General features: G+C 69.2%; 56 protein-coding genes and 1 pseudogene (2 of these 57 running past the window's edge). 29 read left to right on the top strand and 28 right to left on the bottom strand.

Annotated elements, in window-relative coordinates; translation table 11 throughout:
* Positions 1-987 carry the 3' portion of a beta-ketoacyl-ACP synthase 3 gene (locus tag ASG12_RS16105; protein WP_055792209.1) on the top strand. 30 nt of this gene lie to the left of the window's left edge, so 987 of the gene's 1,017 nt are visible here — the last part of the coding sequence; its start codon lies beyond the left edge, outside the window; its stop codon occupies positions 985-987.
* A 25-nt stretch (positions 988-1,012) separates the two neighbouring features.
* Here ASG12_RS16105 and ASG12_RS16110 read toward each other — a convergent pair whose 3' ends face one another.
* Positions 1,013-1,900 (bottom strand): type IV toxin-antitoxin system AbiEi family antitoxin domain-containing protein, encoded by an 888-nt coding sequence (locus ASG12_RS16110; RefSeq protein WP_055791727.1) that lies wholly within the window; start codon positions 1,898-1,900, stop codon positions 1,013-1,015.
* Positions 1,901-2,034: 134 nt separating this feature from the next.
* On the opposite strand from ASG12_RS16110, the gene ASG12_RS16115 reads away from it, so the two are divergent.
* Both ASG12_RS16115 and ASG12_RS16120 read left to right on the top strand, forming a co-directional pair.
* Complete coding sequence (locus ASG12_RS16115; protein WP_055791729.1) at positions 2,035-3,654, top strand: peptide chain release factor 3; 1,620 nt, start codon at positions 2,035-2,037, stop codon at positions 3,652-3,654.
* A complete protein-coding gene (locus tag ASG12_RS16120; protein WP_055791732.1) occupies positions 3,635-4,402 on the top strand; it encodes a hypothetical protein in 768 nt (255 codons plus the stop codon). The genes ASG12_RS16115 and ASG12_RS16120 overlap by 20 nt, the downstream gene beginning before the upstream one ends.
* Before the next feature lie 10 nt (positions 4,403-4,412).
* Here ASG12_RS16120 and ASG12_RS16125 read toward each other — a convergent pair whose 3' ends face one another.
* The 7 genes from ASG12_RS16125 to ASG12_RS16155 form a co-directional block, all read right to left on the bottom strand.
* Positions 4,413-5,423 (bottom strand): enoyl-CoA hydratase/isomerase family protein, encoded by a 1,011-nt coding sequence (locus ASG12_RS16125; RefSeq protein ID WP_055791735.1) that lies wholly within the window; start codon positions 5,421-5,423, stop codon positions 4,413-4,415.
* 12 nt (positions 5,424-5,435) lie between these two features.
* Positions 5,436-7,244 carry an ABC-F family ATP-binding cassette domain-containing protein gene (locus tag ASG12_RS16130; RefSeq protein WP_055791738.1) on the bottom strand — a complete coding sequence of 603 codons (1,809 nt, stop codon included), beginning with the start codon at positions 7,242-7,244 and terminating at the stop codon, positions 5,436-5,438.
* Positions 7,241-8,185: a 4-(cytidine 5'-diphospho)-2-C-methyl-D-erythritol kinase gene (locus ASG12_RS16135; protein ID WP_055791741.1), complete on the bottom strand. Its 945-nt coding sequence runs from the start codon at positions 8,183-8,185 to the stop codon at positions 7,241-7,243. The genes ASG12_RS16130 and ASG12_RS16135 overlap by 4 nt, the downstream gene beginning before the upstream one ends.
* An 11-nt stretch (positions 8,186-8,196) precedes the next feature.
* Complete coding sequence (gene rsmA / locus ASG12_RS16140; protein ID WP_055792212.1) at positions 8,197-9,117, bottom strand: 16S rRNA (adenine(1518)-N(6)/adenine(1519)-N(6))-dimethyltransferase RsmA; 921 nt, start codon at positions 9,115-9,117, stop codon at positions 8,197-8,199.
* Positions 9,081-10,202 carry a resuscitation-promoting factor gene (locus ASG12_RS16145; protein ID WP_235457170.1) on the bottom strand — a complete coding sequence of 374 codons (1,122 nt, stop codon included), beginning with the start codon at positions 10,200-10,202 and terminating at the stop codon, positions 9,081-9,083. The genes rsmA and ASG12_RS16145 overlap by 37 nt, the downstream gene beginning before the upstream one ends.
* 71 nt (positions 10,203-10,273) lie before the next feature.
* Positions 10,274-11,122, bottom strand: a complete 849-nt coding sequence (locus ASG12_RS16150) for a TatD family hydrolase (RefSeq protein WP_235457172.1) — start codon at positions 11,120-11,122, stop codon at positions 10,274-10,276.
* Positions 11,119-11,958: a PhzF family phenazine biosynthesis protein gene (locus ASG12_RS16155; protein ID WP_055791748.1), complete on the bottom strand. Its 840-nt coding sequence runs from the start codon at positions 11,956-11,958 to the stop codon at positions 11,119-11,121. Before ASG12_RS16155 ends, ASG12_RS16150 begins: the two co-directional genes overlap by 4 nt.
* A gap of 186 nt (positions 11,959-12,144) precedes the next feature.
* Between ASG12_RS16155 and ASG12_RS16160 the strand changes: the two genes are divergently transcribed.
* From ASG12_RS16160 to ASG12_RS16185, 6 genes are all read left to right on the top strand, one after another.
* Positions 12,145-12,732 (top strand): LGFP repeat-containing protein, encoded by a 588-nt coding sequence (locus tag ASG12_RS16160; protein ID WP_082502064.1) that lies wholly within the window; start codon positions 12,145-12,147, stop codon positions 12,730-12,732.
* A 48-nt stretch (positions 12,733-12,780) separates the two neighbouring features.
* The gene (locus ASG12_RS16165) at positions 12,781-13,275 is read left to right on the top strand and encodes a GNAT family N-acetyltransferase (protein ID WP_055791754.1); all 495 of its coding nucleotides are present in this window, start codon (positions 12,781-12,783) and stop codon (positions 13,273-13,275) included.
* Between the two features lie 71 nt (positions 13,276-13,346).
* Complete coding sequence (locus ASG12_RS16170; protein ID WP_055791757.1) at positions 13,347-14,432, top strand: glycerophosphodiester phosphodiesterase family protein; 1,086 nt, start codon at positions 13,347-13,349, stop codon at positions 14,430-14,432.
* Between the two features lie 18 nt (positions 14,433-14,450).
* Entirely contained in the window at positions 14,451-15,362 is a 912-nt protein-coding gene (locus ASG12_RS16175) for an alpha/beta fold hydrolase (protein WP_055791759.1), read from the top strand.
* A 34-nt stretch (positions 15,363-15,396) separates the two neighbouring features.
* A complete protein-coding gene (metG, locus tag ASG12_RS16180; protein ID WP_055791763.1) occupies positions 15,397-16,947 on the top strand; it encodes a methionine--tRNA ligase in 1,551 nt (516 codons plus the stop codon).
* Between the two features lies 1 nt (position 16,948).
* Entirely contained in the window at positions 16,949-18,148 is a 1,200-nt protein-coding gene (locus ASG12_RS16185; RefSeq protein ID WP_082502065.1) for an aminodeoxychorismate synthase component I, read from the top strand.
* Between the two features lie 9 nt (positions 18,149-18,157).
* Here the strand turns inward: ASG12_RS16185 and rsmI are convergent, their stop codons facing one another.
* On the bottom strand, positions 18,158-19,045 hold the full coding sequence (gene rsmI / locus ASG12_RS16190) for a 16S rRNA (cytidine(1402)-2'-O)-methyltransferase (protein ID WP_055791765.1): 888 nt from the start codon (positions 19,043-19,045) through the stop codon (positions 18,158-18,160).
* A 127-nt stretch (positions 19,046-19,172) separates the two neighbouring features.
* On the opposite strand from rsmI, the gene ASG12_RS16195 reads away from it, so the two are divergent.
* Positions 19,173-20,669, top strand: a complete 1,497-nt coding sequence (locus ASG12_RS16195) for a dolichyl-phosphate-mannose--protein mannosyltransferase (RefSeq protein ID WP_443089105.1) — start codon at positions 19,173-19,175, stop codon at positions 20,667-20,669.
* Positions 20,670-20,682: 13 nt separating this feature from the next.
* On the opposite strand, the gene ASG12_RS16200 is transcribed toward ASG12_RS16195, so the two are convergent.
* The 10 genes from ASG12_RS16200 to ASG12_RS16245 all read right to left on the bottom strand — a co-directional run bounded on the left by ASG12_RS16200 (position 20,683) and on the right by ASG12_RS16245 (position 30,264).
* Positions 20,683-21,282: a hypothetical protein gene (locus ASG12_RS16200; protein WP_156378140.1), complete on the bottom strand. Its 600-nt coding sequence runs from the start codon at positions 21,280-21,282 to the stop codon at positions 20,683-20,685.
* 99 nt (positions 21,283-21,381) lie between these two features.
* Positions 21,382-21,972: a hypothetical protein gene (locus tag ASG12_RS16205; RefSeq protein ID WP_055791771.1), complete on the bottom strand. Its 591-nt coding sequence runs from the start codon at positions 21,970-21,972 to the stop codon at positions 21,382-21,384.
* Positions 21,973-22,056: 84 nt separating this feature from the next.
* Positions 22,057-22,965 (bottom strand): ABC transporter substrate-binding protein, encoded by a 909-nt coding sequence (locus tag ASG12_RS16210; RefSeq protein WP_055791775.1) that lies wholly within the window; start codon positions 22,963-22,965, stop codon positions 22,057-22,059.
* 63 nt (positions 22,966-23,028) lie between these two features.
* Complete coding sequence (locus ASG12_RS16215; protein WP_055791778.1) at positions 23,029-23,763, bottom strand: ABC transporter permease; 735 nt, start codon at positions 23,761-23,763, stop codon at positions 23,029-23,031.
* Positions 23,760-24,416, bottom strand: a complete 657-nt coding sequence (locus ASG12_RS16220; RefSeq protein ID WP_235457174.1) for an ABC transporter permease — start codon at positions 24,414-24,416, stop codon at positions 23,760-23,762. The genes ASG12_RS16215 and ASG12_RS16220 overlap by 4 nt, the downstream gene beginning before the upstream one ends.
* The gene (locus ASG12_RS16225) at positions 24,413-25,510 is read right to left on the bottom strand and encodes an ATP-binding cassette domain-containing protein (protein ID WP_055791780.1); all 1,098 of its coding nucleotides are present in this window, start codon (positions 25,508-25,510) and stop codon (positions 24,413-24,415) included. Before ASG12_RS16225 ends, ASG12_RS16220 begins: the two co-directional genes overlap by 4 nt.
* A gap of 64 nt (positions 25,511-25,574) precedes the next feature.
* Positions 25,575-27,203 (bottom strand): BCCT family transporter, encoded by a 1,629-nt coding sequence (locus ASG12_RS16230; protein WP_045822222.1) that lies wholly within the window; start codon positions 27,201-27,203, stop codon positions 25,575-25,577.
* Positions 27,204-27,432: 229 nt separating this feature from the next.
* Positions 27,433-27,792: a GntR family transcriptional regulator gene (locus ASG12_RS16235; protein WP_055791783.1), complete on the bottom strand. Its 360-nt coding sequence runs from the start codon at positions 27,790-27,792 to the stop codon at positions 27,433-27,435.
* A 19-nt stretch (positions 27,793-27,811) separates the two neighbouring features.
* Positions 27,812-29,032, bottom strand: a complete 1,221-nt coding sequence (arcA, locus tag ASG12_RS16240) for an arginine deiminase (RefSeq protein WP_055792227.1) — start codon at positions 29,030-29,032, stop codon at positions 27,812-27,814.
* A gap of 20 nt (positions 29,033-29,052) precedes the next feature.
* Positions 29,053-30,264 (bottom strand): MFS transporter, encoded by a 1,212-nt coding sequence (locus ASG12_RS16245; protein WP_055791786.1) that lies wholly within the window; start codon positions 30,262-30,264, stop codon positions 29,053-29,055.
* A 101-nt stretch (positions 30,265-30,365) separates the two neighbouring features.
* Here ASG12_RS16245 and ASG12_RS21765 point away from each other — a divergent pair, with 101 nt between their 5' ends.
* Genes ASG12_RS21765 through ASG12_RS16260 form a run of 3 tightly spaced genes read left to right on the top strand, consistent with a single transcriptional unit; the run spans position 30,366 to position 32,823 of the window.
* A complete protein-coding gene (locus ASG12_RS21765; protein ID WP_055791790.1) occupies positions 30,366-31,253 on the top strand; it encodes an ABC transporter substrate-binding protein in 888 nt (295 codons plus the stop codon).
* Positions 31,250-32,098: an amino acid ABC transporter permease gene (locus ASG12_RS21770; protein WP_055791793.1), complete on the top strand. Its 849-nt coding sequence runs from the start codon at positions 31,250-31,252 to the stop codon at positions 32,096-32,098. Before ASG12_RS21765 ends, ASG12_RS21770 begins: the two co-directional genes overlap by 4 nt.
* Positions 32,098-32,823, top strand: a complete 726-nt coding sequence (locus ASG12_RS16260) for an amino acid ABC transporter ATP-binding protein (RefSeq protein WP_055791795.1) — start codon at positions 32,098-32,100, stop codon at positions 32,821-32,823. Before ASG12_RS21770 ends, ASG12_RS16260 begins: the two co-directional genes overlap by 1 nt.
* On the opposite strand, the gene ASG12_RS16265 is transcribed toward ASG12_RS16260, so the two are convergent.
* Together ASG12_RS16265 and ASG12_RS16270 are read right to left on the bottom strand one after the other, a co-directional pair.
* Positions 32,811-33,374: a GNAT family N-acetyltransferase gene (locus ASG12_RS16265; protein WP_055792230.1), complete on the bottom strand. Its 564-nt coding sequence runs from the start codon at positions 33,372-33,374 to the stop codon at positions 32,811-32,813. The genes ASG12_RS16260 and ASG12_RS16265 overlap by 13 nt on opposite strands.
* A 5-nt stretch (positions 33,375-33,379) precedes the next feature.
* Positions 33,380-34,411 (bottom strand): patatin-like phospholipase family protein, encoded by a 1,032-nt coding sequence (locus ASG12_RS16270; protein WP_055791799.1) that lies wholly within the window; start codon positions 34,409-34,411, stop codon positions 33,380-33,382.
* An 86-nt stretch (positions 34,412-34,497) separates the two neighbouring features.
* Here ASG12_RS16270 and ASG12_RS16275 point away from each other — a divergent pair, with 86 nt between their 5' ends.
* The 9 genes from ASG12_RS16275 to ASG12_RS16315 all read left to right on the top strand — a co-directional run bounded on the left by ASG12_RS16275 (position 34,498) and on the right by ASG12_RS16315 (position 43,610).
* Positions 34,498-35,883, top strand: coding sequence for a glycosyltransferase 87 family protein (locus ASG12_RS16275; protein WP_082502067.1), 1,386 nt, complete (start codon positions 34,498-34,500; stop codon positions 35,881-35,883).
* Between the two features lie 94 nt (positions 35,884-35,977).
* Positions 35,978-36,598 (top strand): LysE family translocator, encoded by a 621-nt coding sequence (locus ASG12_RS16280; protein ID WP_055791801.1) that lies wholly within the window; start codon positions 35,978-35,980, stop codon positions 36,596-36,598.
* A 75-nt stretch (positions 36,599-36,673) separates the two neighbouring features.
* The gene (locus ASG12_RS16285) at positions 36,674-37,522 is read left to right on the top strand and encodes a nitrilase-related carbon-nitrogen hydrolase (protein ID WP_055791804.1); all 849 of its coding nucleotides are present in this window, start codon (positions 36,674-36,676) and stop codon (positions 37,520-37,522) included.
* 28 nt (positions 37,523-37,550) lie between these two features.
* Complete coding sequence (gene hydA / locus ASG12_RS16290) at positions 37,551-38,972, top strand: dihydropyrimidinase (RefSeq protein ID WP_055792235.1); 1,422 nt, start codon at positions 37,551-37,553, stop codon at positions 38,970-38,972.
* Between the two features lie 15 nt (positions 38,973-38,987).
* Positions 38,988-40,016 (top strand): TIGR03842 family LLM class F420-dependent oxidoreductase, encoded by a 1,029-nt coding sequence (locus ASG12_RS16295; protein ID WP_055791807.1) that lies wholly within the window; start codon positions 38,988-38,990, stop codon positions 40,014-40,016.
* Complete coding sequence (locus ASG12_RS16300; protein WP_055791809.1) at positions 40,013-41,380, top strand: aspartate aminotransferase family protein; 1,368 nt, start codon at positions 40,013-40,015, stop codon at positions 41,378-41,380. The genes ASG12_RS16295 and ASG12_RS16300 overlap by 4 nt, the downstream gene beginning before the upstream one ends.
* A gap of 75 nt (positions 41,381-41,455) precedes the next feature.
* Positions 41,456-41,908: a VOC family protein gene (locus ASG12_RS16305; RefSeq protein WP_055791810.1), complete on the top strand. Its 453-nt coding sequence runs from the start codon at positions 41,456-41,458 to the stop codon at positions 41,906-41,908.
* A gap of 26 nt (positions 41,909-41,934) precedes the next feature.
* On the top strand, positions 41,935-43,326 hold the full coding sequence (locus tag ASG12_RS16310; protein ID WP_156378141.1) for an MFS transporter: 1,392 nt from the start codon (positions 41,935-41,937) through the stop codon (positions 43,324-43,326).
* A complete protein-coding gene (locus tag ASG12_RS16315; RefSeq protein WP_055791817.1) occupies positions 43,323-43,610 on the top strand; it encodes a hypothetical protein in 288 nt (95 codons plus the stop codon). Before ASG12_RS16310 ends, ASG12_RS16315 begins: the two co-directional genes overlap by 4 nt.
* 10 nt (positions 43,611-43,620) lie before the next feature.
* On the opposite strand, the gene ASG12_RS16320 is transcribed toward ASG12_RS16315, so the two are convergent.
* Complete coding sequence (locus tag ASG12_RS16320) at positions 43,621-45,030, bottom strand: aminotransferase-like domain-containing protein (protein ID WP_055791819.1); 1,410 nt, start codon at positions 45,028-45,030, stop codon at positions 43,621-43,623.
* Here ASG12_RS16320 and ASG12_RS16325 point away from each other — a divergent pair.
* Entirely contained in the window at positions 45,029-46,024 is a 996-nt protein-coding gene (locus tag ASG12_RS16325) for a DMT family transporter (RefSeq protein ID WP_055791822.1), read from the top strand. The genes ASG12_RS16320 and ASG12_RS16325 overlap by 2 nt on opposite strands.
* Here the strand turns inward: ASG12_RS16325 and ASG12_RS21775 are convergent.
* The gene (locus ASG12_RS21775; RefSeq protein ID WP_045821948.1) at positions 45,945-46,178 is read right to left on the bottom strand and encodes a hypothetical protein; all 234 of its coding nucleotides are present in this window, start codon (positions 46,176-46,178) and stop codon (positions 45,945-45,947) included. The genes ASG12_RS16325 and ASG12_RS21775 overlap by 80 nt on opposite strands.
* Before the next feature lie 41 nt (positions 46,179-46,219).
* A complete protein-coding gene (locus ASG12_RS16330) occupies positions 46,220-47,497 on the bottom strand; it encodes a S8 family serine peptidase (RefSeq protein ID WP_055791826.1) in 1,278 nt (425 codons plus the stop codon).
* 186 nt (positions 47,498-47,683) lie between these two features.
* Between ASG12_RS16330 and ASG12_RS16335 the strand changes: the two genes are divergently transcribed.
* Positions 47,684-47,968, top strand: coding sequence for a DUF1490 family protein (locus ASG12_RS16335; protein ID WP_055791828.1), 285 nt, complete (start codon positions 47,684-47,686; stop codon positions 47,966-47,968).
* A gap of 13 nt (positions 47,969-47,981) precedes the next feature.
* The gene (locus ASG12_RS16340) at positions 47,982-50,132 is read left to right on the top strand and encodes a heavy metal translocating P-type ATPase (protein WP_082502068.1); all 2,151 of its coding nucleotides are present in this window, start codon (positions 47,982-47,984) and stop codon (positions 50,130-50,132) included.
* 9 nt (positions 50,133-50,141) lie between these two features.
* Here the strand turns inward: ASG12_RS16340 and ASG12_RS16345 are convergent, their stop codons facing one another.
* Genes ASG12_RS16345 through ASG12_RS16350 form a run of 3 tightly spaced genes read right to left on the bottom strand, consistent with a single transcriptional unit; the run spans position 50,142 to position 51,705 of the window.
* On the bottom strand, positions 50,142-50,600 hold the full coding sequence (locus tag ASG12_RS16345) for an NUDIX domain-containing protein (protein WP_055791831.1): 459 nt from the start codon (positions 50,598-50,600) through the stop codon (positions 50,142-50,144).
* Complete coding sequence (locus tag ASG12_RS21780) at positions 50,587-50,745, bottom strand: hypothetical protein (RefSeq protein WP_156378142.1); 159 nt, start codon at positions 50,743-50,745, stop codon at positions 50,587-50,589. Before ASG12_RS21780 ends, ASG12_RS16345 begins: the two co-directional genes overlap by 14 nt.
* Positions 50,746-50,802: 57 nt before the next feature.
* Positions 50,803-51,705: a ribokinase gene (locus ASG12_RS16350; RefSeq protein WP_055792243.1), complete on the bottom strand. Its 903-nt coding sequence runs from the start codon at positions 51,703-51,705 to the stop codon at positions 50,803-50,805.
* A gap of 89 nt (positions 51,706-51,794) precedes the next feature.
* Between ASG12_RS16350 and ASG12_RS16355 the strand changes: the two genes are divergently transcribed.
* Together ASG12_RS16355 and ASG12_RS16360 are read left to right on the top strand one after the other, a co-directional pair.
* On the top strand, positions 51,795-53,471 hold the full coding sequence (locus tag ASG12_RS16355; protein ID WP_055791834.1) for an FAD-binding dehydrogenase: 1,677 nt from the start codon (positions 51,795-51,797) through the stop codon (positions 53,469-53,471).
* A gap of 2 nt (positions 53,472-53,473) precedes the next feature.
* A complete protein-coding gene (locus ASG12_RS16360) occupies positions 53,474-54,277 on the top strand; it encodes a HugZ family pyridoxamine 5'-phosphate oxidase (protein WP_443089102.1) in 804 nt (267 codons plus the stop codon).
* Here the strand turns inward: ASG12_RS16360 and ASG12_RS21340 are convergent.
* Positions 54,274-55,435: pseudogene (locus ASG12_RS21340) on the bottom strand (HNH endonuclease). The gene ASG12_RS16360 and the pseudogene ASG12_RS21340 sit on opposite strands and share 4 nt — an antisense overlap.
* Positions 55,436-55,529: 94 nt before the next feature.
* On the opposite strand from ASG12_RS21340, the gene ASG12_RS16375 reads away from it, so the two are divergent.
* On the top strand, positions 55,530-55,907 hold the full coding sequence (locus ASG12_RS16375) for a nitroreductase family deazaflavin-dependent oxidoreductase (RefSeq protein ID WP_055791843.1): 378 nt from the start codon (positions 55,530-55,532) through the stop codon (positions 55,905-55,907).
* Positions 55,908-55,961: 54 nt separating this feature from the next.
* Positions 55,962-56,988: the 5' portion of a macrolide family glycosyltransferase gene (locus tag ASG12_RS16380; protein WP_055791846.1), read on the top strand. 122 nt of this gene lie beyond the right edge of the window; 1,027 of the gene's 1,149 nt are visible here — the first part of the coding sequence; its start codon is at positions 55,962-55,964; the stop codon falls past the right edge of the window.

Here is a 56,988-nt window from a genome sequence, read left to right on the forward strand (position 1 = left end):
CGACTGGTGAGCAACGCCGAGGTCTGCGAGACCCTCGATTCGACCGACGAGTGGATCTTCGAGCGCAGCGGCATCCGCAACCGCCGCTACATCAGCGGCGACGAGTCGGCGCGATCGATGGCGGTGGCCGCCGGCGAGCGCGCGATCATCAACTCCGGGATCCCCCGGGAGAAGATCGGCGCGGTCCTGCTCTCGACCCTGAGCTGGAAGACCAAGATCCCGCAGGGCGCACCGTCGGTCGCCTTCGACCTGGGCATCAACGGTGTCGCGGCCGTCGACCTCGCCTCGGGGTGCAGTGGATTCGGCTACGGACTGGGCATCGCATCGGACATGGTGCGGTCCGGTTCGAGCGAGTACGTGCTCCTGATCTGTGTCGAGACGCTGTCGGTGGTCCTCGATCCCACCGACCGCAACACGGCCTTCATCTTCGGCGACGGCGCGGGCGCGGTGATCGTCGGACCGAGTGAGGAGAACGGCATCTCCCCCACCGTGTGGGGCAGCGACGGCGAGAACGCCGAGGCCATCGGCCAGAGCTACGACATCATCGAATACATGGATCGCGCGCAGGAGCACCAGGCGCTCGACCCCGACACCGACCCGGTCAACCGCATGGTGGTCACCATGCAGGGCCCGCGCGTCTTCCGCTGGGCCGCCATCACCCTGCCGAAGGCGTTGGCCACCACCCTCGCCGACTCGGGGGTGTCGGTCGACGACATCGAGGTGTTCGTCCCCCACCAGGCCAACGCCCGGATCAACGAGTTGATGAAGAAGAACCTCGGCTTCGGCGACCACGTCGCGATGGCCAACGACATCGAGAACACCGGCAACACCTCGGCCGCCTCGATCCCGCTGGCGATGGAGGAGATGCTCGCGACCGGCAAGGCCAAGGGCGGCCAGACCGCGCTGCTCCTCGGTTTCGGTTCGGGCCTCACCTACGCCGGCCAGGTCGTCACCCTTCCCCCGAACCCGACGATCACCAGCCTCTGACGCCCGACGTAGCGAAGTTTCCCGCTCAGCGGGAAACACCGCTACGGCTTCGTTTCAGCGCCTGCCGGATCGTCGCGACGACGTAATCAGGGCGCTCGGTCACGTCGGTCCAGGTGAATTTCAGTACGGCCCATCCGGCGTTGACCAGCTCGTTCTGGCGTCTTCGATCACGTTGGAACGTCTCGGCGTCGGTGTGAAAGGCCATGCCGTCGACCTCGACGAGCACGCGGTCGTCGTCGAAGACGAAATCACCCAGGTAACCACTCGCCTCGTCGTTCGCGCGCCAACCGCTGATCGCAGCGCGACGAAGCAGGGCCACCACCACCCGTTCGGCCTCCGACCGTGCGCCCGACGCCGCAGCCGCGAGAACTCTGGTCGCGGTGCCGGCACCGCGTCTGCCGGGATATCGGGCATGCGAGGCGTGTAGTTGATCCATCGACACCCTCCCGCGGAGAAGCGCCTGATCCAGGACGGACACGGTCCAGTCCGATGCGGCGGCGTCCAGCACAGCCAGGGGCAGAGCGGACACCGCGAGCCCGGATCGTCGGACCACATCGCGTTCGTCGAGATCCCTGTGCGTCACGACGACCCCGGGGATACGCAGACCGTGTCGTCCTCTGGGCGCGAACACCGGCACCCGGGCGGGTGGCCGTTCCCCTATGCCCTGCCACCATGCGGCGGCAGTACCGCCCAGGATCGCGTCGGCATGGACTCGTGCGCATGCGATCCGCATCCGCGCGCGGTCACCGATCACACGGTCCGCTGCGACATAGACACCCTGCCCTGCCGCCGACCAGGCACCCGAGTCGACCAGGCGTCCGATCGCCGAACTGCTCAGGCCCGCAGCGAGCGCTCCTCGGCGGGTGATGACACCGTCGTTGTCGGCGAGAGTCCTTCGAATCGATTCGTTCACACCGCTCGGACGGGCAGGCGCTCAAGCGGGTTCCCCGAGCAACACCCGGGTAGCGATAGTTCCCGCCTAGCGGGAACTACTGCTACGGATTCGCGATTTTCGCCTGACCAGCGGCGTCGCGTAACCTGGCCCCGGTGAGTGCCAGTCCCGACACCGTTGCCCGAGAGGTCGCGCGTCGGCGTACCTTCGCCATCATCTCCCACCCCGACGCGGGTAAATCCACGATGACCGAGGCGCTCGCGTTGCACGCCCGGATGATCAGCGAGGCCGGTGCCATCCACGGAAAGGCCGGCCGCAAGTCGACGGTCTCGGACTGGATGGAGATGGAGAAGGCGCGCGGGATCTCGGTCAGTTCGACTGCGCTGCAGTTCAATTACACGATCTCCGACCCCGACACCGGCGACACCGAGGTCGCGGTCATCAACCTCGTCGACACCCCCGGTCACGCCGACTTCTCCGAGGACACCTACCGGGTGCTCACCGCGGTCGACGCCGCGGTCATGCTCATCGACGCCGCGAAGGGCCTGGAACCGCAGACGCTCAAGCTCTTCCAGGTGTGTCGCCACCGCGGGGTGCCGGTGATCACGGTCGTGAACAAGTGGGATCGGCCCGGTCGCACACCGCTCGAACTCATCGACGAGATCAGCGAACGCATCGGGCTCACCCCGACACCGCTGTACTTCCCGGTCGGGATCGCCGGCGACTTCCGCGGTGTCCTCGACCGGCGCACCGGTGAGTACATCCGCTTCACCCGCACCGCCGGTGGCGCGACCATCGCCCCCGAGGAACTGCTCACCGCCGATGCCGCCGCCGTGCGAGAGGGTGACGAGTGGACCGCCGCGGTCGAGGAGAGCGACCTGCTGTCGGAGATGGGCCAGGACCACGACGAGGAACTGTTCCTCGCCGGGGAGACCTCGCCCATGATCTTCGCCTCCGCCGCACTGAATTTCGGTGTCCGACAGCTTCTCGAAGCGCTCGTCGAGCTCGCCCCGCCGCCCGCGGGTCGCGAGGGCATCGACCACCACGATCGCGAGGTCACCGACCCGTTCAGCGCAGTGGTCTTCAAGGTGCAGGCCGGCATGGACTCGTCGCATCGAGATCGTCTGGCCTACATGCGGATCGTGTCGGGTGAATTCGAGCGCGGCATGGTCGTCACGCACGCCCAGACGGGAAAACCGTTCGCCACCAAGTATGCCCAGGCGGTTTTCGGTCGTGACCGCTCCACCGTCGACACCGCCTATCCGGGCGACGTCGTCGGACTGGTCAACGCGATGGCGCTCGCGCCCGGCGACACCCTCTACACCGACGAGGCGGTCGAGTTCCCGCCCATCCCGTCGTTCGCACCCGAGCACTTCGCGGTGCTGCGCGCCGAGAGCGCAGGCAAGTACAAGCAGTTCCGCAAGGCGATGGATCAGCTCGACTCCGAGGGCGTAGTGCAGGTCCTGCGCAACGAGATCCGCGGCGATGCCTCCCCCGTGCTCGCCGCGGTCGGGCCGATGCAGTTCGAGGTCGTCACCGCGCGCATGAAGAGCGAGTTCGGGGTCGAGACCTCCATTCAAAACCTGCCCTACTCGCTGGCGCGCCGCACCGACGCCGACAGCGCGGCCGACCTCGGCCGTCAGCGCGGCGTCGAGGTGTTCACCCGCAGCGACGGTGTGATGCTCGCCCTCGTCAGCGACAAGTGGCGTCTGCAGTACATCGAGAAAGAGCATCCGACACTGACGTTGGAACCCCTTGTCGCCACGGCGGACTGACCCGACGACACGGATACTCGCACTGGTCGCGGTCGCCGGGATCCTCGGCGGTGTCGTCGCCTGCGGTGCGCAGACCTCGGGTATCACCGCCGGTGACCGCCCGGAATCGACACCGGCTACGTCGTCGGCGCGGGTAGACGCTCGTGTCGACGACTCCGACTGCGACGCAGCCCCGCCCACCGGCGCTGTGACCCGAGCACCGGGTGGTCTGGTGTTCTCCCGCGGTGAGGCACGCGCACGCGTACAACGCATTCCGGCACCGGTCGCCCCCGAGCGACGCCCTGGTGAACCCGACCCGGACGACGTCAGCAGTGCAGACGGCTGTTTCTCGTTCCCGCGCTGGGGAAATCGCGACGTCGTGGTGCCGCTCGACAGCGCACTGTTCGTGTTCACCGACAGCAGCGCCGACGGTGTGATCGTCGAGGTATCCCTCGCCGACCTCGTCTCGCGTACCGAGCTGACCGGTCAGGTCACGGTCGTGGCCGATGGTAACGTGTTCGCCTCGGCGACGTGCCCGGTGCAGATGACGAGCGTGAACGAGGCATGTACCGCAGGGCGGTTTCGATGCCCGTCGGCGGAGTCGGTGCAGACCAACCCGTTCGCGCCCGACGACGCCATCGACTCCGCGGACCGTCTGCCCGAGTCGCCGACCCCGGCGATCCCGGGACCGGCCGAACCGTCACCGCCGACGACCACGACGCCACCACCTGCCGCGGTGCTGTCGGGGTGGTTCGTCCTCGACCGTTAGGTCGCCGCGGTCAGTCGCCGACGATGCGTGCGATCTCGCCGATGTCGACGGCATCGACCTCGGCGGGACTGAAGTGGGGATCGCGATCCTTGTCGACGAGCACCGCCCGCACCCCCTCGGCGAAATCGGGGGTGGCGCAGATCTTCTCGGCCGCACGAAGCTCCCGCTCGAAGCACTCGTCGAGCAGCGACGAGGCCCCGAGCTCGATGAGCCGTGCAGTCACCAGGAGGCTGGTCGGCGACCCTGCCGCCATCAGGCTCACCATCTCCGCGGCCCAGTCGTCGCCCACGGCGCCACGCAGGCCGCCGAGGATCCCGGGAACCGAGCTGTCACCGAAGTATTCGGCGATCTTCTTCAGCGGTAGGTCGGTGTCGTGGGCGGCATCGACATCGACACCGAGCCCCAGCGCTTCGACCAGCGGTGCACCCGACCGGATCGAGTCGGCGACCGCACCGAGGCGCTCACAGGGCACGTAATGCGTTGCCAGACCCAGGGTCACGGCGTCGGAACCGGTGACGCGGGCGCCGGTGAGGCCCAGCCACATCCCGACTCCGGCGGGCAGACGCGGCAGGAAGTAGGTGGCGCCGATGTCGGGGAAGAAACCGATCGCGGTCTCCGGCATGGCCATCAGGGCCTTCTCGGTGACGACACGGATCTCGCCGTGCACGCTGATCCCGAGGCCGCCGCCCATCGCGGCGCCGTCGATGAGCGTGATGTAGGGCTTGGGGTACTCGGCGATGAGCTGGTCGAGCTCGTACTCGGATCCGAAGTACTTCGTGATCGCCGCCGCGTCGCCGGAGAGTGCGTTGTCACGGATGGCGCGGATGTCGCCGCCGGCGCAGAAGGCCCGTTCGCTGCCCGAGGTCACCAGCACGGTCTCGACGGTGTCGTCGTCGGCCCACCGTCGCAGGACGTCGGTCATGTCGTCGATCATGGTCTGATCGAGCGCATTCAGGGCCTTGGGCCGGTCGAGGACGATCTCGCCGACCCCGTTCGCGACCGAGCTACGAATGTAGGACATGCAAGTACCGTACTAGCCCCACTGTTCGGCGAGCTCCATCCACTCGGTTTCGGCGGCTTCCTTCTCCGCCACCACCGAGGTGAGCTCGGAGTCGAGTTCGCGGAGGCGGCCGGCGTCGGTCGCCGCGGCGGCGAGCAGGCCGTGGAGCTCGGTCTCGCGAGCGTCGAACTTGGCGATCTGACGTTCGAGCCGTTTCATCGCCTTCTGTGCGTCGCGCTCGGCTCCGGCATCTCGAACCGGCGCCGCAACAGGCGAATCCGCTCGTCCCGCCACCGACGAGACCGGGGTGGCACTGTCGCCCTGACGCGCGCGGCGCTGCAGGTACGACTCGATGCCACCCGGAAGATTGGTGAGCCCACCGTCTCCGAAGAGCGCCCAGGTGCTGTCGCAGATCCGCTCGATGAGATAACGATCGTGGCTGATGACGACCATCGTCCCGGCCCACCCGTCGAGGATGTCTTCGAGCTGCTGCAGGGTGTCGATGTCGAGATCGTTGGTGGGCTCGTCGAGCAGCAGGACGTTGGGCTGCGCCATCAGCACGCGGGTCAGCTGCAGCCGCCGACGTTCGCCACCGGAGAGGTCGCCGACCGGCGTGCGCTGCCGGGCCGGGGAGAAACCGAGGCGTTCGGCGAGCTGACCCGCCGAGATCTCCTTCTCCTGCTTGGTGCCCGCGCCGATCGTGATGCGTCCGGCGACGTCCTCGACCGCCTCGAGCACGCGCATGTCGGTGGGGAGATCGTCGAGTTCCTGTCGCAGCCAACCGATGGACACCGTGGTGCCCTCCTTGCGACGACCCGGGTCGACCGGTACCTCGCCGGCCAACGCGCGCAGCAGCGTGGTCTTGCCGGAACCGTTGATACCGACGAGACCGATCCGCTCGCCGGGCTGCAGTCGCCACGTGAGGTCGGAGACCAGCACCCGGTCGTCCGGTGTGCGCAGCGTGGCGTCCTCGAGTTCGATGACCACGCGGCCGAGCCGCCGCTTGGCGAACGTCGACAGTGCGACGCTGTCACGAACGGGCGGGACGTCGGCGATCAACTTCTCGGCGGCCTCGATGCGGTACTTCGGCTTCGAGGTCCGTGCCGGCGGGCCGCGGCGCAGCCACGCGAGTTCTTTACGGGCGAGGTTGCGGCGACGTTCCTCGGCGGCGTCGGCAAGGCGTCCCCGCTCGGCGCGCGCGTAGATCCAGTCGTTGTAGCCGCCTTCGTATTCCGTCACCGATCCGTGCGCGACCTCCCAGGTGCGCGTGGCGACGGTGTCGAGGAACCAGCGGTCGTGGGTGACGACGACGAGTGCGCTGCGGCGGTTCACGACGTGGTCGGCGAGCCACTGCACGCCCTCGACGTCGAGGTGGTTGGTGGGCTCGTCGAGGATCAGCAGGTCGAGGTCCTGCACCAGTGCCGCCGCGAGCGCGACGCGGCGACGCTGCCCTCCCGACAGCTCCTCGACGCTGCGCTCGAGTCCCCCGTCAAGGCGGTCGATACCGATACCCGCCAGCACCGCGCGCACACGTGCGTCCGACGCCCACTCGTGTTCGGCGACGTCGAGCGGCCCGAGGACCACGTCACCGACGGTCGATCCGGGCGGCAGCACGCCGCGCTGGGTGACCGTCGCCATGCGGACGCCACCTGCGATCGACACGCGACCCGAGTCGGGTTCGGTGATGCCGGCGAGGATCTCGAGCATCGTGGTCTTGCCGCCACCGTTGAGGCCGACGACGCCGATCCGTTGGCCTTCCTGCACACCGAGACTCACCGAGTCGAGCAGCGGGGTGATCCCGAAGCTCTTGCTGATCTTCTCCGCGTTGACCAGGTTGCTCACCGGTCGTCTCCGATCGTCTCGTCGGGCACCACACGTGCGCCCGGGACCGGACCGCTCGCGATCCGGACCGAACGGCAGACGCCGGCACCGGCCAGTTCGGCGGCGATGTCGACCGCGTGGTCGGCGTCGTCGCACAGGAATGCACATGTCGGCCCCGACCCGGACACGATGCCGGCCAGGGCGCCGGCCTCGGTGCCCGCGCGCAGGGTGCGGCGCAGCGTGGGCATCAGCGACAGGGCCGCCGGTTGCAGGTCGTTGCACAGGGCGGGCGCCAGTCGGCGCGCGTCGCCCGCGGCGAGGGCCTGCAGGAGTTCGTCGGGTGGACCGGCACGGTGCTCCCCGGTCGCCGACCCGGCGCGCAGGTGGTCGAGTTCGCGGTAGACCTCCGGCGTCGACAGTCCGCCGCCGGCAACGGCGATCACCCAGTGGAACGATCCGCGCGACAACACGCCGACGAGCTGTTCGCCGCGGCCGGTCCCGAGGGCGGTGCCGCCGTGCAGCGAGAAGGGGACGTCGCTGCCGATACCGGCGGCCACCGACGACAGGTCGTCGCGGTCGATGTCGCTGCGCCACAACCTGGTCAGGCCCACGAGCACCGCGGCGGCGTCGGCGCTGCCACCGGCCATGCCCCCGGCGACCGGGATGCCCTTGGTGATCTCGACGGCGACCTCGCCGCGGTGGCCGGTCTTGGCGGCCAGTGCATCGATCGCGGTCCAGGCGAGGTTGGTGTGGTCGGTGGGGACGGCGTTCGCGTTGTCGCCGATGACCGTGATGGATCGGCGATCGGCGGGTGCGACGGTGATCTCGTCGCTCAGCGACACGGCCTGGAAAACGGTTTCGAGCTGGTGGTAGCCGTCGTCGCGGAGGTCACCGACACCGAGGTGGAGGTTGATCTTGGCGGGTACCCGCACACGAACGGGCCGGGGGACGACAGACAGCACGACTGTTCAGCCTAGTCGCTCGTCGGCGGGTCGCCCGCCACGGCGGCCAGGCGCACGTAGTCGGCGACGTCGAGCCGTTCACCGCGCAGCGTCGGGTCGATGTCGGCGGCGCGCAGGCGTCGCTCGGCCTCGGTGGGCGACCCGGCCCAGCCGGCCAGCGCGGCGCGCAGCGTCTTGCGTCGTTGGGCGAAGGCCGCGTCGATGACGGCGAACACCCGACGGCGGGTGACGGCGTCGGTGGGCCACGGCATCTCGCGTCGATCGACGCGCACCAGCCCCGACTCGACCTTCGGTTCGGGCCAGAACACACCCGCACCGACGGTGCCCGCGCGGCGGACGTCACCGAAGAACCGGGCCTTCACGCTGGGGACGCCGTAGATGCGTCCACCGGGTGTGGCGGCCAGCCGCTCGGCGACCTCGAGTTGCACCATCACCAGGGCGGTCCGAATCTGCGGGAGTTCGGCGAGCAGGTGCAGCAGCACCGGGACCGCCACGTTGTAGGGCAGATTCGCGACCAGCGCGGTGGGCGGCACCGGGAGATCGTCAGCCGAGACGGTCAGGGCGTCAGCACCGACGACGGTCAGACGGTCGGCCTGCGCGGGCGCGTGGTCCGCGATCGTGCGGGGCAGCGCGCCGGCGAGCACCGGATCGATCTCGACCGCGGTCACACCTCCGGCCACGGCCAACAGCGCCAGCGTCAGTGAACCCAGTCCGGGACCGACCTCGAGGACCTCGTCGTCCGGACCCACGTCGGCGCCGGCCACGATGCGTCGCACCGTGTTGGCGTCATGGACGAAGTTCTGCCCGAGGGTCTTGGTGGGACGGATCCCGAATTCGGCGGCGAGTGCGCGGATCTGGACCGGTCCGAGCAGCCGGGGAGAGTTCTGGGAGTCGCTCAGCGCAGGCCCAATTTTGCCGAGCACGACGGCCAGGCGCCCCACCCCTGGGCGGCGAGGGTCTTCTCGGCGATGGCGATCTGCTCCTCGCGGGTGGCGAGGTCGGCGCGCGGTGCGTACTCCTGGCCGCCCCAGCGGTCCCAGGTGTTCTGGTCGAACTGCACGCCGCCGTAGAAACCGTTGCCGGTGTTGATGGCCCAGTTGCCGGTCGACTCGCACTGCACCAGCTGATCCCACACCGAGCCGTTCGGGACGAACGGGGCGCCGGGCTTGGTGCCGACGTTGACCTGCGCGGCAACCGGCTGCTCGAGCTCCTGCGAACCGAGCTTGACCCGCTTGGTCTCCTTGCCGTTCACGGTGGTGACCGAGTACGTCACCTGCTGGGTGCCGGGCTTGCCGGGCACCTTCACCTCGCGCTTGTCCTTGACGAGCTCGGGGTCCGGGGTCTCCTTGTCCGGCGCGGTCAGCGGCTCGGTGGCCTCGACCTGCTCGGTCCGGATGCGGGTGACGGCGATGTTCATGTTCGCGGTGACCGCGGTGTCGGCGGCGGGGACGACGGTGTCGTCGCCGGCCAGCGGCGCACCCATGTCGGCGAGCAGCTCGCCCACGGTCTTCGCGGCGACCTCGGGGGTCGACTTCTTCGTCGCGTCGACGAGGGTGACCTTCTTGGGCAGCGTCACCGACAGGGCCGCTCCGTCGACCGGCAACGTCTCGGTCCGCGGGGCCTGCACGTCGATCGTCGGCGACGCGAGGTTCTCCTGCGCGAGAGCCTGCTCGACGGTGACCGCATTGGTCTTGACCTCGCGCTTGGCGCCGTCGACGTCGATCACGAGGGTCTTGAGGCGGTGGAAGGTGATGGTCTGGCCGTCGGCGACGCCGGCCGACGGCTTCGGGCTGACGAGGTCACCGTTGGCGGGCTCGTACCCCTGATCGGCGAGGACGTCCTCCACCGACGAACGCATCGTGGCGACGGTGACGATCTTGCCGTCGACATCGATCTTCACGGTCTTGTGCATGACCACACCCATCACGCCACCCGCGAGAAGGGTGAGGAGCAGGGCGGCGACGGCGACGCGCACCTTCGTGGAGTTCGAATCGTTGATCTTGGCTAAAAAAGACACACGTCAGTTTCTTGTCGGGGACGTCGGGTATCCGGCGAGACTCGGCAGGATCACAGAAGGATAACGGCGACCTACTGGTCTGGCAAAGCCAACCGGTAGACCCGGCGGCTGTTGTCGTAGAGGTGCGCCGCGAGGTCGGTCGCGTCGGTGCCGCGGATGTCGGCGAGTGCGCGCACGGTGTACGGCAGGACGTACGACTGGTTCGGCGCCCCGCGGAAGGGATGCGGGGTGAGGAACGGTGCGTCGGTCTCGACGAGCAGGAGTTCGTCGGGGACCACGCGAGCGGCGGCCTGCAACGACGTCGCGTTGGCGAAGCTGACGGTGCCCGAGAAGCTCAGGACGTACCCGCGTTCGACGCATTCGCGCGCGATGGCCTCGTCGCCGGAGAAGCAGTGCATGATCACCGTCTCGGGGGCGCCCTCGTCGGCGAGGACGTCGAGCAGGTCGCGGTCGGCCTCGCGGTTGTGGATCATCAGCGGTTTGCCGACCTCCTTGGCGAGGTCGATGTGCCATCGGAACGACTCGTGCTGAACGGATTTCGGCGCACAGTCGTCGGACTTGTCGAGCCAGTAGTAGTCGAGCCCTGTCTCCCCCACCGCGACGACCCGCGGATGCACGGCCATCGCGCGCAGCTCCGCGGCCGTCTCGTCGTTCAGGTCGCCGGCGTGGGTCGGGTGCAGCGCGGTCGCGGCCCAGGCGCGGTCGTCCCATTCCGCGGCAGCGACGGCCCACCGCGCGTCGACCATGTCGTCGGCCACCGTCACGACACCGCGCACCCCGACGGCCTCGGCGCGGTCGAGGATCGCCGCGACCGTTGCGGCATCGCGCCCACCACACGCGGCGAGGTGGGTGTGCGCATCGATCAACGGGCCCAGCGGCTCGGGATCGGGCGGGGCCTCCCGACGCTTCGACCGGCTCACAGGTCGACCGTCCCGGTGATGGTGGACACAGTCGCGCCACCGACCCAGATGTCGGTGCCGTCGTCGTCGACGAACACCCGCCCGGCGCGACCCATCGCGGTCCCCTGCGCCGCGACGTAGCGGGCCGGGATCTCCTCGGTGGCGCGCAGCCAGGTGGCGAAACCGGCGTTGAGGCTGCCGGTCACCGGATCCTCGGGAACGCCGTCGCCGGGGGCGAAGGCGCGCACCTCGTAGTCGGCATCGTGACCCGCGCCGCGATGGGCCCCGATGAGTCCGACCTCGTGGTCACCGAGGGCGGCGTGATCGGGCCGCACCTCGAGGACACGTTCGCCCGAGGTCAGCATCAGACCGATCCACCCGGGCCCGTTGTCGACCCAGTTCGACGCCACCACGTCGGAGGGATGGAGTCCGAGCGCGGCGCGGATCTCGGCGAGCACCTCGGCGTCCACCGGTCCCGATCGACGCAGCGGGGGCGCGGCGAACGCGAGCTGGTCGCCGTCGCGGCGGATCGTGATCAGTCCGGCGCCGCACTCCTGCACGATCACGTCCGCGTGCGGGCGGCCCCCGGACTCCAGCCAGGCGTGTGCCGACCCCAACGTCGGATGACCCGCGAACGGCAGTTCGCCGCCGGGGGTGAAGATCCGCAGCCGGTAGTCCGCGGCCGCGTCGGTCGGCGGCAGCACGAACGTCGTCTCCGAGAGGTTGGTCCAGCGCGCGAACGCGGCCATCTGGTCGTCGTCGAGGCCGCGTGCGTCGAGCACCACGGCGACGGGATTCCCGGAGATCGGACCCGATTCGAAGACGTCGACCTGAGCGAAGGAACGAGAGGTCACCATGGCTGCGAGCCTACGTTCCGCCTCCGAGCGGACCGACCCGGCCACCGACCGTGTCCGGAGCCTGTAACACCTCACCGCTCACACCGATAGTGAGAGCAAGCACGCGTTGGTACAGAAAAGTACCCATCGTCGCGGGCTGCGGCGATCGGCCGACACCGATCGAAGGCCTGAACCGAGGAGATAGCGATGAGAACGACGACGAAGCAGCGCCTGGCGGCCGTTCTGACGACAGCGGGGATCGCGGGCATGACTGTGATCGGGCAGGGAGCGGGGGCTGCGGCCGCGGACACGATCCTCGACGGCGTCAACGTCGGTGGCCGCATCGAGCAGGCCTACTTCGAGAGCGGAGGCCTGGACAAGTGGGGCGGACCGCGCAGCGAGGAACTGCGGGCCCGCAACAACGGCCGGTTCCAGGTGTTCGCCAAGGACACGGCGTTCTACTGGAACGCCGGCGTCGATTACGGGCGTGCGCACCAGATCAGCGGCGCCATCCGCGGAAAGTGGGCATCGCTGCGTTGGGAGAACGGCGCATTGGGCTACCCGGTCACCAACGAATTCGGGCAGGGACCCGCGCGGGTCAGCATCTTCCAGGGCGGCACCATCTACTGGTCGCAGAACACCGGCGCCCACCAGATCTGGGGCGGGATCCTGTCGAAGTGGCGTGCGCAGGGCGGCGTCAACTCCGCCGTCGGTCTGCCGGTCAGCGACGAGATCCGCCTGGGCAACAACACGTTCCTGCAGCGGTTCGCCAATGGGGTCATCTACTTCCCCTGATCACGCCGAGCCGATCGTCATCACGCACCCGCGTAGCGTCGGCTCACGATGACATCTGGTGACGCCCGTGACCCCGACGCCGCGACGGGGTCGGTGACGATCGATCGACTCGTCGACCCCTCCGATCCCGACCTCGTCGCACTGCTGACCGCGTGCGTCGCCGACCTCAACGAGCGCTACCCCGACTACTCCCCCGACCCGGTCGTCGCCGGCGCGGAGTACTTCGTCGCCCGAGTCGACGGCCGGGGAGTCGGCTGCGTCGGGCTCCGCGACATCGGCGGCGGCCGCGGCGAGATCAAGCGGATGTTCGTGCACGTCGACGGTCGGCGCCGCGGGATCGCGGCCCGGCTGGTCACCGCCCTCGAGGAGCGCGCGGGCGAGCGCAGTATGACCAGCGTGGTGCTCGAGACCGGCATCCGACAGCCGGAGGCCATCGCGCTGTACGTCGCCGTCGGCTACACCCCGATCGACGCGTTCGGCGAATACGCGAGCAGTCCACTGAGTCGCTGCTTCGGCAAGGCCGTGCCGAGCACACGGCACTGACCATCGCGTGTCGCCCGGTGGTCACCGCCGGTTCGCGTCGGGTTGGCCGGAGGCCGTTAGCGTCGGTGCGCATGTTCTCCCCTCGCCTCCGCGCCGCGCGACGGCGCGCGACCCTCCTCGCGGCGGTGCTCGTCACCGCGACCATCGCGTCGTCGACGGCGGGCCTCGCCGACGCCCGGCCCGGTGACCACGGACAACCCCGCCGCGCCTTCGACCTGCAGGCCCATCGCGGTGGCATCGGGCTGACGACCGAGTCCACGCTCGAGGCATTCGACACCGCGATGCGACTCGGCGTGACCACCCTCGAACTCGACACCCAGGTCACCCGCGATCTCCGGGTGGTGATCTCCCACGATCGCCAGATCTCGAGCGACAAATGCCGCGACACCGCGCCCGCGACCCCCCGCGACCCTCAGTTCCCGTACGTCGGCCGCTACATCCGCGACCTCACCCTCGCGCAGATCCGCACTCTCGACTGCGGTTACCGACAGCTGCCGCAGTTCCCGAACCAGCGACGTGTCCCCGGCGCGAAACTCCTCGAACTGCACCAGCTGTTCGCCCTCATCCGCGAGCGTCGGGCGTTCGGCGTGCGGATGAACATCGAGACGAAGGTCGAGGCCGGATCGCCCGAGCAGACCCAACCGCGCGAACTGTTCGTCGGTCGCGTCCACGACGAGATCGCCCGGTCGGGCCTCGCCCGCCAGATCAGCATCGAGAGTTTCGACTGGGGCGCACTGAAGGTCATGCACCGACTCGACCCCCGACTGCCCCTGATCGCGCTGACCAACAAGGACTTCCTCCAGGTCGGCCAACCGGGACGCTCACCGTGGCTCGGCGGTCTCGACGCCGACGACCTCGGCGGCGACCTGGTGCGCACCGCCCGCGCGATCCCCGGCATCACCGCCATCTCGCCGGTGCAGGGCACCCCGCAGGACGGCGCCATCGGCGACGCCGGCTTCCTGCCCTACCCCGACGCGCGGATGGTCGCCGACGCCCATCGCGCCGGCCTGGCGGTGATCCCCTGGACCGTCGACGACCCGGCGACGATGGCCCACTTCATCGACCTCGGTGTCGACGGCCTCATCACCGATTACCCCGACCGCCTGCGCGCGGTGCTGGCGTCGAAGGGGTTGCCGCTCCCGCGACCGGTTCGGTGAGCCGCTAGCGTCGGTCGGATGAGTCGGAACGACACCCGCACCGGAACCGCTCGCGTCGGCGACCTCGACATCTACTACGAGGACGCCGGCGACCTCGACGCCCCGCCGGTGCTGCTGATCATGGGCCTTTCCGCGCAACTCACCATGTGGCCGTCGGGGTTCTGCGAGCTGCTCGCCGCGGAGGGCCTGCGTGTCATCCGTTTCGACAACCGCGACATCGGTCTGTCGACCCACCTCGACGGTGTCCGTGTCGGCGGGTCGATGATCGCCCGGATGGTGAAGACCGAGTTGGGCATCGGCAGCTCGGTGCCCTACACCGTCCCCGACATGGCCGCCGACGCCATCGGGGTCCTCGACCATCTCGGCATCGAGCGTGCCCATGTGGTCGGGGCGTCGATGGGCGGGATGATCGCGCAGGTCGTCGGCGGGAAGTATCCCGAGCGCGTCCTGTCGCTCGCGATCCTGTTCTCCAGCACGCTGCAGGCCCTGCTCCCCCCGCCCGATCCCCGCAAGCTGCTCGCACTGATCTCGGGTCCGGGCAAGGGCGCCACCCGCGAGCAGTACATCGCCGGGTCGGCGAAGGCGATGCAGACCATCGGCAGTCCCGGGTATCCGCTGAGCGACGCTGATGCGCTGGCGATGGCCACCGAGTACCACGACCGGTCGCACAACCCGGCCGGGGTGATGCGGCAGATGACCGCGGTGATGGGCAGCGGCAGCCTGCGGCGCTACGCCCGGAAGGTCACCGCGCCGACCGTGGTCATCCACGGGAAGGCCGACGGTCTGATGCGGCCCTCGGGCGGCAAGGCCATCGCGCACGCGGTGACCGGGTCGAAGCTGGTCCTCATCGACGGCATGGGCCACGATCTGCCCGAGCCGCTGTGGCCTCAGATCACCTCGGAACTGTTCGCGAACTTCCGCCGCGCCTGAGCCCGCACGGGTCGACCGATAGGCTCTTCCCACCATGGCATCGGCAGCGAAGACACCGTTCTACATCACCACCGCGATCGCCTACCCGAACGGCGTACCGCACATCGGGCACGCCTACGAGTACATCTCGGCCGACGCGATCGCCCGGTTCAAGCGGCTCGACGGGTTCGACGTCTTCTTCCTCACCGGCACCGACGAGCACGGGCAGAAGATGCAGCAGACCGCGGCGGCGCAGGGCATCGAGACCCGAGCCCTCGCCGACCGCAATGCCGCCGCGTTCCGTGATCTGCAGCGCGCGCTCGGCAGCAGCTTCGACCGGTTCATCCGCACCACCGACGACGACCACACGACGGCGTCGCAGGCGATCTGGCAGCGGATGGCCGACAACGGCGACATCTATCTCGACACGTTCAGCGGCTGGTACTCGGTGCGCGACGAGGCCTACTACGCCGACGACGAACTGACCGTGGCGCCCGACGGCAGCCGCACGGCCACCGCGACCGGGACCCCGGTGGAGTGGACCGAGGAATCGAGCTACTTCTTCCGACTGTCGGCGTATGGGGACAAGCTCCTCGAGCTCTACGAGTCGCACCCGGAGTTCATCGGACCGCCCACGCGGCGCAACGAGATGGCGAGCTTCGTCGCGGGCGGCCTGCGTGACCTGTCGATCTCGCGCACCACGTTCGACTGGGGTGTACCGGTGCCCGGCGATCCCGACCACGTCATGTACGTGTGGGTCGACGCCCTCACCAATTACCTGACTGGCGTGGGCTTCCCGGACACCGACTCCGATGCGTTCGCCCGGTTCTGGCCCGCCGACCTGCACATCATCGGCAAGGACATCGTCCGGTTCCACTGCGTGTACTGGCCGGCGTTCCTGATGAGCGCGGGCATCGAGCTGCCGAAACGTGTGTTCGCACACGGGTTCCTGTTCAACAAGGGCGAGAAGATGTCGAAGTCGGTCGGCAACGTCGTCGATCCGTACACCCTCGTCGAGCAGTACGGCCTCGACCCGCTGCGGTACTTCCTGCTACGCGAGGTGTCGTACGGGCAGGACGGGTCCTACAGCCACGAGGCGATCGTCGCGCGCATCAACGCCGACCTGTCCAACGAGCTCGGCAACCTGGCGCAGCGGTCGCTGTCGATGATCGGCAAGAACTACGACCACACCGTGCCGACGCCCGGTGCCCTCACCGACGACGACGCCGCGCTGCTCGCCCGAGCCGACGGCCTGCTCGAGAAGGTGCGCACCGAGTTCGATTCCCAGGCACTGCATCTCGCGCTAGAGGCCCTGTGGGAGGTGCTCGCCGAGACCAACCGCTACATCTCGGCGCAGGAACCGTGGAAGCTGGTGAAGGTCGATCTCGAGCGTGCCGGAACCGTGCTGTGGGTGTGCGCCGAGGTGGTGCGCATCGTCGCGCTGCTCGCCCAGCCGGTCATGCCCGACGCCACCGGGAAGATCCTCGATCTCCTCGCCGTCGACGCCGGATCGCGCACCTTCGCCTCGATGGCCGACCGCCTCGCCGCGGGTGTCACATTGCCCGCGCCGTCGCCGGTGTTCCCGCGGTACGACACCAAGAGCTGACGTGACCCACGCGGCCGAGGACCTCGGTCCCGGGCCCGCTCCGGTCGACGTGCTCGGTCGACTCGACGACGCGACGCGGCTCGCGGGTCGGCCCGGACCCGCCGCGGTGATCGGCGACTGGCTGGGCCACGCCGCGGTGATCGCACCCTCGATCCGTCTCGACGCGGGGGTCGCGCCGCCGGATCGGCCGCGTGGGTGGTGGTTCGGCCACGTGTCGTTCCCCGACCGCGTCGCCGAGGCCGCCCTGCCCGCGGCCGTCGGAGGCGTGACCGACGGGGTGCTCGTGCACGACGGCGATCGGTGGGCCTATCGGACGATCACCGGAGCACCGTGCCCCGACTGGATTCGAACATGCCTCACCGCGATTCCCGCCGCCGATCCGCCCCGGCCGTGGACGACCTCGTGGACCGCTCCCCCACGCGAGCCGCATGACGAGGCCATCGACGCCTGCCTGGCCGCGATCAGGGCCGGTGAGGTCTACCAGGCGTGCGTCTGTACCCGCTACCGCGGCGACTTGCGCGGCGCGGCCATCGATGTGGCGCGCACCGGCATCGCGGCACTGGCCCCGCGCAAGGCGGCATTCCTCTCCGGCGCGTGGGGCTCGGTGGTGTCGTTCTCCCCGGAGACCTTCCTGCGGCGCACGGGTGAGGACGTCGTGTCGAGTCCCATCAAGGGCACCGTGCCCGCCTCGAGCGACCCGGCCGCGCTGCTCACCTCGGTCAAGGACGTCGCCGAGAACATCATGATCGTCGACCTCGTCCGCAACGACCTCGGACGCGTGGCCGTCGCGGGATCGGTGACGGTGCCGGAACTGTTGGTGACCAGGCCGGCACCGGGGGTCTGGCACCTCGTGTCCAGCGTCGCCGCCCGGGTGACCTCCGCGGTGGGCACGACACAACTGCTCGACGCGACGTTCCCGCCGGGGTCGGTGACCGGGGCACCCAAGGTGCGCGCGCGAGAGTTGCTGCGGCGATGGGAAACAGACGCCCGCGGCGTCTACTGCGGCGCGATCGGCGTCGTCGCACCCGACGGCGATCTCGATCTCAACGTCGCCATCCGCACCGTCGAGATCGCCCCGGACAACTCGATGCAGCTCGGCGTCGGCGGCGGCATCACCATCGACTCCGACCCCGATCGTGAGTGGCAGGAATGCCTCGACAAGGCCGCCAGCATCATCGGCCTGCGGCACATCGGGGGCTGACCGCCACGGTCACCGACGGGCCAACGCCGCCTGGTACAGCTCGCGTTTACCGGCGCCACCGCGCGCGGCGATCTCGGCGCACGCGTCCTTGAGACGCGCACCGTCGGCGACGAGTGCCTCCACCGCGTCGACGAGGGTCTCGAGATCGGCCACCACCGGTTGCGCGCCCTCGATCACGACGGTGATCTCTCCGCGCACGCCGTCGTGCGCCCACCGGGCGAGTTCGGCCATCGGACCGCGCCGGACCTCCTCGTAGGTCTTGGTCAGCTCCCGACACACCGCGGCGCGACGGGTCGGCCCCAGCACCTCGACGGCGTCGTCGAGGCAGTCGGCGAGCCGATGCGGGGACTCGAAGAAGACGACCGTGCGCGGCTGGTCGACCAGTTCGGCCAGCCACGACTTACGCGCGCCGGACTTGCGGGGCGCGAACCCGTCGAAGCAGAACCGCTCGACCGGCAAAGCCGACAGCGCCAGCGCAGTGGTCACCGCCGACGGTCCCGGCAGGCACGTGATGGGCAGGTCGGCCTGCGCGCACGCCAGCACCAATCGGTACCCGGGATCGCTCACCGACGGCATGCCCGCGTCGGTGACCAGCAGCACGGTGAGGCCGTTGTCGATGTCGGCGAGCAGCCCCGGGGTGCGCTGGGCCTCCACCTGGTCGTAGTAGCTGACGACGCGTCCGGTGATCTCGACGCCCAGCGCGGAGGCCAGCGACCGTGTCCGACGGGTGTCCTCGGCGGCGACCACGTCGGCGGTGTGCAGAGCGTCGCGCAACCGCTGGGAGGCGTCGCCGGGCTGACCCATCGGGGTCGCCGCCAGGATCAACACACCGCGCCCGTTTCGAGACGTCTGTCCGGTATCGGACCGTTCGTGCGCTGCGTCATCCGTCGTCGTCATCACCGCACAGCCTACGATCGAGCACGTGACCCTCGCGCCTCCGATCACCGACGCGGTCGACCGCTACGACGGCCCGACCGACGACGGTGGCGCGGCGGAAGATCTCGGCCGGCGTCCGGGGCCGTCGATCCCCGCCCCGGTGTTCGGCGCCGACGACCGCAAGCGGGGATGGATCGTCGCCGCGGTGCTGACCGGTATCGCCGCGATCACCCGGTTCTGGGGGCTGGCCAGCCCCACCGACAACGGCACCCCGGTGTTCGACGAGAAGCACTACGTGCCCCAGGCCTGGCAGGTGCTCACCGGCGGGAACTGGATCGAGGACAACCCCGCCTACGGCCTCGTGGTGCATCCGCCCGTGGGCAAGTGGCTCATCGCCGCCGGCGAGGGTCTCTTCGGTTACACCCCGCTGGGCTGGCGTTTCATGTCCGCGGTGGTCGGCATCGTCATGGTCCTCATCGTCTACCGACTCACCCGCCGCGTCGCGCGCTCCACGCTGATCGGTGCCATCGCGGGCGTGTTCATGATCGTCGACGGTGTGACGTTCGTGTCGTCGCGCGTGGGGATGCTCGACATCTTCCAGATCTTCTTCGTGCTCGGCGCGATGGCGGCGCTGGTCGCCGACCGCGATCAGATGCGCGCCCGGCTGCATCGGGTGTCGGTCGAGGGCCGCATGGCCGACTCACCGTTCGGGCCCCGGTTGGGCTTCCGCTGGTGGCGTTTCGGCGCCGCGGTGCTGCTCGGGCTCGGATGCGCCACCAAGTGGTCGGGCATCTACTTCGTGCTGTTCTTCCTGCTGCTGTCGGTCGGTTTCGACATCGCCAACCGCAGGGCGTACCACGTGCAGCGCCCCTGGCTCGGCACACTGCGTCGTGACGTGATCCCGGCCGGGTTCAGTCTCGGCGCGGTGCCGATCATGGTCTACCTTGGTAGTTTCGCGCCGTGGTTCGCCGGTGAGACGTCGGTCTACCGCTACGAGGTCGGCAACTCCGTCGGCTACGGCGGCCCGTTCTCGTGGGTGCCCGGCGCCTTCCGGTCGCTCTGGTACTACGAGGCCGGGATCCTGAAGTTCCACGAGGGACTCACCAACTCCGCGGGCAACCACCACCCGTGGGAGTCGAAGCCGTGGACGTGGCCGATGAGCCTGCGCCCCATGCTCTACGCCGTGCAGAACGGCCCCGACCGGTGTGGCGGCGGAGAGTGCATCCGCGTGCAGATGCTGATCGGTACCCCCGCCATGTGGTGGCTGGCGTTCCCGATGCTGCTCTGGGGTCTGTGGCGGTGGATCCTGCGTCGCGACTGGCGGTACGCGGTCGTCATCGTCGGCTACGGCGCGGCGTGGCTCCCCTGGTTCGCCAACCTCGACCGTCAGATGTACTTCTTCTACGCCACCGCGATGGCACCGTTCCTGATCATGGGGTTGGCGCTGTGCGTCGGTGACCTGCTCGGCGCCGACGGGCGATGGGCGAGTTTCGGCCGGGAACGCCGCATGCTGGGCGCGATCATCGCGTCGATCTACATCGGCCTGGTGATCATGAACTTCGTGTGGATGTGGCCGATCCTCACCGGATCGCCACTGTCGCTGCACATGTGGAACATGCAGATGTGGCTGCCCAGCTGGCGGTGACCCCGCCCGGCGATCAGTTCGGCAGACGCCCGCGGACGGTGTCCGTGGTGGCGAAGTCGCCGCCCACGAAGTTGCGATCGAGGCTCGTCTGTACGTCGAAGTAGCGCAGCGGCAGGTTCTTCAACCGGTTGTCGGTGACGCGGAACTCCACGCGGTTGCCGATGATGCGCGTTGGCACCTGGACGATCTGGTCCTGATCGGTGCCCACCGGGTTGACGATCAGCGGGACGGGAACCGGGGTGCCCGGGCGGACGGGGAAGCCCTTGAGCAACGGGCGTCCGATCGCCGAGATCGCGGCCACGGCCTGACCGGTGCCACCACGGACGTTGCGGGGCCCGTAGAGCAGTACCGAATAGTTGGGCCCGTAACCCCGCCCGACACCGGCTTTGGTGCGCACCACGATCGTCATGTCGAGGCGACCGGTCGCGCGGTCGTAGTCGACCGTGGTCGAGGTGACGTCGACGCTGCCGACGACCGCCTCGATAGGGGACCGCACCGTCACCGACGCCGCCGACGCGGGACCGGCGGCGGTCACCACCCCCGTCGCCGCGGCCACCCCGGCGAGCACGACGGCGGACAGACGAGCGACGGAACGACGAGCAGTGCGATGCATACAAACCCCTGAGGCAGTTCCGAACGGACGTGTCCGGAGAAGTATTGCAGTTCGCACGCCCGTGCCGAACGACATCACGCGGACTCCTCCGTCGGCCGCTCAGCCACCCAGTCGGCCGGACACCCTGTCGACGCCGAGCGGGCTGGTGACCGTCCCGTTGCCCGCGCTGGTCGCGGTGATCTCGAACGCCGTGAGCGGCAGGTTCGCCAGGCGGTCGTCGGTGGCGGTGACGACCACCGAGGCGCCGTTGTAGGAGATGCGGGCGGGCACGACGGTGTCCTGCCCCGACCCGGTACGGTCCACCGCGAGCGAACCGCGCGCAGGCACGCCGACCACGCCGGCACCGATCGACGCGCCCCGTCCGATGACCGGGCCACGCAGGGTGATGCTGTAGGCGGGACCGCCGAGCGCAGCCGGTGCCGGCGCACCACGGAGGAACACCGTGGCCGACACCCGACCCAGCGCCGGTCGATAGGCGACGCTCGCGGCGAGGATGTCGACGTACGGCGCGTTGAGCAGCGACGGCGGCGACAGCACCGTGTTCGGGGGCAGCAGCGCCGCCGAACCGGTGGTGGGCGCGGCGGCGCCGGGCGCGACGCCGACCACGACCCCCGCCGTGGCGGCGAGCGTCGCGATCGCGGCGGTCAGGCCGCGGCGGCTGATCGGGGCGCTACGGCTGGTGCGTGTCATCACGTGGTCTCCATCTGTCGCGAATGTCCGGTATCAAAAAGTACCACGAGATCGTTCGCGCGAGAAAGGACCACGTCCCCTACATCAGACGGGGTGTGCCGCCAGCCACTGCTTGGCGATGTCGGCGGGCTTGGTGCCGTCGGCGGCCTGACCGTTGAGGGTGATCAGGTCGGCGGTGGTCAGCTTGGCCGACACCGCGTTCAGGGTGGTGGTGACGGTGTCGGTCTGCTTCGACTTCTTGATGACGGGCAACACGTTCTGCGCCGAGAACAGCGACTTGTCGTCGGTCAGGGCGACCAGCTTGTTCTTGGCGATGCCCGGGTCGGTGGTGAAGAGATTCGCTGCCTGCACCTGTCCGCTGGTGAGCGCGTTCATCGTGAGGGTGCCGCCCGCGTCGAGCGGTACGAAGCTCTTGAAGGTGACGCCGTAGACGTCCTTGAGGCCGACCACACCCTGCACGCGGGTCTTGAACTCCGGCGCCGCACCCAACGCGAGTTCGCCGCCGACGGGCGCGAGGTCGGAGACCTTCGACAGCTTGTACTTCGAGGCGGTGTCCTGGGTGACGCAGATGGCGTCCTTGTCCTCGGCGGGCGAGGGCGTGAGACCGACGATGCCCTCGGGCAGCTTCTGGGTGAGCTCGGCGTCGACCGCCTGCGGGGTCGACGCCGTCGACTTCTCGTCCAGGTACTTCAGCAGCGCGCCGGTGTACTCGGGGACGAGGTCGATCGAGGAGTCCTTCAGCGCCGTGAAGTACACCTCGCGGCTGCCGATGTTGAACTGGGTCTTGACCGCGACACCCTTGGACTGCAGGGCCTGGGCGTAGATCTCACCGACGAGCTGACTCTCGGTGAAATCCGCCGACCCGATGATGATCTGCGAGCCCGACGAGCCCGACTGATCGGTGCTGCTGTTGAGCGGGTCGCCACCACACGCCGAGACGGTCATGACGGTCGCGGCGGCGATGGCGGCCGCGACCAGGGTGGTCTTCTTCATGGGGTTCTCCTCGGTGTGGTGACGCTGGGGTGGACGTAGTGAGACGGGTGCGCGGGCGAGGGGTCAGGTGCCCGGTGCCGCCACCGGGATCGCCGGCGAGGGGCGCGAACGGGTCGTCGAGGCCTCGGAGCGTCGCAGACCGGGCGAGATCGTGTATCGACCGATCAGGGCGAACAACACCTCGAACGCTATCGCGAGGACCGCGACGAGGATGGCGCCTGCGGTCATCTTCGTGAAATCGGCCTCGGCGCGCCCGTCGAGGATGAACCGACCGAGACCCTGCAGACCGACGTAGGCCGCGACGGTGGCGGTCGAGACGATCTGGAGTGTCGCGCTGCGGATCCCGGACAGCATCAGCGGCAGAGCACACGGCAACTGGACGCGGACCAGGATCTGGGCGCGGGTGTAGCCCATCGCCCGCGCGGCGCCCACCGCGCCCGAGTCGGCGTTCTGGATGCCCGCGTACGTGCCGGCGAGAATCGGTGGCACGCCGAGCAGAACGAGCACCGCGGTCGTCGGGATCAGGTAGACCGCCTGTCCGCTGACACTCGAGGAGATGAGCAGGAACAGCAGGACCAGCGCACCGAGGGTGGGCAGGGCGCGCAGGGCGTTGGCCGACCCCACCACGAGTCCTCCGCCGCGACCGGTGTAGCCGACGAACATCCCGAGCGGCACGGCGATCACCAGCGAGATGCCCAGTGCGAGCAGGGTGTAGACGAGATGATGGCCGATCTGGGCCGGCACGCCGTCGGGTCCGGTCCAGTGGGAGCTGTCGGCGAACCAGCCGGGAACGTTCACGAGGTCACGACCCGTTCACGCCAGGGGGTGGCGATGCGGTTCGCGACCTGGATCGCCACGTCGAAGATCACCGCGAGCACCACACACATCACCACGCCCGACACCAGTGGGCCGTAGAGCTGCAGTTGAAGGCCCTGGGTGAACAACGACCCGAGCTGCGAGATGCCCAGCAGCGCGGCGAGGGTCACGATCGACACGTTCGACACGACCGCGACCCGGAGTCCGGCGCTGATCACGGGCACCGCCACCGGAAGCTCCACCAGGAACAGGATCTGCCACGTGCGGTACCCCATGGCGCGCGCCGCGAGAACGGTCTCCACGGGCACTGACGCCAGCCCGTCGGCGACGACGCGCACGAGCAGTGCGACGGTGTAGATCGTCAGCGCCAGAACGACATTGATGGGATCGAGGATCTTCGTGCCGATGATCGGCGGCAGGAAGATGAACAGCGCCAGCGACGGCACCGTGTAGAACAGGCCCGCGACACCGACGATCGGGGTGTAGCTGCGGCGCGAGCGATACGCCCACCAGCCCAGCGGCAGGGCGATCAGCAGACCGATGGCGGTGGGTATCAGCGTCAGCCAGATATGGCTGACCGTCAGCGACCACACCAACCCGTAGTTGTCACCGACCCAGTCGAGGATCTTGCTCACGCCGCACCCTCGCTCGCCCGCGCCCGGCGGATCGCCGCCAGCACATCGGTGTCGGTCACCGAACCGACGAGGACACCGTCGTCGTCGACGATCACGCAACGGCCCGCCGGACTCGACAGCGCCGAGTTGAGCAGTTCGCGCAGCGGGCTGTCGGCGCGCGCGACCGTGCCGGCGAGGTTGATGTCGTGCGACTCCACCGCGCGGGTCCCGACCGCCGAGGCGTCGACCCACCCGACCGGTCGGCCCTCGGCACCGACGGCCAGGGCCCAGCGGCCGTCGATCTCACCGACGGGTTCGCCGAGGGTGACCGTCGGCTCGGTCTGCGGGATGAGCTCGTCGTCGCCGAACCGGAAGCCGAGTGAGCGGTATCCCCGTGTGCTGCCGACGAAGTCGGCGACGAACGCGTCAGCAGGCGCCTCGAGCAGTTCGGCCGGTGTGGCGACCTGGGCCAGCCGGCCACCCTGACGCAGTACCGCGACGCGGTCACCGAGTTTGAGCGCCTCGTCGATGTCGTGGGTGACCAGGATGATGGTCTTCGAGATGTCGGCCTGCAGACGCAGGAACTCGTCCTGCAGCTGCGCCCGCACGATGGGGTCGACGGCGCTGAAGGGCTCGTCCATCAGCAGGAACGGAGGATCGGTCGCGAGCGCTCGGGCGACACCGACACGCTGTTGCTGTCCACCGGAGAGCTGCCAGGGGTACCGCTTGGCGAACGTCGCGTCGAGCCCGACGCGTTCGAGCAGATCCATGGCCGCGGCACGGGTCTGCTTCTTGCCACCCCCGAGCAGTCGCGGCAGCGCGGCGACGTTGTCGACCACGGTGCGGTGCGGGAAGAGACCGGCGTTCTGGATGACGTACCCGATGCGGCGACGCAGCGTGACCGCGTCGATCGACGCGGTGTCGGTGCCGTCGAGGGTGATGCGACCCTCGGTCGGGTCGATCAGGCGATTGACCATCCGCATCGTCGTGGTCTTGCCACATCCCGACGGCCCGACCAGGACCGTGATCTCACCGTTCGGGGCGGTCAGATCGAGACCGTCGACCGCGACCGTCCCGTCGGGATACGTCTTCGAGACCCGCTCGAACTCGATCATGGTCGTCCTTCGTCACTGTCGGTCTCCGGCTCCCAGAAGATGGGAACCTACCGACCGTATAACGTCAGACCTTCTCCTCGCGCACAAGCGAGGTGTCCACGGGCAGATCGTCCGACGGCAACACGTCGTTGGTGTCGTCGGTGGCGGCGATCGTGTTGGCGTGGACGCGCAGCTTGTCCTCGAGTCCGTCGCTGCGGTGCTTCTCGGCGAGGATCAGCGGGTCGCGGCGCAGGTCCTTGTACAGCGACACGCACATCACGATCATCACGATCACGAACGGCAGCGCCGCGATGATCGCCATCGTCTTGATGCCCTGCAACGCGTCGTCGCCGCTCACCCAGAGCAGCAGTGCGGCAACGGCGCCGGTCAGCACACCCCAGAAGACGGTCACCCCCTTGGAAGGTTCGGCGCGTCCGCGTTCGGACAGCGTCGCCATCACCAGCGACGCCGAGTCGGCGCCGGAGACGAAGAAGATCGCGACGAGGACCATGACGAGGACCGAGGCGATGCCCGCCCACGGCAGGTTGCCGAGCATGTCGAACAGCTGCGACTCCTCGTTCGGGCTGTCCGCCAAACCCTTTCCGTTCATCTGCTGACTGATGGCCGTGCCACCGAAGATCGCGAACCACACCAGCGACACCGTCGACGGCACCACCATGACGCCCACCACGAACTGGCGGATGGTGCGACCCCGACTGATCTTGGCCAGGAACATGCCGACGAACGGCGTCCACGAGACCCACCAGGCCCAGTAGAAGATCGTCCAGTCCGACAGCCACTGCTGCCCGGCGGCGTCGGTGTTGGCGCTGGTGCGCGCGGCGTCGGCGGTGATCTCACGGGCGTAGCTGCCCAGCGAGGTGGGGATGACGTTGAGGATGAACACGGTCGGGCCGACGACGAAGATGAACAGCGCCAACACGATCGCGAGCACCATGTTGATGTTCGACAGCCACTGGATGCCCTTGGCGACACCGGAGACCGCGGAGGCGACGAACGCCGCGGTCAGGACCGCGATGATGCCGACCAGCAACAGCTTTCCGCTCTCGCCCGCCCAGTTGAGCTCCTCGAAACCCGAACCGATCTGTGCCGCACCGAGGCCCAGCGAGGCGACCGTGCCGAAGAGCGTCGCGAAGATCGCGAGGATGTCGATGACCTTGCCGCCCCACCCGTTCGCGCGGTGGCCGAGCAGGGGCGCGAACACCGCGCTCATGAGCTGGCCGCGGCCGCATCGGTAGGTGCTGTAGGCGATCGCGAGTCCGACGACGGCGTACATCGCCCAGGGGTGGAAACCCCAGTGGAACATGGTGGTGGCCATGGCGACACCCACGTTCTGCCCCTCGGTCCCGGGGGGCGCGGTGCTGAAGTGGGTGAGCGGCTCGTAGGCGCCGTAGAACATGAGACCGATGCCCATGCCGGCGCTGAACATCATCGCGATCCAACTGACGGTGCGGAACTCGGGCTTCTCACCATCGCGGCCGAGGGGGATCTTGCCGTACTTGCTGGCCGCCAGGAAGATCGCGAACAGCACGAACCCGGTGGCCGAGAGGATGAACATCCAGCCGAGGTTGTCGGTGATCCAGTCGAGGATGGTGCGGGTGACGTCCTTGAGGCTCGTCTTGTCCACGATGCCCCACACCAGGAACGCCACCACCAGCGCCGCGGTCACCCCGAAGACCACGAAATCGACCCGCATCCGGCCGCCCTCGCCCGCGTGTGGATCGGGCGCCACCTGCGTCGATGCGGGGTGGGTCGCCGTCGGCGAGGCGTCACCGTGGGCGTCGGGAGAGTGCGTACCGGTCGAAACAGCCATAACCCACTGTCGCAGCACAACGGCAGATCGGACAAACGAACCGCAGAAATGGACACCCACCCGTAACACCGGGGGTGCCGCGGTCACGTTCGGGTCTGCGCGAACGGCCCGATCAGTCGGTGTCCAGGGCTGTGCGCAACATCGATGCGATCGCCTCGTCGTCGACACCGAGCGCACGCAGGGCAGCCACATGGGAGACGGTGAGACGTTGCGCACGCTGTGTCGCCGAATCCGACCGCGCCCTGATGAAGGATCCGTTGCGGCCTCGCGTCTCGATGACCCCCGCCGACTCGAGTTCGCGGTAGGCCCTCGCGACGGTGTTCGGCGCGATCGAGAGTTGCTCGGCCATCGCGCGCACCGTGGGCAGGCGGGTGCCCACCAGCAGACCACCGGATCCGACCAGCTCGATGATCCGCATCCGCACCTGCTCGTAGGGTGCGACCGGCGACCCCGGGTCGATCGTGATCTTCATCGGGCCGTTCCCCTCGCGGTCACAACGGATCCCGGGCGACCGGACACGACATGCAGCGCGGACCGCCTCGCCCCGAACCGAGTTCGCTGCCACTGATGGTGAGCACCTCGATCCCGGAATCGCGCAGGCGCCGGTTGGTCTCGACGTTGCGGTCGTAGGCGACGACGACACCCGGCGAGAGCGCGAGGGTGTTGTTGCCGTCGTCCCACTGTTCGCGTTCGGCGGTCACCGCGTCGAGTCCGGTGTCGATCACGCGCAGCTTCTCGATGCCCATGGCCTCGGCCGCGGCGGTGACGAACGGCGCGGGCCCGGTGACGCTGGGGTGCTCGCCGCGTCCGCCGGTGCGCCGGATGGTGAAGGCCGACAACGTGTCCTGGATGGCGGGGTACATCACCACGGCGTCGACGTCGACCATGGTGCACACGGTGTCGAGGTGCATCGACGCGCGGCGCTGCTCGATCGGCACCGCGAGCACCGTGTGAGCGAGCTCGTCGTCGAACAGGCTGCGCGCCAACGCCTCCGCTCCGGCGGGGGTGGTGCGCTCCCCCACCCCGACGGCCACGACACCGGGCGCGAGCAACAAGACGTCACCACCCTCGACCGGCGCGCTGTGCGATTCGTAGGCCCGACGGGCGCCACGGAAGCGAGGGTGGTGGGCGTAGATGAGATCGGTCAGCGAGGTCTCGCGGCTACGCGCGGGCAACGCGAGACTGGTGATGGCGAACCGCGCGCCGATCCAGAACGAACTGTCGCGCGTGAACAGCAGATTGGGCAGCGGGTCGATCGCGAACTCGACGCCGTGGTGCATCCGCCGCACCAGCGACGACCGCGCCGCCGCCGGGCTCTCGGGGAGTTCGTCGAAGGTCATCCCCGCGGTCAGCACCGACGCGAGATCGTGTGGGGCCAGGGTCCGCAGGTGTCCGGTGAGTTCGTCGGCCAGATGGTGTCCGAGCCGGCGCGCGCTGACCGCGGCGGCGATCCCCTGCATGCGAGCGGCGCCGCTGCGTTCGATCGTCTCGACCAGGAGGTCGCCGAGCAGCAACACCTCGACCCCGCGCTCGCGGAGCACCTCGGCGAACCCGTCGTGCTCCTCCTGGGCCCGGTCGACCCACGGCAGTCCGTCGAACAGCAGTTGGTCGCTGTTGCGGGGGGTGAGGCGGCGCAGTTCGTCACCGGGGCGGTGCAGCATCACCGTCCGGAGCCTGCCCACCTCCGAATCAGACCCCAGCGCGTTGTCCATGGGATCACGGTAGTGCTCGTTCAGGGCGAGTGCGCCTCGGACGCGGCGGCACCCACCCGAACGGGCGCGGTCTCGCGCGCGAAGGCCCACAGCGCCAGGGCCACCAGCGGGACCGCACCGGTGAGCGCGAACGCGGGACCGTAGCCACCGGCGTGGTCGACCATCAGTCCGGCGAGGATCGGTCCGCTCACGGCGCCGACGTCGGAGATCATCTGGAACGCCGCCAGCGCCGTGCCGCCCTGTCCGCGCGCGGCGAGCAGATCGGCGAGCGCCGCCTGATGGGTGGGGGCGAACAGACCCGAGCCGGTGCCGGCGACGAAGCTCAGCACGCCGGCGACCCACAGCGACCCGCTGAAACCGAGGACGAGCGTCGCCCCCGACATCAGCGCCAGGCCCGGCAGCATGATCGGTTTGCGGCCGTAGCGGTCGGAGAGCCGTCCCGCCAGCAGGATCGACGCAACGTTGCCCGCGGCGTAGATCGCGAGCACCACACCCGACCACGCACTCGACTCGTCGAGCCCGTAGACGATGTACAGCGGGACCAGCGCGACACGCACACCCTGGCTGGCGAAACCCTGGGTGAAGCTCGAGGCGAGGATGGCCCGATAGGTCCTGTCGCGCAGGGCCTCCCGCAGACCCATCGGATCGATGACGGGCCCGCTGCCGGCGACCGGTCGGCCCCCCACGTCGCGCAGAGCGGTCGCCACCACCGCCGAGGCGATCAGCAGCGCGATCGCGTAGACCACGAACGGCAGGCGCAGTCCGTAGCTCACGAGCCCGGCGCCGATCAGCGGTCCGGTGATGTTGCCCAGCAGGAAACCGCCGCTGAAGAAGCCCGAGACGCGACCGCGGATGTCGGGCGGTGAGAGACGGATGAGCAGGGCGAGCGCCGAGACGCTGAACATCGTCGAGCCGATGCCGCCGAGCCCGCGGAACACCAGCAGCTGCCAATAGGTCTGGGCGAAGGCACACGCGAGGGTCGACGCGGCGACGATGAGCAGGCCCGTGAGGTAGACGCGGCGCTCACCCAGCCACGACACCAACTTGCCGCTGGCCGGCGCGAACACCAGCCGCATCATGGCGAAGGCCGACACGATCACCGTGGCCGCGGCCACCGACACGTCGAAGCTGCGCGCGAAGGTGGGCAGGGCGGGCGCGATCAGCCCGTAGCCCAGCGCGATCACCACGTTCGCGGCGAGCAGAACCCAGATGCCGCGGGGGATCTGCTTCACCGGCGTCGCTCGGGACGGGGACTCGGGTGTGCGGCCATACCCCGATCGTCGACGATGGGCGCCCCTGCACCAAAATCGCCGGACGTCTCTACGATCTCTGGATGCGTATCTCGTGCACCCTCCCCCGCCTTCTGAGTGTGGCCGCCGTCCTCGCGCTCACCGCCGCGGCCGCCGCGTGTGCGCCCGCGTCGGATTCCGGGGATGCCTCGGCGCCTGCGTCGTCGTCGACGTCGCTGGCCGACTGCCGTCCGGGCTCGCTGGCGTTGACCACACCCGGCGTCCTGACCGTCGCCACCGACGACCCGGCGTACTCGCCGTGGTTCGTCGACAACACACCCACCAACGGTGGGGGCTTCGAGTCGGCGGTCGCCTACGCCGTCGCCGACAAGCTGGGGTTCGCCAAGAACCAGGTGACCTGGACGAAGGCCGGGTTCAACCAGGTGATCCAGCCCGGGAAGAAGAACTTCGACTTCGACATCAACCAGTTCTCGATCTCCGCCCAGCGCGCGAAGGCGGTCGACTTCTCGAGCCCGTACTACTCGGCCTCACAGGCCATCATCACGTTGCAGGGTTCGAAGTACGCGGGCGCGACATCGCTGGCCGACCTGAAGGGCGCGAAGCTCGGTGCGCAGATCGCGACCACCTCGCTCACCGCGATCGACCAGATCGCCCCCACCACCGCACCGCTGGTCTACGACGACACGTCGAAGGCCGGGCAGGCGTTGCAGAACCGACAGGTCGACGCCATCGTCGCCGATCTCCCCACCGCGTACTACCTCACCTCCGCCGAGCTCACCGGCGCGAAGATCGTCGGGGAGTTCCAGCCGACCAAGGGCGAGCAGGAGCGCTTCGGGCTGCTCCTGTCGAAGGGCAGTGCGCTCACACCCTGTGTCTCGGCCGCGGTCGACGCCCTGAGCGCCGACGGCACGCTGAACCGCCTGCAGGACCGCTGGCTCACCCAGGCGACCAGCGTCCCCGAACTCCGGTGACCGAGGCCGCCCCCGCCCGCAGCGCGCGACAACGCGAACGCGAGCGATACCGACAGCGACGCAACCGGATCCGCGCGACCGTCGCGTCGGTGTCGACGATCGTCGTCCTCGGCGCCCTGGTCGGGGTGGTGCTGGCCTCACCGGGTTGGGATCGCGTGCGGGCGACGTTCTTCGACTACGACGACGCCGTCGGTTCCCTCGGCGACGTCGCGTCGGCGTTCGTGCTCAACATCCGCCTGTTCCTCACCGTCGAGGTCGCGGTGCTCGTGCTCGGTCTGCTGATCGCGGTGATCCGGGTGATCCCCGCTCCCGCGCTGGCCCCGGTGAAGGTGATCGCCGTCGTCTACACCGACGTCTTCCGCGGGACGCCCACCCTCCTCATCGTGTTGCTCGTCGGGTTCGGCGTGCCTGCGCTGGAACTCACCGGTCTGCCGACGAGCCTGTTCTGGCTCGGCGTGATCGCCCTGACGCTGAGCTACGGCGCCTACGTGGCCGAGGTGATCCGCGCCGGGATCCTCTCGGTCCACCCGTCGCAGTGGGCCAGCGGTCGCGCGATCGGTCTGTCGTACGCGGAGACCCTGCGCCATGTGGTGTTGCCGCAGGCGTTGCGACGGGTGGCCCCGCCCCTGCTCAACGACTTCGTGTCGCTGCAGAAGGACACCGCACTGCTGTCGACGATCGGGCTCGTCGAGTCACTGCGTGCGGCCCAGGTGATCTCGGGCCGCGACTTCGTGTTCACCCCGTACGTGGTCGCGGCGTGTTTCTTCATCGTGGCCACGATCCCGCTCGCCCGACTGACCGACTACCTGACGGTGCGGTCGCTGCGCCGCGAGAACGGCATCTGATGCTGCGCGCGAGTGCGATCCGCAAGTCGTTCGGCGGTCACGAGGTGTTGCGCGGTGTCGATCTCGACGTCGCCGAGGGTGAGGTCGTGTGCCTCATCGGGGCGTCGGGGTCGGGCAAGTCGACGCTGCTCCGATGCCTGAACCTGCTCGAGGAGGTCGACGACGGCGACGTCTTCCTCGACGACCGCGAGATCACCGATCCCCGCGTCGACGCCGACGAGGTGCGTCGATCGATCGGCATCGTCTTCCAGGCATACAACCTCTTCCCCCACCTGTCGGTGCTGGCCAACATCACCCTGGGGCCGGTCCGGGCGCTCGGTGTGTCGCGAGCCGAGGCCCGCACCGAGGCGCTCGCCCTGCTCGACCGAGTCGGGTTGGCGCAGAAGGCCGACGCCTACCCCGACGCGCTGTCGGGTGGACAGCAGCAGCGGGTCGCTCTCGCCCGCGCCATCGCGATGCGCCCGCGGGTGCTCCTGCTCGACGAGATCACCTCCGCGCTCGATCCGATGCTCGTCGGCGAGGTGCTCGACGTGATCCGCGGCCTGCGCGCCGACGGGATGACGATCGTGATGGCCACCCACGAGATGACGTTCGCCCGCGAGGTGTCCGACCGGGTCGTGTTCCTCGCCGACGGCGCGATCGAGGAGTCCGGTCCGCCCGAGCAGATCTTCACGGCGCCGAGCAGCCCGCGCACCGCCGAGTTCCTGGCCCGTCACCTGCGCTGACGGTCGAGCGCCAGGATGTGGTGGGCGCGGTCGTCGATCGGGTTGTCCGGGGTGAGTTCCCCGCTCGCGACGATGCGGAAGCCGGCCTTCTCGAGTGCGCGCCACGAGCGGCGGTTGGCGGCGACCACCGGGACGACGATCCGCTCGGCGTCGGGGTGTCGGGCGAAGGTGTCGGCGCTCGCCGCGGTGATGATCCCGGGACCGATCCCGCGGCCGAGCAGTTCGGGGACCCCGATCAGGTAGTCGATCGTGTAGGTCGTGGTGCCGACCGGTCCGATGACCGGTGCGAGTTCGTCGGCGTACTCGTCGAAATCGGCGATCCGGCAGCGTTGGAGGAGTCCGATGGGTCGGCCGTCGGCCTCGACCACGAGATCCTCGGCGGGGGTCTCACCGTCGATCACCGGTCCGAACTGCTTCTCGAGCGACGCGGGATCGTGCGCCTGGTTCCACCACCGTTCGACCTCGGGTAAGGCGAGCCACCCACCGACGAGTGCGTAATCCGCCCGGGTCACCGGACGGAAGGTGAACGTCGACTGCGACGAGACCCGCATCGGCATCACCAGCGGCGGGTCTGCAGATCGTCGAGTGCGCGCTCGGTGAGGGTGCGACCGAGGTCGATCATCTCGCCGGCGCGGTGGAAGTCGAGGCTGCGGATGGCGGTGCGCGGCACCTCGATCAGCAGGTCTGGGGGGAATGCCGCGAGCTGATAGCGCGCCAGCGCCTCCTGCATGATGTCGAGCGATCGATCCATGACGGTGAACCGGCTGAGCTTGCGGACCGAGGAGTCGTCCGCCGGACTGGTGATCACGCGCGACTCGGTCTCGGGGTGGCGACGGGCCGACGAGTCGGCCTCGGCGTCGAGGCTGTCCGCGTCGACGGTGTCGGCGTCGTTGGCGCCGGGGTCGCCGGCGAACCGGTCGACGATGGAGCGCACGAAGTCGCGGTCGAGGATCGGCGACGCGGCCTGTCGGATCGCCTCGATCGCACCGGGCACCGTCGCGGTGGGGGTGTCGGCGACCTCGGAGTCGATGCCGCCGGTGTCGGCGCCGAGATCGACGCCGATGATCAGATCGGCGCCGGCCGCGGCGAGCGGCGCGATCGGCACGGGGTCGAGGATGCCGCCGTCGACCAGCACGCGACCGTTGTGGACGTACGGGGTGATGACACCCGGGATCGCGATCGACGCGCGGATCGCGGTGTCGACCGGTCCCTTCTGGAACCACTTCGGCCGCCCCGAGGTCAGGTCGGTGGCCACCGCCGTGAACGGGATCGGCAGGTCCTCGATCTGGACCACTCCGAGGATCTCGCGCACCTTGTCGAGGATCTTCGCGGCGTGGATGACGCCCGGCGCCGACAGGGACACGTCCATCAGGCGCATCACGTCGAGCTGATTGAGGCCCTGCACCCATGTCGTGTACTGGTCGAGGCGGCCGGCCGCGTGCAGTCCGGCGATCAGCGCACCCATCGACGAACCGGCGATCGCCACGATCTCGTAGTCGTGCTCGGCGAGGACCTGCAACACCCCGATGTGGGCATAGCCCCTGGCACCGCCACTCCCCAATGCAACAGCGACGGTTGTTCTGCTCACGACGCCAGACTACGAGTCGTCGGCGGTCAGGGAACTGTCGGGCACGCCACACCGACCTCCCAGACTCCTGCGTCATCGTGGGTGCCATGACCAGCCATGCCGCCACCCCGGCCGCGCCACCCCGCGCGGCCGTCGCGCCGACGACGCCACCCGCACCTCGAGGTGACCGCTCCCGACTCGTCCGCGCGGCCGTGCTCGTGGTCATCGCCGTCGCGGCGTTGGGCCTGCGACTGGCCTTCCTCGACCACCGCAGTCTCGACTTCACCGCGTTCCTCGACCGCTGGTACACCCACATCGCCGACAACGGCGGCTTCGCGGCGTTCTCCGAGTCGTTCGCCGATTACAACTACCCGTACCTGTACCTGATCGCGATACTCACCTACCTGCACATCCCGGCGCTGGTCGGCATCAAGGGCATCTCGATCGCGTTCGACTTCGTGCTCGCCTTCTTCGCCTATCGCATCGTCGGACTGAGGTATCCCTCGTTCTGGCCCAGGGCCCTGGTGTTCGGACTGATCCTGTTCCTGCCGACCGTGGTCGCCAACAGCTCCTACTGGGGCCAGGCCGACGGCATCTACTCCGCCTTCGCCGTCGGCGGGGTCTACTTCCTCCTGCGGCGTCGGCCGTGGCTCGCGTGCGTGTTCATCGGCCTCGCACTGTCGTTCAAGTTGCAGGCGATCTTCCTCATCCCGGTGGTCGCCTTCCTCGTGCTGCGGCGCCGGATACCGTGGCGGTCGCTGCTCGCGATCCCCGCGGTGATGCTGCTGCTCGACATCCCGCCGCTGCTGGTCGGTGCAGCGATCGGCGAGGTGCTGGGCGTGTACGTGAACCAGACCGGTTCGTACAAGCAGCTGACGCTGGGTGCGCCGAACCTGTATCAGTGGATCTCGTTGGGCGGCAACGTCACCTGGATCGCGTACGCGGGTGTCGGTGTGGTCTGCGTACTCACCGCCGCGGCGTTGCTCTACGCGCTGCGCCACAAGCCGGTGCTCGACGACACCGCCATCCTCCTGGCGGTCGCAACCAGTGCGGTGGTGGTGCCGTTCTTCCTCCCCGCCATGCACGAGCGGTACTTCTACATGGCCGAGGTGCTCACCGTCATCGTGGCGTTCTACCTGCCCATGCGGTACTGGATCATCCCGATCCTCGTCCAGATCGCCTCGTTCGGAGGCTATTTCGACTCCCTCACCGGCGATCAGGCCGGCGGTGGGTTCGGAGGGCGGCCCGGCGGCGGCCCCGGCGGAGGCGGCCCACGCCCGGACGCGGGCATGGGCGGTGGCCGCCCGTCCGGCGGTGCGGGTGGCGGAATAGGTGGGAACCGCAGCGGCGGTGACGGTTACACCTCGGGCCAGGGCGACACGTCGCTGCAGATCTACGCCGGGGTGATGGCCATGGCCGTGCTCACCCTCGCCGCGACCACCGTCACCCACATCCGCCGCCTGGGCAGTCATGCCCGTCGATCGGGCAGGTAACGCCGTCGATCGGGCAGGTAATCGCATCGAGTGGGCAGCAATGATCATGTGATCCCGGCTGGCCCCGACGGTGCGTCCGACTTATCGTGGCGCCATGGACTGGACGTCGTACGGGGCTTTCCTCGCTCTCGCCGCGCTGCTCACGTTGCTGCCCGGACCCGACACCGCCGTCGCGATCAAGAACACCCTGCAGGGCGGGCGACGTCGGGGTGGCTGGTGCCTCGCCGGCATCAGCACCGCCAGTTTCGTGCAGAGCATCGCCGCCGCGGCGGGCCTCGGCGTCCTCATCGTCACCGTCGAACCGCTGTTCCTCGCCATCAAGTACGTCGGCGCGGCCTACCTGCTGTTCCTCGCGGTACAGGCACTGCGCAGCGCGCGGAAGGGCGTCTACTCCGACGACACCGTCGCCGCGGGCGGGTCGTCGCCGGCCATCGCGGGCCTGCGGCAGGGTTTCATCTCCAACATCTGCAACCCCAAGGTCATCGCGTTCTACCTCGCCGTGCTGCCACAGTTCCTCGGGACCGACCCGTCGCCGGCGGCGATCGCGATGTACGCCGTCACGTTCCCGGTGATCGGCACCGCGTACCTCGCCGGCGTCGTCTACGGCGTCAACCGAGCTCGAGAACTGTTCACCCGCACCCGGATCCGCCGCATCATGGACGGGGTGACCGGGGCGGCTCTGATCGCCTTCGGCGTCCGCCTCGCCACGGAGTAGCCCCGTGGCCTCGTAGCGCGATCGTTTTACGCCAATGCAATCCCGCCGAAACCCGGCGGAGCGCAGAATCACGTGATGAGCGAGAACGAGACCGTTCGGGCTGCCATCGTCCAGACCCGATGGACCGGTGAACGCGACACGATGATCGCGGCGCACGTCGACTACGCCCGCGAGGCGGCGCTGCAGGGAGCGCAGATCATCGGGTTCCAGGAGGTGTTCAACGCCCCCTACTTCTGCCAGGTGCAGGAACAGAAGTACTACTCGTTCGCCGAGGAGATCCCCGGGCCCACCACCGACACGTTCTGCGATCTGGCCCGCGAGCTGTCGATGGTCATGGTGGTGCCGATCTACGAGCGCGAACAGGGTGGGTTCCTCTACAACACCGCGGTCGTCATCGATGCCGACGGGACGCTGCTCGGGAAGTACCGCAAACACCACATCCCGCAGCTGCCCGGGTTCTGGGAGAAGTTCTACTTCCGCCCCGGCAACCTCGGTTGGCCGGTCTTCGACACCGCCGTCGGCAAGGTGGGCGTCTACATCTGTTACGACAGGCACTTCCCCGAGGGGTGGCGCGCCCTCGGGCTGGCCGGCGCACAGATCGTCTACAACCCGTCGGCGACGAGCCGCGGCCTCTCGAGCTACCTGTGGAAGCTCGAACAGCCCGCGTCGGCGGTGGCCAACGAGTACTTCGTGGCGGCGATCAACCGCGTCGGGATCGAAGCCGACTACGGCGACAACGACTTCTACGGCACCAGCTATTTCGTCGATCCCGAGGGCAAGTTCGTCGGTGAGGTCGGGTCCGACACCGAGCCCGAGCTCATCGTCCGCGACCTCGACCTGAGCCTCATCGAGACCGTCCGCAACCGGTGGGCGTTCTATCGTGACCGGCGCCCCGACGCCTACGGTCCGCTCACCGCCCCCTGACACCGCCACGATCGAAGGGACGACCACCATGTCGACCACGTTCATCCACGGCGGGACCGTGGTGTCCTCCACCGGTGTCCAGGATCTCGACGTCCTCGTCGACGGTGAGACGATCGTGGCGCTGCTCGCGCCGGGATCCACCGCTCTCGGTGCGGATCTCGCCGCCACCGCCGACACCACCATCGATGCCACCGGCCGCTACGTGATCCCCGGTGGCGTCGACGCCCACACCCACATGGAGATGCCATTCGGTGGCACGCAGGCCAGCGACACCTTCGAGACCGGCACCCGGGCCGCGGCGTGGGGCGGCACCACCACCATCGTCGATTTCGCCGTCCAGAATCCGGGGATGCGCCTGCAGGACACCCTCGCGACCTGGCACGAGAAGGCGGCGGGCAACTGCGCCATCGACTACGGCTTCCACCAGATCATGGGCGGGGTCGACGCCGAATCACTGCGCGCCATGGGTGAACTCGTCTCCGAGGGCGTGACGAGCTTCAAGCTCTTCATGGCGTACCCGGGTGTCTTCTACTCCACCGACGGTCAGATCCTGCGGGCAATGCAGTCCGCGGCCGAACTCGGTGCGCTGATGATGATGCACGCCGAGAACGGCATCGCCATCGACGTCCTGGTGGAGCAGGCCCTCGCCCGCGGCGACACCTCCCCCTATTTCCACGGCACCTCGCGGGCCTGGCAGATGGAGGAGGAGGCCACCCACCGCGCGATCATGTTGGCCCACCTCACCGGCGCACCGCTGTACGTGGTGCACGTCTCGGCGAAACAGGCCCTCGAGCAGATCGCGACGGCTCGGGGCAACGGGCAGAACGTGTTCGCCGAGACATGCCCGCAGTATCTGTACCTATCGCTCGAGGAACAGCTCGGCGCACCGGGTTTCGACGGCGCGAAATGGGTCTGCTCGACACCGCTGCGCCCCCGCGCCGAAGGACACCAGGACGAGCTGTGGCGCTACATCCGCACCGGCGACGTCACCGCGGTCGCCACCGACCACTGCCCGTTCTGCATGAAGGACCAGAAGGACATGGGCGTCGGGGATTTCTCGAAGATCCCCAACGGGATCGGCTCGGTCGAGCACCGCATCGACCTCATGTTCCAGGGGGTGCAGGACGGAAGGATCTCACTCGAACGCTGGGTCGACATCTGCTGTACGACACCCGCGCGCATGTTCGGAATGTACCCGCGCAAGGGCATCATCTCCCCCGGCGCCGACGCCGACATCGTGATCTACGACCCGAACGGCCACACCAGCATCGGCGTGGAGAAGACCCATCACATGAACATGGACTACTCCGCCTACGAGGGTTTCGAGATCGACGGCCACGTCGACACCGTGATCTCGCGGGGGCGCATCGTGATCGACGACGGCGCCTACCTCGGCGCCGCGGGCCACGGCACGTTCATCAGACGCGGCCTGTCGCAGAACCTCATGTGACGAGATAGGGGCCCCATGGATCTCGGTGTCGTGCTGCAGTGCAATCCGCCCGCGTCGGAGGTGATCGACCTCGCCGTGCGGGCCGAACAACTCGGGTTCAGCCACGTCTGGACGTTCGACTCCCACCTGTTGTGGCAGGAGCCGTACGTCATCCACTCGGCCATCCTCGCCGCCACCGAACGGGTCGTCGTCGGACCGATGGTGACCAACCCCGCGACCCGTGAGCCCACGGTCACCGCCTCCACCTTCGCCACACTCAACGAGATGTACGGCAACCGCACCATCTGCGGCATCGGACGCGGGGACTCCGCGGTCCGCACCCTCGACGGACGGCCCAGCACGCTGGCCACCCTGCGCGAATCGATCCGCGTGATCGGTGCGCTGGGCAACTCCGGCGAGGTAGAGATCGACGGCACCACGCTGCGACTGCCGTGGAGTCACGGTTCCTCCCTCGAGGTGTGGGTCGCGGCCTACGGTCCGAAGGCGCTCGCGCTCACCGGCGAGGTCGCCGACGGCTACATCCTGCAGCTCGGCGACCCCGACATCGCCGTGTGGATGATCGGGCAGGTGCGGGCCGCCGCCGAACGCGCCGGACGCGACCCCGCCGCGATCCGGTTCTGCGTCGCGGCACCGGCGTACGTCACCGCCGATGACTCCCCCGACGCGATGGCTCATGCCCGCGAGCAGTGCCGGTGGTTCGGCGGGATGGTGGGCAACCACGTCGCCGACATCGTCACCCGGTACGGCGCGACATCGGAGGTCCCCGAGGCGCTCACCTCCTACATCGCCGGGCGCACCGGCTATGACTACAGCGAGCACGGCCGCGCCGGGAACACCCACGCCACCTTCGTGCCCGACGACATCGTCGATCGTTTCTGCATCATCGGTCCGCCCGAGACGCAGGTGGCCCGCCTCGCCGAGCTGCGCGAGCTCGGCGTCGACCAGTTCGCCGTCTACCTGCAACACGACGCCAACTCCGCGACGCTGGAGGCCTACGGCGCGCATGTCATGCCTGCGCTGTCGCGAGGCACAATGAGGCCATGACCGACACCTTCGTCCCCACCCCCGATCCCGCCGCGGGCGCGCAGGTCCGCGCCGACGATCGCGCCCACGTCTTCCACTCGTGGTCGGCGCAGGCGCAGATCGATCCGCTGCCGATCGCCGGTGCGCAGGGCTCCTGGTTCTGGGACTACGACGGCAACCGGTACCTCGATCTCGGCTCGCAGCTGGTCAACGCCAACGCCGGCCACGGCCACCCCGCGATCGTCGACGCGATCTGCGAACAGGCCCGCATCCTGCCGACGATCGCCCCGTCGTTCGCGAACGACAAGCGCGGCGAACTGGCCCGCCTGATCGCCGAGCGCGCACCGGGCGACCTGAACAAGGTGTTCTTCACCAACGCCGGCGCCGAGGCGAACGAGCACGCGATCCGCATGGCGCGGGTGGCGACCGGCCGGTCGACGGTGCTGGCGATGTACCGCAGCTACCACGGTGCCTCGGGCACCACCATCGGTCTGACGGGCGACCCCCGCCGATGGCGCGCCGAGCCCACGGGCAACGACGTCGCCCGGTTCTTCGGCCCGTATCCGTTCCGGTCGCCGTGGAACACCGACTCGATCGAGGCCGAAGGCGTTGCGGCACTGAACCATCTGCGCCAGGTGGTCGAGCTGCAGGGTCCGGCGACGATCGCCGCGATCATCATCGAGACGGTCATCGGCACCAACGGCGTCATCGTCCCGCCGCCGGGGTACCTCGCCGGTATCCGCGCCCTATGCGACGAGTACGGCATCGTCTACATCGCCGACGAGGTCATGGTCGGGTTCGGCCGTCTCGGAGAGTGGTTCGGCGTCAACGCCTTCGACGTCACGCCCGACCTCATCACCTTCGCCAAGGGCGTGAACTCCGGCTACGTCCCGCTCGGCGGTGTCGTCATCGGATCGCGCATCGCCGACCACTTCGCCGATACGCCCTATCCAGGCGGCCTCACCTACAGCGGCCATCCGTTGGCCTGTGCGGCGGGGGTGGCGTCGATCAGGGCGTTCGAGGCCGACGGCGTCATCGACCGTGTCCGCACCACCGGCGAGGACCTCATCCGCCCCACCCTGGAGAAGATCGCCGGCAACCACCCGTCGGTCGGCGAGATCCGCGGCATGGGGTTCTTCTGGGCGATCGAACTCGTCCGCGACCCGGCGACCCGCGAGGGTCTCGTGCCGTTCAACGCCTCCGGTGCGGCCGCGGCCCCGATGACCGAACTCGTCGGTGCGTTCAAGGAGCGCGGGGTGTGGCCGTTCACCCACTTCAACCGCATCCACCTCGCGCCGCCGCTGGTCACCTCCGACGACGACCTCAGCCACGCGATGGGAGTTCTCGACGAGGTCCTCGACCTCGCCGACCGTCACGTGGTCTGAGCGCCGATGAGTTCGGCGGACAAGGCGAGTCGGTATCTCCGGACACCGCCGATCTCGACCGACAGGAGCACCACCATGGCCGCCATCACCCCGTCACTGTGGTTCGACGACGACCTCGAGGCCGCCCTCGAGTTCTATCGAAGCGTCTTCGACGACATGACCGTCCACCACGTCGGCACAGCCGGCGACGCCGTCACCACCGCCAGTTTCGAGATCAACGGCCAGCGGTTCCTCGCCATGAACGCCGGCCCGATGTTCCCGTTCACCGAAGCGGTGTCGTTCACCATCGACTGCGCCGACCAGGCCGAGGCCGACCGCTACTACGACGCGCTGCTCGACGGCGGAGAACAGTCGCAGTGCGGGTGGCTCAAGGATCGCTTCGGACTCAGCTGGCAGATCGTGCCCGCCCGCCTCCCCGAACTGCTCGCCGATCCCGATCCGGCGCGGGCGCGCGCGGCGATGGGCGCGATGATGTCGATGACCCGCATCGTCGTCGCCGACCTCGAGGCGGCCGTCGCCGCCGTGTGAGGTGGGCGGGTGTTTAGTCTGGGAAAGTGACTGACCTGCAGACCCCCTCCGTCAGCGTCGCCGCCCGTCTCGACCGCCTGCCGATCGTGCGCGCCCACTGGGTCGCGACGGGCGTCATCGGCCTCGGGCTGTTCTTCGACCTCTACGAGAACTTCCTCGCCGCGACGATCTCCTCGGTGCTCAAGACCGAGCTCGACCTCAGCCGCAACGAGCTGAACCTGCTGCTCGGGTCGGCCTTCCTCGGGCAATTCCTCGGCGCGGCGGTGATGGGTCGGTACGCCGACCGCGTCGGGCGACGCCGCGCGTTCATGATCAACCTCGCGGTGTACTCGCTGTTCTCCCTGCTCGGTGCGTTCAGCCCGAACGCGACGTTCCTGGTGATCACGCGGTTCATCGCCGGCATCGGTATCGGCGCCGAGTTCGCGCTCGCCGACTCGTACCTGTCGGATCTCCTGCCGAAGAACGTGCGCGGCAAGTTCATCTCGTGGGCGTACACGATCGCGTTCTTCGGTGTGCCGACCGTCGGCCTGCTCGCGCGCTGGCTCGTGCCCATCGACCCGTTCGGGATCGACGGGTGGCGCTGGCTGTTCGTCCTCGGCGCGTTGGGGTCGTTCGCGGTCTGGCTGGTCCGCCGCGGCCTGCCCGAGTCGCCGCGCTGGCTCGAGACGCAGGGCAGGCACGCCGAGGCCGACGAGATCTGCCGACGCTTCGAACAGCAGGCCATCGACGCCGGTCACACCCTCGCCGACCCCGACCCCCACCTGCAGGTCACCCCGATGCGCAAGGTCTCCCCCGCCGCGCTGTTCCGTCCGCCCCTCGGGCGGCGCACCACCATGCTGTGGATCCTGTCGATCCTCGAGGTGTTCGGCTACTACGGGTTCGGCACCCTGGCCCCGATCGTGCTGCTCGACAAGGGCTTCGACCTGGTCACCTCGCTGGGATTCGTGGCCGCGACGTATCTCGGTTACCCCTTGGGGTCGATCCTCGCCATCCCGATCGTCGAACGCGTCGAGCGGAAATGGTTGGTGATCGGCTCGGCGGGCCTGATGGCGGCGTTCGGCATCTGGTTCGGTGTGGCGGGCGCGGCGTGGGCGATCGTGGTGTCGGGGGTGCTGTACACGATGGCCAGCAACCTCTTCTCGAACGCCTACCATGTGTATCTGGCCGATTCGTACCCCACAGCCATCCGGGGTACCGCGGCCGGAGCCGCGTACTCGCTGTCGAAACTGACCACCGGTGTGCTGCCGTTCATCCTGCTGCCGTTCCTCGACGCGAACGGATCGGGACCCGTGTTCACCCTGGTGGCCGCGGCGATGGTGGCGCTGATGGTCAACGTCGCCGTTCTCGGGCACCGCAGTACCGGACTGTCCGCCGACGCGACGATCGCCACCCCCACCCCTGGAGGCACCTCCCCGTGAACACCACCACCATCCGCTCGGCCGGTCTCTACGTGCTGGCCGTGGTGGTGGTCGCGCTCGCGTTCATCGGTGTCGCCGCGCTGCTCTACGACCAGGTGCCGACGGTGATGATCGTCGTGTTCCCGCTGATCATCCTGGCGGGCGCCGTCGGCGCCCTGCGACGCACGTACACCTGTTACAGAACCGGCGGCACGTGGCAGGTGTGGCAGGGCGCGAGCTGGCTGCTGTTGGCGTTCTTCATGATCGCGCTCACCGGCACGGGCAGCGCCCTGCTCGAGCGCTGACGCTCGCGCCTCACAGCAACGACTCGAGGATGCGGGCGGCCTCGACGTGCCGCGTCGGGTCGGCGCTGCCGTAGTTCAACCGGATGTAGGGTCCGGCGACCGCGGCCGGGAACCACTCGGCTCCCGGTGAGATCGACACCCCCGCAGCGAGACTGCGCGCGGCGAAGACCTCCGCGTCGACGTCCTCGGGCAGTCGCAGCCACAGGTTCAGTCCACCGCGCGGGATGTGCGTGATCTCCAGCCCGGGTGCATGGTCACCGATCGCGGCGACGAGTCGGTCGCGGCGCTCGACGAGTTCCCGCCGCAACCGGGTGCAGTGGGTGCGCCACGCCGGCCGGGTCACCACGTCGAGCGCGGCGCGCTGCAGGATCGGTGACACGTACAGGTCGCTGACGGCGAGCGCGTTGGCGATGCGCTGGCGCGCCGGCCCCCGTGCGATCACCGCCGCGACCCGCAGGGCCAGCGACGCCGACTTGGTCAGCGACCGGATGTAGACGACGTGACCGTCGGTGTCGTCGGCCGCCACCGGCGCCACCGGGGCGTCGATGGCGAAGTCGTGGGCCCAGTCGTCCTCGACGAGGAACCCGCGACGGTCGGCGACGACGTCGAGGATCGCGCGTCGTTCGTCGGGGGTCCACAGGGCGCCGGTCGGATTCGCGAAGTTGGGCTGCGCGTAGAAGAGCCGCGCGCCCGACGCCCGCATCGCCTCGTCGAGGTCGTCGGCCGACGGCGCCCGCGTGGTCCGCGCGACCGGCACGATCACCAGTCCGGCCTGTCGTGCCGCGGCGATGGCACCCCAGTAGGTGGGTGACTCCATCACGATGGACTCCCCCGGTCCGGCGAGCGCGCGGAACACCGCCGACAACGCGCTCTGACCGCCCGAGGTGATGACCGCGTCGGACTCGCGCCACGGCTGACCCCGGCCGGATCCGGACGCCCCGTCGGCGGACAGCTCCCGCACGAACCACGCGCGCAGTTCGGCGACCCCGGTCACCGGTGGACGGTCGAACGCCTCGTCCGACCGCGCCGCGCGTGTCAGTGCCGATCGCACGTCGCGCATCGGCATGAGGTCGATCGCCGGGTATCCCCCGTGCATGGCGATCGTGTCGGGGTCGATGCCCCGCAATGTCGACCCGATCGGTGAGGGACCGCTGCGTTCGGGGCCGAGCGCCGTGGTCTGCCAGTCGACCTCGAGAGCGCGCCGTGCCGTCGGGGGCCGGGTGACGAAATTGCCTGCCCCCGGCCGCGTCTCGACCGATCCCTCGGCGACGAGATGACCGATGGCCTTCTGCACGGTGACCGGTCCGGCTCCGAACCTGCGGGCCAGCACCCGGGTCGACGGCAAGCGGCCGCCCGGCCCGGATTCGGCGACCACGTCACGCAGGTGACGCACGATCCGCTCACTGCTATCGTTACCCATGAGTACAGAGAATAGCGCTACCGACACCTCGAGGGGTCCGCTATCGCGGCTGGGGTCGTCGGGCATCGCCTTCGGCTTCCTCGGCGTGCTGGCGTTCTCCTTCACCGTCCCGTTCACACGCATCGCCGTCGAGGGGCTGCACCCTCTGTTCGTCGGTACCGCCCGAGCCGTCGTCGCCGGCGTCCTGGCCGCCATCGCCCTGCTCGTCACGCGCAGCCGTGCTCCTCGTGGCACCCAGTGGGCACGACTGGCCGTGATCGCCCTCGGCATCGTCGCCGGCTTCCCCGTCCTGACGTCGCTGGCGCTGCAGACGACCACCGCGGGCCACAGCGCGGTCATCATCGGTCTGCTCCCTGCGGTGACCGCGTCGGTCGTGGTGATCCGCACCGGCGAACGGCCCGGGCGACGGTTCTGGACCTTCAGCGCGGTCGGTGCGGTCGCGGTCGTCGGGTATTCCCTCGCCGCCCACGGCGCACTGTCCGCGCCCACGATCAGCGATCTGTACCTGCTGGGTGCGGTGGTCCTCGCCGCGATCGGCTACGCCGAGGGCGGCCTGATGGCTCGCGAGATCGGTGCCTGGCAGACCATCAGCTGGGCGCTGGTCGCCGCGTTACCGGTGACGACGACCGCGACGGCGATCGAATGGATCGTGGACCCTCCCCGCGCCACCTCGGGTCAGTGGGCGGCCTTCGCCTATCTCGGTGTCGTGAGCATGTTCCTGGGGTTCTTCGCCTGGTACCGCGGGCTGGCGTTGGGACCGATGACCGCGGTCAGCCAGGTGCAGTTGGTCCAGCCGGTCCTGAGCCTGGTGTGGTCAGCGGCGCTGCTCGGCGAACCCGTCACAGCGGCGATGATCGTCGGTGGCGCCGTGATCATCGGGTGTGCGCGCGGCGCCGTCCGTAGTCGTTCGCGGACTACTGGATCGGTGAATCCGGTGGCGCCACACCGAACTGCGGCGATTCCTCGATCGCACCCACTCCCCGTATCGCGGTGAGTGCGTGGCGGGCATCGGGGGCCATCGTCCCGGAGATGATGCCGATGGCCGCGTGCACCTGCGTCACCTGAACACCGCTCGCACGCACCGCGGCGACCACCTCGTCGATGGAGGCGAGGTGGTCGTCGTCGACGGTGATGGTGACCTCGGTCATGGCCCAGAGTCTACGGAGCCCGTCTGTGTACACGGGGTCATTCAGGGGGCCAGGACCATTCCCGCGCCCACATCCGACGCGGCGGCGTCGAGCCGCAGCGTCTGCTGGGTGAGCGTCGACCACAGGTCGCGACCGCGGCGCCCGGTGCTCTGCGCCCACAACGCGGCGAGGCCCGCGACATGCGGCGTCGCCATGCTGGTGCCGCTGATGGTGTTGTAGCGCTTGGGGTCCACCGCCACCGGCCACGACGAGTAGACGTCGACACCGGGTGCGGCCACGTCGACGCCACCACCGTCGACGGCACTGCTCCGCGCGGAGAACGGGGCGACGGCGAGCGCGGTGTCGATCGCGGCGATCGCCATGATCGACGGACTGTTGGCGGGGACGCCGACGAATCCGGGATCGGTCGGGCGGTTCGCGTTGTTGCCCGCAGCGGCCACGATCAGGGTTCCGGCGGCCAGGGCGCGACGACCCACCGTCTCGTAGGCCTGCGACACCTGGTCCACGTCGGCGCCCAGCGACATCGACACCACGTGGACCCCGTTGGCCAGTGCCCAGTTCAGGCCGGCCAGGATGCCCGCGTCGGGGCCGCCGCCGTCGTTCGAGAGCACCTTGCCGACGAAGATCTCCGCCTCGAACGCGATGCCGTAGCGACGGCCGGTCGTCGGGCGCTGCGGTCCGCACGACGTCCCCACGCAGTGGGTGCCGTGCCCGTGCCCGTCCTGCGGCTGCTCACCGGACACGAACGACTGCGCGGTGATCGCCCGGCCGGCGAGGTCGGGGTGGGTGAGGTCGACACCGGTGTCGAGCACGGCGACCTTGATGCCGGCACCGGTCGCCGCCGAGGCGGGCACCCGGGTCGCCTGCAGTCCCCAGGTGAACTCGTCGGTGTCGGCGAACGGGCCGGCGGGTGAGGCAGCGGCGACACCCGCGCCCGTGAGGCGATCGGTGAGGTCACTGACGCCGTCGCGGTAGCCCCGCAGGTAATCGGGGGAAGCGGTCCGGATCCGTTGCACCCGTTCGGGTTCGATGAACCGGATCGATCCCTGCGGCGAGCACTGCGCATCCAGTGCGGCGAGTTGATCGGCGTCGGCGTCGACGATCGCGACGCCGAGTTCGGCGAAGATCGTCGCCTGCGCCGACCGGCTCTGGTCGACGTCGAGCACCTGACCCTCGTAGTCCCGCGTCGAGGCGACCTCGGAGAAGCCCGCCACCGAACGCAGAGTGGTTGCGTAGGTGTCACTTCCGTCGCCGGGAGCGAAGACGACGATCCGGCGTCCGGTGTCGCCTGCGCCGGCGGTACCCGTGTTCTCGATCATCGATTCCCCTTCTCGATCCGTCGCTGTCGATCGTCGTCGGTGACCTGCGTTCCACGAGTCATCAACTGATGCACATACCCTAATAGGGCGCTCCGACAACGCTGCTGCGTCGCCGCATCGAGTAGATTGTCGGCAGTCGCGGGATCGTTCCGCGACCGGTGACCCCCCAGCAAAGGATGCGCGACGATGCCCCTGCACGGCCTTCTCGGAAAAGCGGTGACCACGGTGGTGACCGGCGCGGTCGGTGCGGCCGCCTACGACCTGGCCCGCAAGGCGTACGCGAAGTCCTCGCCCCGCGACACCGCGGTGGTCCTCACCTCGTGGGGCCTGCGCGGCACCCGCAAGGCCGAGGCCGCCGCCGAGAACGCACGGCTCGCGGTCGCCGACGTCGTGGCCGAGGCGAAGGGCCGGATCGGCGAGGAGGTCACCCCGCCCGGGGCGGCCGACACCGGCCACGATCACCAGCACTGAGCCGGTCACCGCTGTGACATCCCCGGTCGTCCTGTCCGACGCCGCCGGACGGCTGCGTGTCCGCGTCGACTGGCTGCGCGGCACCACCACCGGCGCGGTGGCCATCGAGGAGTCGGTACTGCGGCTCGCCGGTGTCCGCGCCGTGCACGCCTATCCGCGATCGGCGTCGGTGGTGGTCTGGTACCGCACCGGTCAGGTCGCCGTCCCCGAGGTGCTCACCGCGGTCGCCGCCGCCCACGACACCCCCACCGATCTGCTCCCGGCACGCGCCCCCTACTCGGCGGAGGTCGCCGGCGGCGACATCCTGCGCATGAGCATCGGCGGTGTCGCGTTGGTGCTGCTCGGTTTCCGGCGCTACGGGCTGCGTCGCCCGCAGCTGCTCGGGCCCACCAGTCGCCTGGCCGCCACCGGCGTCACCATCGTGACCGGTTACCCGTTCCTGCGCGGCGCGCTGCGCTCGCTGCGGGGCGGTCGGGCCGCGGGCACCGACGCCCTCGTGTCGGCGGCGACGGTGGCCAGTCTGCTGCTGCGCGAGAACGTTGTCGCGCTCACGGTCCTGTGGCTGCTCAACATCGGCGAGTTCCTGCAGGACCTCACACTGCGGCGCACCCGTCGCGCCATCTCCGACCTCCTGCGCGGCAACCAGGACACGGCCTGGGTCCGCGGTGCCGACGGCACCGAGGTCCAGGTCGGCATCGAGACGCTGCAGGTCGGTGACGAGGTCGTCGTGCACGACCACGTCGCGGTCCCCATCGACGGCGTGGTCGTCGACGGCGACGCCCTCGTCGACCAGTCGGCGATCACCGGAGAGAGCCTGCCGGTCGCGGTGGCGGTGGGTCACCAGATCTTCGCGGGCTCGGTGGTCGTGACCGGTCGACTGGTGCTGCGTGCGCAGGCCGTCGGCGACAACACGACGATCGGGCGCATCATCTCCCGCGTCGAGGAGGCCCAGCACGACCGCGCGCAGATCCAGACCGTCGGCGAGAACTTCTCGCGCCGTTTCGTGCCCGCGTCGTTCGCGTTGTCGGCGTTGACCTTTGCCGTCACCCTCGACGTGCGCCGCGCCATGACGATGCTGCTCATCGCCTGCCCGTGTGCGGTCGGGCTCGCCACCCCCACCGCGATCAGTGCGGCCATCGGCAATGGAGCGCGGCGCGGCATCCTGATCAAGGGCGGGTCGCATCTCGAGCAGGCCGGCCGGTTCGACGCCGTCGTGTTCGACAAGACCGGAACGCTCACCCAGGGTCGCCCGGTCGTCACCAACGTCGTCTCCTTCCACGATGCGTGGCAGCCCGAGCAGGTCCTCGCCTACGCGGCCAGTTCGGAGATCCATTCCCGACATCCGTTGGCCGAGGCCGTGATCCGCTCCACCGAGGAACGTGCCATCGCCATCCCGCCGCATGAGGAGTGCGAGGTGCTCGTCGGGCTGGGCATGCGGACACGCGCCGACGGACGCACCCTGCTGCTGGGCAGTCCGTCGTTCCTGTCGGGCGAGGGCGTCGCGGTGACCGACGACGCCGACCGCTGGGTCGACGATCTGCGCCACCGCGCCGAGACCCCGTTGCTGCTCGCCGTCGACGGTGAGCTCGTCGGGTTGATCAGTCTGCGTGACGAGGTCCGCGCCGAGGCCGCGCAGGTGATCGACGATCTCCGCGCGGTCGGGGTGACCCGCATCGTCATGCTCACCGGCGACCACCCGGTGACCGCCGCCGCGGTCGCCGCCGAACTGGGCATCGACGAGTGGCGCGCGGAGGTGCTGCCCGACGACAAGCTCGAGGCGGTGCGCGCGCTGCAGGAGTCAGGCCACGTGGTGGCGGTCGTGGGCGACGGCATCAACGACGCACCGGCGCTCGCCGCGGCCGACATCGGGATCGCGATGGGCCTCGGGGGCACCGATGTCGCGGTCGAGGCCGCCGACATCGCGCTGGCGGGCGACGATCTGCGGCGTCTGGTCGATGTCCGTGAACTCGGTGGCCGAACGGTCGATCTCATCGGCCAGAACTACGGGATGTCGATCGCGGTGAACGCCGTGGGCCTGCTCGTCGGTGCGGGTGGGGCGTTGTCGCCGGTGTTGGCGGCGATCCTGCACAACGCGTCGTCGGTGGCAGTGGTGACCAACAGTTCGCGCCTCATCCGACACCGCCTCGACCCGGCGACCGTCTGACCCGGCACCTCAGGTGACGGCGGCGCGCAGCCGCTCGAGGAACGGCCGTTGTGAGGCAAGGATCTTGGTGTCCGCGGTCGGCAGGTCGAACCACTCGACGCGATCCATCTCGGGGAAGCTCTGCAGCGTTCCCGACCGCGGTGGCCACTCGATCTCGAAGGTGTTGCTGACCGCGACGGTCACGTCGATGTCTCCGGCAACGGCCCATGCGGTGACGATCTTGCCGCTCGACTGACGCACCTCACCCAGGTCGACCGCAGGGCCGTCGGGCACCGCGATGCCGACCTCCTCGACGAACTCGCGTCGGGCCGCGTCGAGGGGATCCTCGTCGGTGTACTCGCCCTTCGGGATCGACCAGGACCCGTCGTCCTTGCGGGCGTAGAACGGACCGCCGGGGTGGCCCAGCAGGACCTCGATCCCGTCGCCGGTGCCGCGATGGATCAGGAGCCCGGCGCTACGCCGGGGCATGCAGGTCGCTCACGGTGGCCGGCGGTGGCGCGGCGGGCGACGGACCGACATCGCGCAGGGAGATCATCGAACCGATCAGCACCGCCGCCACCGGGGAGACGACGCCCCACGACCCCACCGCGGTGAGGACGATCACAGTCAGCATCGGATCATCCTGAACCGCCGCGGCCCGTGGACCAAATCAGACGTCGGCGCGCCCCGTTCAGAGTTCGCCGCGCACCGGATAGGAGTCGATGGTGCCCGCCGCACCCACCGACACCGATGCCGCGCCGACGGCATCGGCGACCGCGATGTTCATCGGCTCCCCCGTCGCCAGGCGCCCGGCGAGTAAGCCGACGAACAGGTCGCCCGCCCCGGTGCTGTCGACCACCCGCACCGTCGGCGCGGGACTGTGCCCGCTGCCGTCGTCGGTGACCCAGACGGCGCCGGATGCGCCGAGGGTCGCGACGACGCTGAGCGCACCCTGCTCGCGCAGTGCGGTCGCCGCGGCGGTCGCCGACGCGATGTCGCCGACCGCCTGGCCGGTGAGTTCGGCGAGTTCGTGCTCGTTGACGATCACCGGGTCGCATCGCCGGAGCGTCGGCGCCGACACGGGCCCGGCGGGTGCGGCGTTGAGGACGAACCGACCTCGCGTGTGGGCGGCCGTGTCGTCGACCACGGTGGGCGGGATCTCGAGCTGACACACCACGACGGCTGCGGCGCCGACGCGGGCCGCTTCGGACTCGTCGAGGCGGTCCCAGGCCCGATTGGCGCCGCCGACCACCACGATCGTGTTCTCGCCGTCGGCGACCGTGATGTGGGCCGCACCGCTCTCGTGGCCGTCGACCGCTACGAGCATCGCGACGTCGACGCCGTGATCGTGCAGGCCGCGGCGGAGGAAGTCACCGTGCGCGTCGGCTCCGACCCGTCCGATGAACGCGACCTCGTCGGCGACGATGCGGGCGGCGACGGCCTGGTTGGCGCCCTTGCCGCCGACATTGCGTCGCGACGCCGTCGCCAGCACGGTCTCCCCCGGGAGCGGGATCCGCTCGACCTCGGCCACCTCGTCGACGTTGATCGAGCCGACCACGACGACCGTCCCGGTTCCCTGTGCTGCACCCGCCATGCGAGCGATCATGCCCGTTCACCACCGCCGCGCCGCGCAGTAGTCTCGATCGAGGATCGCAGGTACGCACAGACCGACAGGGGTGCAGCGTGGACGTCGACGTCATCGTGGTGGGAGCAGGCCTCGCGGGTCTCGTCGCTGCCCACGAACTCACCAGTGTCGGGCACCGTGTCGCGCTGCTCGACCAGGAGAACGCCGAGAATCTCGGTGGTCAGGCCTGGTGGTCGTTCGGAGGGCTGTTCTTCGTCGACAGTCCCGAGCAGCGCCGACTGCGTGTGAAGGACTCGTTCGATCTCGCCTGGCAGGACTGGCGCAACAGCGCCCGGTTCGACCGGCTCGACGACGAGGACTCCTGGGCCGTGCAGTGGGCCCGCGCCTACGTCGAGTTCGCCGCCGGAGAGAAGCGTCCGTGGCTCGACGGCCACGGTGTGAAGTTCCTGCCGACCGTCGGGTGGGCGGAGCGCGGTGGTCTGCGCGCCGATGCCCACGGCAACTCCGTGCCGCGTTTCCACGTCGCGTGGGGCACCGGTACCGGTGTGGTCGAGCCGTTCATCGCCCACGCGCACCGCGCCGCCGCGGCGGGCACCCTCACCTTTCACCACCGCCATCGCGTCGACGCGATCATCCGCGAGGGCGGCGCGGTTGTCGGTGTCAGCGGAACCGTCCTCGCACCCGACCGTGCCGTGCGTGGCGCACCCACCTCGCGGGAGGTGATCGGTGATTTCGAGCTGCGGGCCCAGGCGGTGGTCGTGACGACCGGCGGTATCGGCGGCAACCACGACCTGGTGCGCGAGTTCTGGCCGGAGCGTCTCGGCACCGCACCCTCCACGATGATCACCGGTGTCCCGGAGTACGTCGACGGCCGGATGCTCGGAATCGCCGAGCAGGCCGGCGCGCGCCTGGTGAACCGGGATCGCATGTGGCACTACACCGAGGGCGTGCAGAACTGGAACCCCATCTGGGCCTCTCACGGCATCCGGATCCTGCCGGGTCCGTCGTCGATGTGGTTCGACGCACTGGGTCGACGACTCCCCGACCCGTGCCTTCCTGGCTTCGACACCCTCGCCACCCTCAAGCACCTGCGGACCACACCCGACATCGCCGAGCACGACCATTCGTGGTTCATCCTCAACCAGCGGATCATCGCGAAGGAGTTCGCGCTGTCGGGATCGGAGCAGAACCCCGACATCACCAGCAAGAGCAAGCTCGCCATGGCCCGCGAGCGCCTGAGCTCGTCGGCACCGGGACCGGTCGATGCGTTCATGCGCCGCGGCGCCGACTTCGTGGTCGCCGACACCCTCGAGGAGCTCGTCGCGGGGATGAACAAGCTCACCGACACCGAGCTGCTCGACTCGCTGGCGATCCGCGAACAGATCGAGGCCCGCGATTCCCAGCTCGACAACGCCTACAGCAAGGACAGCCAGATCATGGCCATCCGCAATTCGCGGGCGTTCATCGGTGAGCGGCTGGGCCGAACCGCCGCGCCCGGCAAGATCCTCGACCCCGAGGACGGCCCGCTGATCGGTGTGAAGCTGCACGTCATCACCCGAAAGTCGTTGGGCGGCATCCAGACCGACCTCGACTCCCGTGTCCTCGATTCCGAGGGTGTCGCGATCGACGGCCTCTACGCGGCCGGCGAGGCCGCCGGGTTCGGCGGCGGCGGGGTGCACGGGTACAACTCGCTGGAGGGCACGTTCCTCGGTGGCTGCCTGTTCTCGGGGCGCACCGCCGGACGCGCCGCCGCATCAGCACTGGGAGGCAACTGACCGTGGCCGAGACACTGCGCGATCACGGCGATCCCGGTGACGCACCCTCGGTGCCCGCACCGTTGACACCGGTCACGAACGACGCGCGGCCGAGTGCCGCAGAGGAGGCTCGCACCATCGCCGCCTCCACGTCGACGGCGACGCTGGCGAGCCTCACCGCCGATGGTGAGCCCTGGGCCTCGTACGTGACCTATGGATTGCTCGACGGTCAACCGGTGCTGTGTGTCTCGCACATGGCCGAGCACGGTCGCAATCTCTCCGGCGATGCGCGCGCCAGTCTCGCGATCGTCGCCCCCACCACCGATCCCGATCCGCTCGCGAGCGGACGGATCACGCTCGCCGGTCGGGTCGAGCGCCCCACGGGCGACGAGTACACCGCGGCACGCGAGGCGCATCTCGCGGCGGTGGCGGCGGCGAAGTACTACATCGACTACAGCGACTTCACCCTGTGGGTGCTGCGGGTGGAGCGCGTGCGCTGGGTGGGCGGCTACGGCCGGATGGATTCGGCCTCGGCTGCGGATTACCTGGCGGCGCAGCCCGATGCGGTGTCGCCGAAGGCGGCCGGCGCGATCGATCACCTCAACGACGACCACGCGGACTCACTGACCGCGATGGCCCAGGCACTCGGCGGCTTCCCCGATGCGACCGGCGCGACGTGCACCGCGGCGGATCGCTACGGCTTGGATCTCAAGGTGTCGACGCCCCGCGGGATCGCCTACACCCGTGTCGGATACGCGGCGCCGATCGATTCCATCGACGATCTCCGTGCGGCCACCGTCGAACTGGCCAAGCGGGCACGCAGCTAGGCGGCGTCGAGCAACGCGCGGAGTTGTCGTTCGACGAGACTGACGGGCTGATCGTGGTGGCCCGGCGGTGCCGGCGCGCGCGAGACATGGCTGTGCCCGGTGGGTGTGGTGAGAGTGGCTGTATGTCGGCCGGTGTCGACGTCGGTGACGACTGTCCAGCCGGGGTTCTGTTTCGCGCGGTTGTGGCTCGCGCACATGCCGAGGCCGTTGCGGGCATTGGTCTGTCCGCCTCATGCGTAGGGGTCAGCGTGGTCGTATTCGGCGATCGGAGCGTCGCAGTACGGGATGCGACACGACTCATCACGCAGGTCGAGAAAATGCTTGAGCCCGGTCGGGAACAGACGCGCGGTGGAGTCCATCGCGAAAAGCGCGCCGCTCGTCGGGGCCTTGTAAACGCGGCGCAGTGTGGTGGCCACGTCGGCGTCGAGGGACTCGGCGATGAGACCGCGAGCGGTGTGCGCAGGGATCGGTCCGTACCCGGTGACATGGGCGGCCGCACTGCCGTTCCCGGCCAAGACCTCGTCGGACATCACGACGTTCACCGCCACCGGCAGAGCGTCGACCGTCGCGGCACCGGTGATCTGCTCGACGAGAGCATCGGCCATCACCTGCGCGTGCGTGCGGTCGTCGACGCCAACGGTGGCATCGGCATGCTTCTTCAACGCCGCGTACACCGAGCTCCCCGACACCAACGGCAGCAACGCCGACAGCCGCACCATCCCGTCGGGCGCGGGTCGGGTCGACACCCGACGATCTTTCGCCGCCTGGGCGTGCCGGTCGACCACTGCCTGTGGACTCGGTGAGCGCACCGGACGCCAACGCCGCACGGGTGTAGGGCATCTCGCGCATCAACGCACGCGCGAACCCGAGGTGCCGACCACCAGCAGAGCCGGAGGCTTTGCGTGCGAGTGCGACCTCTGCCGCCAACCCACGACCCTGGCGAGCCCTGGGTACGCCGGCGGCGGTCTCCGATTCGAGACGCAGTTCCTCGAGGCGCATGGTCTGCTTTGCCTGCGCTGCAGCACATGCCGCCTTCGCCGACTCGAGAAGTGCGATCTGGTCGACCGCCGACGCTTCGGTGTCCGCGGGTGGGAGGTCGCCAAGAGACGACAAGACCGCCTGCAGCGCAACCACTCCTGCGTCCTGCGTGGTGTCCATGATCCCCCCGAATCATCCATCGAATACATGTTCGAGTATACCTGCGTTCACCGACACATGCCGCGACGAATCTTCGCGGCTAGCATGAGCCACCATGCAGATCCCGGGTGTGGTCGCGATCGTGAACAAGCACGTGACAAATCGCGTGCAGGGTCTGTGGGCGGGGCTGATCCCGCCGTGGGCGGTCGTCCTGCACACCGGCCGGACATCCGGGCGTGCGTACCGGACGCCCGTCGTCGGTTTCCACACACCCGAGGGATTCGCGATACCCGTTCTCTACGGCCCACGCACTCAGTGGGTCAAGAACCTGATTGCCGCGAACGGCGGCGAGATCAGACGGGCCGGCAGACGCCATGAGCTCGTCGACCCGAGAGTGGTTCCTGCAGAGGAGATCACCGCGAGCGGGGTCGCCGGCAGATACACCCGTGCCGGCACCTGGACACTCGTCGCGACCATCGGCCCACGCATCTAGCACCTGTCGAAAACGGCTCGCGCAGTCTGCGATCGGCCACCTACCCTCGGATCCATGCACATCGCGATGATCGGCACGACAGCCCCCAGCCACATCTACCCGTCGCTGGCCGTGATCGCCGAACTGGTGCGACGCGGACATCGGATCACCTACGCGGTGGGCCGATCGGCCGCGTCGATCGTCGAGCCGTACGGCGTCGAGATCGTGTCGTGGGAGTCGGTTCTCCCGCAGGGCCAGGATGCGTGGCCCGACGATCCGGCGTCGGCGATGCACGTGTTCCTCGACGAGACGATCGCGGCGTTCCCTGTGCTGACCGGTTTCTATGACGACGATCGACCTGATCTGCTTCTCTACGACATCGGCGGTATGGCCGCACCCGTGCTCGGTGAGCGTTACGGCGTACCCGCGGTCCAGCTGTCACCCGCGTACGTGGCGTGGGACGGGTACGCCGAGGATCTCGCCGACGCCATCGGTCCGCTGCGCAGTTCGGCGACCGGCGTGCGATACCACGACGTGTATGCGGAGTGGTTGCGCAGCAACGGTATCGACACCGACCCGTGGGACTGGATCACCTATCCCGAGCACTGCCTGTCGCTCATCCCGAGGGTGATGCAGCCGCACGCCGATCGCGTCGGCGACCATGTGCAGTTCGTCGGACCGTGTCTCGACCCGGTGCGCCTGGCCGATCGCAGCTGGACCCCACCCGACGGGAAGATCCTCTACGTGTCGTTCGGCACCGGCTTCAACGAACAACCCGACTTCTACCGTCTGTGCATCGACACGTTCGCCGGCACCGACTGGCTGGTGGTCATCTCCATCGGCCACCGCGTCGACCCCACAGACCTCGGTGAACTCCCGCCGAACGTGCAGGTGCATCAGCACGTCCCGCAGCTCGCGGTCCTCGACGCCGCGTCGGTGTTCATCACCCACGCGGGGATGGGCGGCTGCACCGAATCGCTGTGGTTCGGGGTGCCCACCGTGGCGATCCCTGCGGCCGTCGATCAGTTCGGCAACGCCGACATGCTCGTCGAACTCGGAGTGGGAGTGCAGTTGTCGCAGGCCGAGGTGACCGCCCAGACGC

This window comes from Williamsia sp. Leaf354 (assembly GCF_001424365.1).
Classification (GTDB): Bacteria; Actinomycetota; Actinomycetes; order Mycobacteriales; family Mycobacteriaceae; genus Williamsia_A.

What these genes read in the sequence shown, in the direction of transcription:
- ASG12_RS16165 (WP_055791754.1), top strand. Translation starts at nt 12,781, where the DNA reads ATGACATCTGGTGACGCCCGTGACCCCGACGCCGCGACGGGGTCGGTG.
- ASG12_RS16320 (WP_055791819.1), bottom strand. Translation starts at nt 45,030, where the DNA reads ATGGGTAACGATAGCAGTGAGCGGATCGTGCGTCACCTGCGTGACGTG.
- ASG12_RS16205 (WP_055791771.1), bottom strand. Translation starts at nt 21,972, where the DNA reads ATGACACGCACCAGCCGTAGCGCCCCGATCAGCCGCCGCGGCCTGACC.
- ASG12_RS16280 (WP_055791801.1), top strand. Translation starts at nt 35,978, where the DNA reads ATGGACTGGACGTCGTACGGGGCTTTCCTCGCTCTCGCCGCGCTGCTC.
- ASG12_RS21775 (WP_045821948.1), bottom strand. Translation starts at nt 46,178, where the DNA reads ATGACCGAGGTCACCATCACCGTCGACGACGACCACCTCGCCTCCATC.
- ASG12_RS16230 (WP_045822222.1), bottom strand. Translation starts at nt 27,203, where the DNA reads ATGCGGGTCGATTTCGTGGTCTTCGGGGTGACCGCGGCGCTGGTGGTG.
- ASG12_RS16175 (WP_055791759.1), top strand. Translation starts at nt 14,451, where the DNA reads ATGAGTCGGAACGACACCCGCACCGGAACCGCTCGCGTCGGCGACCTC.
- hydA (WP_055792235.1), top strand. Translation starts at nt 37,551, where the DNA reads ATGTCGACCACGTTCATCCACGGCGGGACCGTGGTGTCCTCCACCGGT.
- ASG12_RS16170 (WP_055791757.1), top strand. Translation starts at nt 13,347, where the DNA reads ATGTTCTCCCCTCGCCTCCGCGCCGCGCGACGGCGCGCGACCCTCCTC.
- ASG12_RS16160 (WP_082502064.1), top strand. Translation starts at nt 12,145, where the DNA reads ATGAGAACGACGACGAAGCAGCGCCTGGCGGCCGTTCTGACGACAGCG.
- arcA (WP_055792227.1), bottom strand. Translation starts at nt 29,032, where the DNA reads ATGGACAACGCGCTGGGGTCTGATTCGGAGGTGGGCAGGCTCCGGACG.
- ASG12_RS16330 (WP_055791826.1), bottom strand. Translation starts at nt 47,497, where the DNA reads ATGATCGAGAACACGGGTACCGCCGGCGCAGGCGACACCGGACGCCGG.
- ASG12_RS16335 (WP_055791828.1), top strand. Translation starts at nt 47,684, where the DNA reads ATGCCCCTGCACGGCCTTCTCGGAAAAGCGGTGACCACGGTGGTGACC.
- ASG12_RS16225 (WP_055791780.1), bottom strand. Translation starts at nt 25,510, where the DNA reads ATGATCGAGTTCGAGCGGGTCTCGAAGACGTATCCCGACGGGACGGTC.
- ASG12_RS16235 (WP_055791783.1), bottom strand. Translation starts at nt 27,792, where the DNA reads ATGAAGATCACGATCGACCCGGGGTCGCCGGTCGCACCCTACGAGCAG.
- ASG12_RS16295 (WP_055791807.1), top strand. Translation starts at nt 38,988, where the DNA reads ATGGATCTCGGTGTCGTGCTGCAGTGCAATCCGCCCGCGTCGGAGGTG.
- ASG12_RS16300 (WP_055791809.1), top strand. Translation starts at nt 40,013, where the DNA reads ATGACCGACACCTTCGTCCCCACCCCCGATCCCGCCGCGGGCGCGCAG.
- ASG12_RS16375 (WP_055791843.1), top strand. Translation starts at nt 55,530, where the DNA reads ATGCAGATCCCGGGTGTGGTCGCGATCGTGAACAAGCACGTGACAAAT.
- rsmI (WP_055791765.1), bottom strand. Translation starts at nt 19,045, where the DNA reads ATGACGACGACGGATGACGCAGCGCACGAACGGTCCGATACCGGACAG.
- ASG12_RS16155 (WP_055791748.1), bottom strand. Translation starts at nt 11,958, where the DNA reads ATGGTGACCTCTCGTTCCTTCGCTCAGGTCGACGTCTTCGAATCGGGT.
- metG (WP_055791763.1), top strand. Translation starts at nt 15,397, where the DNA reads ATGGCATCGGCAGCGAAGACACCGTTCTACATCACCACCGCGATCGCC.
- ASG12_RS21765 (WP_055791790.1), top strand. Translation starts at nt 30,366, where the DNA reads ATGCGTATCTCGTGCACCCTCCCCCGCCTTCTGAGTGTGGCCGCCGTC.
- ASG12_RS16210 (WP_055791775.1), bottom strand. Translation starts at nt 22,965, where the DNA reads ATGAAGAAGACCACCCTGGTCGCGGCCGCCATCGCCGCCGCGACCGTC.
- ASG12_RS16260 (WP_055791795.1), top strand. Translation starts at nt 32,098, where the DNA reads ATGCTGCGCGCGAGTGCGATCCGCAAGTCGTTCGGCGGTCACGAGGTG.
- ASG12_RS16305 (WP_055791810.1), top strand. Translation starts at nt 41,456, where the DNA reads ATGGCCGCCATCACCCCGTCACTGTGGTTCGACGACGACCTCGAGGCC.
- ASG12_RS21780 (WP_156378142.1), bottom strand. Translation starts at nt 50,745, where the DNA reads ATGCTGACTGTGATCGTCCTCACCGCGGTGGGGTCGTGGGGCGTCGTC.
- ASG12_RS16350 (WP_055792243.1), bottom strand. Translation starts at nt 51,705, where the DNA reads ATGGCGGGTGCAGCACAGGGAACCGGGACGGTCGTCGTGGTCGGCTCG.
- ASG12_RS16345 (WP_055791831.1), bottom strand. Translation starts at nt 50,600, where the DNA reads ATGCCCCGGCGTAGCGCCGGGCTCCTGATCCATCGCGGCACCGGCGAC.
- ASG12_RS16125 (WP_055791735.1), bottom strand. Translation starts at nt 5,423, where the DNA reads ATGTCCTACATTCGTAGCTCGGTCGCGAACGGGGTCGGCGAGATCGTC.
- ASG12_RS16200 (WP_156378140.1), bottom strand. Translation starts at nt 21,282, where the DNA reads ATGCATCGCACTGCTCGTCGTTCCGTCGCTCGTCTGTCCGCCGTCGTG.
- ASG12_RS16285 (WP_055791804.1), top strand. Translation starts at nt 36,674, where the DNA reads ATGAGCGAGAACGAGACCGTTCGGGCTGCCATCGTCCAGACCCGATGG.
- ASG12_RS16275 (WP_082502067.1), top strand. Translation starts at nt 34,498, where the DNA reads ATGACCAGCCATGCCGCCACCCCGGCCGCGCCACCCCGCGCGGCCGTC.
- ASG12_RS16325 (WP_055791822.1), top strand. Translation starts at nt 45,029, where the DNA reads ATGAGTACAGAGAATAGCGCTACCGACACCTCGAGGGGTCCGCTATCG.
- ASG12_RS16265 (WP_055792230.1), bottom strand. Translation starts at nt 33,374, where the DNA reads ATGCGGGTCTCGTCGCAGTCGACGTTCACCTTCCGTCCGGTGACCCGG.